Consider the following 57,671-nt stretch of genomic DNA (forward strand, 5'->3'; position numbering starts at 1 on the left):
CCAACTGAGCTACGTAGCCATCTTTTTTTCGCGTTACCTTATCGGCGTTGCGGGGCGCATTATGCGTATAGACCCTTGCAGCGTCAACACCTTTTTCAATGAAAATAGCCGGAATGTGACTGTTTGGTTAGGTTGCGAACAGCGAGGCCGAATATTCGACAATTATTGGTTATTAATCGATTTTATGCGGAGAAAAGAGAGGCAAAAAAATCAGGCCCCGGAGGGCCTGATGATACTCTGAACATTATTTATAGGCAGACTGGTGAACGCCCACCGCGCGTCCTGACGGATCGTTCATCGCTTTGAATGATTCATCCCATTCAATGGCTTTAGCAGAAGAGCAGGCGACCGATGGGCCACCCGGTACGCACTCTGCTGCGCTTGGAACCGGGAACAGCTCCTCAAAGATCTCACGGTACAAATACGCTTCTTTCGAGGCTGGCGTGTTGTACGGGAAACGGAAGCTCGCAGTTTCCAGTTGTTGATCAGAAACCTGTTTCGCCGCCACCTCTTTCAGGGTGTCGATCCAGCTGTAACCCACGCCATCCGAGAACTGCTCTTTCTGACGCCACGCCACGCTCGCCGGCAGGTAGGATTCAAAACATTCACGCAGGATATGTTTCTCCATTTTGCCGTTGCCGCACATTTTGTCCTGCGGGTTGATGCGCATCGCCACATCAAGGAATTTCTTATCGAGGAACGGCACGCGGGCTTCCACACCCCAGGCGGACATCGCTTTGTTGGCGCGCGCGCAGTCAAACATGTGCAGCGCCTGTAGCTTACGCACCGTTTCTTCATGCAGCTCTTTGGCGTTTGGCGCTTTGTGGAAATAGAGGTAACCGCCAAACACTTCGTCAGAACCCTCGCCGGAGAGCACCATCTTGATGCCCATCGCTTTGATCTTCCGCGACATCAAATACATCGGTGTGGAGGCGCGAATGGTGGTCACATCATAGGTTTCAATGTGATAGATCACATCGCGGATCGCATCCAGACCTTCCTGTACGGTGAAGTGAATTTCATGGTGCACCGTGCCGAGATGATTTGCCACTTCCTGGGCGGCTTTCAGGTCAGGTGCCCCTTCCAGACCTACGGCAAAGGAGTGCAGCTGCGGCCACCAGGCTTCAGAGCGCTCCTGATCTTCCACGCGACGTGCGGCGAATTTCTTGGTGATCGCGGAGATCACGGAGGAGTCCAGACCGCCGGAGAGCAGTACGCCGTAAGGTACGTCTGACATCAGGTGGCTTTTCACTGACTCTTCCAGGGCCTGACGCAGTTCGGCTTTGTCCGTCACGTTGTCTTTCACCGCCTCATAATCAAACCAGTCACGCTGGTAGTACGGGCGGATCTCGCCGTCTTTACTCCACAGGTAGCTACCTGCCGGGAACTCTTTGATGGTGCGGCACACCGGTACCAGGGCTTTCATCTCTGAGGCAACGTAGAAGTTGCCGTGCTCATCGTGACCCATGTACAGCGGGATAATACCGATATGGTCGCGGCCAATCAGGTAAGCGTCTTTTTCGCTGTCGTACAGGGCGAAGGCGAACATCCCTTGCAGGTCGTCGAGGAACTCCGGGCCTTTCTCCTGATACAGCGCCAGGATCACTTCGCAGTCTGAGCCGGTCTGAAACGCGTAGCGATCGCCGTACTCGGCGCGCAGCGCCTGATGGTTGTAAATTTCACCGTTAACAGCCAGCGCGTGCGTTTTTTTCTCGTTATACAGCGGCTGTGCGCCAGCGTTTACATCAACAATGGAGAGACGTTCGTGAGCCAGAATCGCTTTATCGCTGGCGTATACGCCTGACCAGTCCGGACCGCGATGGCGCATCAGGCGGGACAATTCGAGTGCTTTTTTACGCAGTTCGCCCGCGTCAGTTTTAATATCCAGTACGCCAAAAATAGAACACATAACCTTCTCCGTTAACCCTGTTGCGTTGTGATGTTGCTTGCTTATGAAAATGCCGCAAAAGGGGGAGGGGGCGCAAGCGTTTTACCGATGAAAACGTAAAAAGTGCAATGACGATTGCCGAATCTTAAAAAAAGAGTATGTCTTAAGCAATTCTATTGATGATTTCTCAATGAAGGGCTGATTTCGTTAGATGAAGTGATGTTTTCAGACGGCAGAAATGAAAAACCACGCCCTGAGGCGTGGTTCTGAATCAAATAACGTCGATTTCGTCGACAGAAGGGTAAATCCAGCTTGGCCGGAACGGCATCGTATCAATGTCATCAAGCTGTGAAACGCCAGAAAGCACCAGGATGGTTTCAAGCCCCGCCTGGAAGCCAGCCAGAATATCGGTACGCAGGTTGTCGCCCACGATGACGGTTTCTTCTGAGTGTGCCTGCATCGTATTCAGTGCGGCGCGGATGATCCACGGGCTCGGTTTACCGACAACAAACGGCTTACGACCCGAGATTTTTTCGATACCGGCGCAAAGCGCACCGCAGGCGGGATAAAAACCACGACCGTGCGTGTCCGGGTTGGTGGCGATAAAACGCGCACCGTTGGCGACAAAGTAGGCTGCCTTATGCATCATCTCCCAGTTAAAGGAGCGCGTTTCGCCCACGATGACAAAGTCCGGGTTCACGTCGGTGATGGTGAAGCCCGCTTTATACAGCTCGTGGATCAGCGCACCTTCACCAACGACATAGGCTTTTTTGCCTTCCTGACGCTTCAGGAAATCCGCGGTCGCCATCGCAGAGGTATAGAACACGCTGTCCGGGACGTTGACGCCTGCGGTAGCAAAGCGGTTTGCCAGATCCTGACCAGTCTGTGAAGGGTAGTTCGTGAGAAGAACCAGTGGCATTCCTTTGTCGATGATGCGGTGAAGAAACTCCGCAGCACCCGGCACGGCAACGTTGTCGTGCATCAGCACGCCGTCGATATCACAAATTACATTCTTAATGGTCATGGACAATCCGACATCAAAAAAAGAAGGCGTTACTATAAGGTCCGATCAGGATTCCAGCAAATGTTGCAGCAGGATCCCGTTGAGCATGGCACGTTTTACCAGGGCGAATGCGCCAATTGCCGAGCGGTGATCGAGCGTAGATCGCACCACCGGCAAATTCTGGCGAAATGCCTTCAGCGCCTGGGTATTGATGCAGCCTTCAATGGCGGGCAGTAACACTTTTTCGGCTTCAACGATCTCGCCGGCAATCACCACTTTCTGCGGATTAAACAGGTTGATGGCAATGGCGATGGTCTTACCCAGGTGGCGTCCTACCTGTTCGATCACTTCGCAGGCCAGCGCATCGCCTTTGTTTGCCGCTTTGCAGATGGCGCCGATCTTACAATCGTCCAGCGTGACGCGGCTCTGGTAACCCTGCTCCAGCAGATGGCGAACGCGATGTTCAATGGCGGCATTGGCGGCAACGGTTTCAAGACAGCCAAAGTTACCGCAGTGGCAGCGCTCGCCAAGCGGTTCCACCTGGATATGACCAATCTCGCCTACGTTACCGTTACGGCCAATAAAAATGCGGCCATTCGAGATGATGCCCGCACCTGTACCACGGTGAACGCGCACCAGAATAGAGTCTTCGCAGTCCTGGCTCGCACCAAAGTAGTGCTCCGCCAGCGCCAGCGAGCGAATATCGTGACCAACAAAGCAGGTCAGCTTGAAGCGCTTTTCCAGCGCCTCAACCAGCCCCCAGTTCTCTACCTTAATATGCGGCATGTAGCGAATAACGCCGCTTTCCGGGTCAACCAGGCCGGGCAAAATCACCGAGATGGCGATGAGTTCACGGATCTTGCGCTGACAGCTTTCGATGAAATGCGCAATGGTATTCAGCAACGCGTGTTCAAGCGTCTCCTGCGTGCGCTCAGGAAGGGGGTAGTGTTCTTCGGCAATGGCCTTGCTGCTCAGATCGTAGAGCGTAAGCGTGGTGTCATGACGTCCTAAGCGAACGCCAATGGCCTGAAAATTGCGGGTTTCCGTGACGATGGAAATCGCGCGGCGGCCCCCAGTGGAGGCCTGCTGATCGACTTCTTTGATCAGGCCGCGCTCAATAAGCTGACGTGTAATTTTTGTCACGCTGGCGGGAGCAAGCTGGCTTTGTTCGGCTATCTGAATGCGTGAGATTGGCCCGTGCTGGTCAATCAGGCGATAAACCGCCGCGCTGTTAAGTTGTTTAACGAGATCGACATTACCGATTTGAGCTTGTCCGCCTGGTGTCATACTTTTACTTACTCAGTGACGACCTCGTTACCATTAACGATGGTCTTAATAATTTTATAATCGTGTGTGAACGCCGTCAGGTTTGCAACCATACCTGGCGCAATACCGCCGAGCTGTTTATCGACGCCAATGGCGCGCGCCGGATAAAGCGTGGCCATGCGCAGCACTTCCTCAAGCGCGATGCCGCAATGTTCAACGAGGTTACGTACCCCTTCGATCATCGTCAGAGAAGAACCGCTCAGCGTGCCGTTCTCATCCACACACAGTCCATTCCGGTAGTATATTGTTTTACCAGCAAAAATGAACTGCTCAATATTCGCTCCTGCCGGAGCGGTAGCATCCGTCACCAGGCAGAGCTTGTCGCCTTTCAGACGCTTGGCGTTGCGGATGTTGGTGTAATCGACATGCAAGCCGTCGGCGATAATGCCGCAGTAGACGTCTGGTTCATCCAGAATGGCGCCAACCAGTCCCGGTTCGCGGCCAGTAATATAGGGCATCGCGTTATAAAGGTGTGTGGCAAACGTAATGCCTGCGCGGAAACCGGCCTTCGCCTCTTTCAGCGTCGCGTTCGAATGGCCCGCAGACACCACAATCCCGGCGGCGGCCAGTTTGCTGATAACGTCCGTGCCGGTCATTTCCGGGGCCAGCGTTACTTTGGTGATCACATCGGCATTGGCGCACATGTAATCCACCAGCTCGGCATCCGGTTTGCGCACGTAGTTTGGGTTATGGGTGCCTTTCTTGACCATATTCAGCCATGGTCCTTCCAGGTGCAGGCCCAGCGCCTGATTCGGATGTTTTGCCAGGTATTCGCGCATGACGCGGATACCCTGTTTCATCAGGTCATCGCTGCTGGTGATAAGCGTAGGCAGATAGCTGGTGCAGCCCGATTTCTCGTTGGCTTTTTGCATGATTTCCAGCGTTTCAACCGATACCGCCTCTGCGGTATCGTTAAACTGGACACCGCCGCAGCCGTTAAGCTGTACGTCGATGAAACCGGGGGAGATTACTGCTCCATTGAGGGAACGCTGTTCGATCTCCGGCGGCAGTTCCGCCAGCGGGCAAACACGTTCAATCAGGCCATTGGCGATTACAATCGCATGGTCATCCAGAATTTCATGGCCGGTATAAATCCGACCGTGGGTTAAAGCGTACATATCGACCCCCGGTTAAAAAAAGCGACCGCCCCGGATATAAAGAGGCGGTTATTCAATTACAGACCTTTGATGTTCTCAGCTTCCAGCTCGTTGAAGTATTTCAGCGTTTTCACTTTCAGCTCCATGGTGGACGGTTCGTCACACACGACAACCGCTTTTGGATGCAGCTGTAAGCAGCTGATCGTCCACATATGGTTCACATTACCTTCAACGGCAGCCTGAAGCGCTTGCGCTTTCACCGCGCCCAGCACCAGAATCATCACTTCTTCGGCATCCAGCAGCGTGCCCACGCCTACGGTCAGCGCGTATTTAGGCACCTGATTGACGTCGCCGTCAAAGAAGCGGGAGTTAGCCACGCGCGTATCATGGGTCAGCGTTTTAATACGGGTACGGGAAGCCAGTGAAGATGCCGGTTCGTTGAACGCGATATGACCATCGTTGCCTACGCCGCCCATAAACAGGTGGATTTTACCGTAGGAACGGATTTTTTCTTCATACTGACGGCATTCTGCGTCAATATCAGGCGCGTTTCCATTCAGCAGGTTAATGTTTTCAGCCGGAATATCAACGTGATCGAAGAAATTACGGTGCATAAAGCTGTGGTAACTTTCCGGATGTTCCTTCGGCAGGCCGACATATTCGTCCATGTTGAAGGTCACAACGTGTTTAAAGCTAACCTGGCCCGCTTTGTGCATTTCAACCAGAGCTTTATACGCGGTCAGGGGCGTGCCACCGGTTGGAAGACCGAGAACGAAAGGACGATCGGCTGTTGGTTTGAACGCGTTGATGCGATTAACGATATGACGAGCAGCCCATTTTCCGACTTGTTCAGCTGTTGCCAGGGGAATCAGTCTCATTATTCACCTCTAAAGTTTAAGTAAAAGTGGGCGGATGATTAGTGCAACCTGAACTAAGCGTAACCTGGAACCTTTCAGGCCGGATCAATCCGTCTTGATTTTTTGAATGATAAAATAAGTTTTCGTCGTTAGCCAGTGAAAGGGAGGGTTTAATACGATATTTGGTGACAATAATCACAAAAAATAGGTGTTTAATTTGCGATACGAATTAATTTTTCACACACTCACACTGCCAGTGAATCATCAACTGTATCTATCGTTCGTGACACAATAAAAACATAGTTTATGCGCGAGTCTTAACAAAGGGTCTCGTAGGGGGAATAGGATGAATATTTTAGGTTTTTTCCAGCGCCTCGGTAGGGCTTTGCAGCTCCCTATCGCCGTGCTACCGGTTGCAGCGTTGCTGCTGCGATTCGGGCAACCCGATCTTCTTAACGTGCCGTTTATTGCCCAGGCAGGCGGTGCAATTTTTGACAACCTGGCGCTGATTTTCGCCATCGGTGTGGCGTCAAGCTGGTCAAAAGACAGCGCTGGTGCCGCGGCACTGGCAGGGGCTGTCGGTTACTTCATCCTCACGAAAGCGATGGTAACCATCAACCCTGAAATCAATATGGGTGTGCTGGCAGGTATCATTACCGGCCTGGTGGGTGGCGCCGTGTACAACCGTTGGGCAGGTATCAAACTTCCTGACTTCCTGAGCTTCTTCGGCGGTAAACGTTTTGTGCCGATTGCGACGGGCTTTTTCTGTCTGATCCTCGCCGCCATCTTTGGCTACGTTTGGCCACCGGTGCAGCATGCTATCCATGCGGGTGGCGAGTGGATCGTGTCTGCGGGCGCAATGGGCGCGGGCATCTTCGGTTTCATTAACCGTCTGCTGATCCCAACCGGTCTGCATCAGGTACTGAACACCATCGCCTGGTTCCAGATTGGTGAGTTCACCAACGCGGCCGGCGCGGTATTCCACGGTGATATCAACCGCTTCTACGCAGGCGACGGCACCGCGGGCATGTTCATGTCTGGCTTCTTCCCAATCATGATGTTTGGTCTGCCTGGCGCGGCGCTGGCAATGTACCTGGCTGCGCCGAAAGCGCGTCGCCCAATGGTTGGCGGGATGCTGCTGTCCGTTGCGATCACCGCCTTCCTGACCGGCGTGACCGAGCCACTGGAATTCCTGTTCATGTTCCTGGCTCCGCTGCTGTATCTGATGCACGCGATCCTGACCGGTATCAGCCTGTTCGTCGCCACCCTTCTGGGTATCCATGCTGGCTTCTCCTTCTCCGCAGGCGCCATCGACTATGTGTTGATGTACAACCTGCCGGCGGCAAGCAGCAACGTCTGGATCCTGATGGTGATGGGCCTGATCTTCTTCGTTATCTACTTCGTTCTGTTCAGCGCGGTTATTCGTATGTTTAACCTGAAGACGCCGGGCCGCGAAGATACGAAAGATGATGTTGTGACCAGTGAAGCCAACAGCAATACCGAAGAGGGTTTAACCCAGCTGGCAACCAACTACATTGCCGCTGTGGGTGGCACCGACAACCTGAAAGCGATCGATGCCTGTATTACCCGTCTGCGTCTGACCGTAGGTGACTCCGCACGCGTGAGCGATGCAATGTGCAAACGCCTGGGTGCGTCTGGTGTGGTGAAACTGAACAAACAAACCATCCAGGTTATCGTGGGTGCGAAAGCCGAATCTATCGGCGATGAAATGAAAAAAGTGGTTGCCCGTGGGCCGGTCGCTGCCGCCTCAACGGATAACGCGCCAGTGGCTGACGCGCCGGTTGCAAAACCGCAGGCTGTGCCAAACGCGGTGACCATCGCTGCGCTGGTTTCTCCGGTGACAGGTGACGTTGTTGCGCTTGAGCAGGTGCCTGACGAAGCGTTCGCCAGCAAAGCGGTCGGTGACGGCGTGGCGGTGAAACCAACGGACAAAACCGTGGTCTCTCCGGCTGCCGGTACTATCGTGAAAATCTTCAACACCAACCACGCGTTCTGCCTGGAAACGGAAAAAGGCGCGGAGATCGTTGTCCATATGGGTATCGATACCGTTGCGCTGAACGGTCAGGGCTTTACTCGTCTGGTGGAAGAGGGTGCTGAAGTGGCGGCAGGTCAGCCGATTCTGGAAATGGATCTGGACTTCCTGAATGCCAACGCGCGCTCCATGATAAGCCCGGTCGTGTGCAGCAACATCGACGACTTCAGCGGTCTGGTGATCCAGGCGCAGGGGCAGGTGGTTGCAGGCCAGACGCCACTGTATGAGATTAAAGGCAAGTAATCGCTCCTGAGTAGAGTTATGCCTTTAGCGGCGGGGGATATCCTCCGCCGCTTTTTTTTGCAGCAATTGCCCCCATTATTTTCTTCCGGGACGTTTTAAGGGTTGTCACTACGTCCGGCTTATAAGATCATATGCCGTTATACGTTGTTTACGCTTTGAGGAATCCACGATGAGTGAGGCAGAAGCCCGCCCGAGTAACTTTATTCGTCAGATCATCGATGAAGATCTGGCCAGTGGTAAGCACACCACAGTCCACACGCGTTTCCCGCCGGAGCCAAATGGCTACCTGCACATTGGTCACGCCAAATCGATCTGCCTGAACTTTGGTATTGCGCAAGATTACCAGGGGCAGTGCAACCTGCGTTTCGATGACACCAACCCAGTAAAAGAAGACATCGAATACGTTGAGTCGATTAAAAACGACGTGCAATGGCTGGGCTTCAACTGGTCTGGCGATATCTGCTACTCCTCAGACTACTTCGATCAGCTGTATGCCTATGCGGTTGAACTGATTAACAAAGGTCTGGCATACGTCGACGAATTGTCTGCTGACGAAATCCGTGAATACCGCGGTACGCTGACTCAGCCTGGTAAAAACAGCCCGTTCCGCGATCGTAGCGTGGAAGAGAACCTGGCGCTGTTTGAAAAAATGCGTGCCGGTGGCTTCGAAGAAGGTAAAGCGTGTCTGCGTGCCAAAATCGATATGGCGTCTCCGTTCATCGTGATGCGCGATCCGGTGCTGTACCGCATTAAGTTCGCTGAACACCACCAGACCGGTAACAAGTGGTGCATCTACCCGATGTACGACTTCACCCACTGCATCAGCGATGCGCTGGAAGGCATTACGCACTCTCTGTGCACGCTGGAATTCCAGGACAACCGTCGTCTGTACGACTGGGTGCTGGATAACATCACCATTCCTGTGCATCCGCGTCAGTACGAGTTCTCTCGTCTGAACCTGGAATACACCGTGATGTCCAAGCGTAAGCTGAACCTGCTGGTCACCGACAAGCACGTTGAAGGCTGGGACGACCCGCGTATGCCCACCATCTCTGGCCTGCGTCGTCGTGGCTATACCTCGGCGTCTATTCGTGAGTTCTGCAAACGTATTGGCGTTACCAAGCAGGACAACACCATCGAAATGGCGTCTCTGGAATCCTGCATTCGCGAAGACCTGAACGAAAACGCGCCGCGCGCGATGGCAGTGATCGATCCAGTGAAACTGGTCATCGAAAACTATCCGCAGGGTGGAAGCGAACTGGTCTCGATGCCTAACCATCCTAACAAACCGGAAATGGGCACCCGCGACGTGCCGTTCAGCGGTGAAATCTGGATCGATCGCGCCGACTTCCGTGAAGAAGCGAACAAGCAGTACAAGCGTCTGGTGCTGGGCAAAGAAGTGCGTCTGCGTAACGCCTATGTGATCAAAGCCGAGCGCGTAGAGAAAGATGCGGAAGGTAACATCACGACCATCTTCTGTACGTACGACGCAGAGACGCTGAGTAAAGATCCGGCGGATGGCCGTAAAGTAAAAGGTGTAATCCACTGGGTGAGTGCGCAGCATGCGCTGCCGGTTGAGATCCGTCTCTACGATCGTCTGTTCAGCGTGCCTAACCCAGGCGCTGCGGAGGACTTCCTGGCGGTTATCAACCCTGAGTCGCTGATTATCAAGCAGGGTTATGCCGAGCCGTCTCTGAAAGCCGCTGAAGCCGGTAAAGCGTTCCAGTTCGAACGTGAGGGCTACTTCTGCCTGGACAGCCGTTACAGCACGGCGGAAAAACCGGTATTTAACCGTACCGTCGGTCTGCGTGATACCTGGACTAAGATCGGCGAATAATAACGCTGGTATGGTCAATGAGAAACAAACGCCGCGTAATGCGGCGTTTTTTTATTTAACGATCATGTCGTTAAGCATCGGGATGATGAATTAAAGCCAACATTCCAGGTCAATGTGGTGCTACTTATTTTATTTAAAAAAGTTTGTTGTTTTCCAAAAACAGAAACGCTGAAAAATATATTCACAATATCAATGTTACTTACTGAAAATTAGCGCATTCCCCCGCCAGTACTTGCTTCCCGGTAAATGTTACAAAGCACTACGAAATATGTGCTCTTCGTCATAATCCTGACTTTTGCCTGATTAAAAGCATTGATAATTCGCGTCGCGAAAAATAACCTAAAGACGGTAGTTAATTCGAGGGTATTTCTGACTACCCCTGACCACTTGGTCTTTTCTGTTTTTCGCCGTTTAAGGCGTTTTAATTCGTCAAAGAGGAATAATCTATGCGTACGTTTAGTGGCAAACGTAGTGCGCTGGCGCTGGCTATCGCCGGTGTGACAGCAATGTCGGGCCTGGTGGTTGCGCCAGAGGCAAAAGCAGCAGGTTTCATCGAAGATTCCACCCTCACGGGCGGTATTTATTACTGGCAGCGTGAGCGTGACCGTAAAGACGTCACTGAAGATAAATACAAAACCAACCTTTCTCACTCGACCTGGAACGCCAACCTTGATTTCCAGTCGGGATATGCCGCCGATATGTTCGGGATCGATATTGCAGCGTTCACCGCAATTGAAATGGCCGAAAATGGCGACAGCGGCCATCCGAACGAAATTGCGTTCTCCTCCAGCAATAAAGCCTACGACGAAGACTGGTCCGGCGATAAAAGCGGAATCAGCCTGTATAAAGCGGCTGCAAAATTCAAATATGGTCCGGTCTGGGCGCGTGGAGGTTATATCCAGCCAACCGGCCAGACGCTGTTAGCACCGCACTGGAGCTTTATGCCAGGTACCTATCAGGGTGCGGAAGCCGGTGCTAATTTTGACTACGGCGATGCGGGGGCGTTGAGCTTCTCCTATATGTGGACCAACGAGTACAAAGCGCCGTGGCACATTGAGATGGACAAGTTCTATCAGAATGATAAAAAAACCAAAGTTGATTATCTCCACTCGCTGGGGGCGAAGTACGACTTCAAAAACGATCTGGTGCTGGAAGCTGCTTTTGGTCAGGCTGAAGGCTATATCGATCAGTACTTTGCTAAAGCCAGCTACAAATTTGATATCGCGGGTAGCCCGCTGAGCACCAGCTATCAGTTCTACGGTACGCGCGACAAAGTCAGTGATGGCAGCGTAAATGATATCTATGACGGCACCGCGTGGTTACAGGCGTTGACCTTCGGCTACAAGGTAGGTCAGGTTGATTTACGTCTGGAGGGAACATGGGTCAAGGCAGAAGGGCAGCAGGGCTACTTCCTGCAACGTATGACGCCAACCTACGCCTCTTCCAATGGTCGTCTGGATATCTGGTGGGATAACCGCTCTGACTTTAACGCCGACGGCGAAAAGGCGGTCTTCTTCGGCGCAATGTATGACCTGAAGAACTGGAACCTGCCTGGCTGGGCAGTGGGTGCGTCCTACGCGTACGCCTGGGACGCGAAGCCAGCAGATATGGCTACGCCAGACGCCTACTACGATCCGAACTACCGTCTGAAAGAGTCTTCATACAGCCTGGATGCGATTTACACCCTTCAGGAGGGCCGTGCGAAAGGCACGATGTTCAAACTGCACTTCACCCAGTATGACAACCACTCCGATATCCCGAGCTACGCGGGCGGTTACGGCAACATCTTCCAGGATGAACGTGACGTGAAATTCATGGTCATTGCGCCATTCACAATCTTCTGATGAACACGATGGCGGGCGAAATCCCGCCTGCATGGAGACTGCATATGATGAAAAAAATGGTAATCGTTGCGCTGCTGGCATCGGGGCTGGTGGCGTGTGCGCAGGATCAGGCGCAGAAAGAAGACTCCCGTCTGAAGGAGGCGTATAGCGCCTGCATCAATACAGCACAAGGATCGCCAGAGAAGATTGAAGCCTGCCAGAGCGTGCTGAATGTGCTGAAAAAAGAGAAAGCGCATGAGCAGTTTGCGACGCAGGAAAATGTTCGCGTGATGGATTACCAGGCCTGTATCCAGGCGCGGAAAAGCGGTAACGATCAGGAAGTGGCGAAGCGTTGCGATAAGATTTGGGACGAGATTCGCAATAACAATAAATAAGTTGCTTTACGCCCGGTGGCGCTGCGCTTACCGGGCCTACAACGGTGTCACAGCCCGTAGGCCCGGTAAGCGCAGCGCCACCGGGCTTTTTTCAGGCAAAAAAAAGCCAACCTTACGGCTGGCTCAGAGTATGAACACGATATTATTTCGCGTCGTGCGCGTGGTCGTCTTCGCGGCAATCGCCTTCAGCGCAGTGACCGTACAGGTACAGGCTGTGGTTGGTCAGGCGGATGCCATGACGGGCGGCGATTTCACGCTGGCGTGATTCAATGGAATCATCGCTAAATTCAATGACCTTGCCACAGTCGAGGCAGATCAGGTGATCGTGGTGATGCTGCTGAGTCAGCTCGAACACGGATTTACCGCCTTCGAAATTATGACGAGTAACAATGCCCGCGTCATCAAACTGGTTCAGCACACGATAGACGGTTGCCAGCCCAATCTCTTCACCCATATCGATAAGACGCTTATAAAGGTCTTCCGCACTGACATGGTGATTGTCTGGCCCCTGAAGCACTTCAAGGATTTTTAACCGAGGAAGCGTTACTTTCAGGCCAGCTTTCTTTAATGCGGTATTGTTGTCAGTCATGCGGAATCTGTCCTGTTGCTAAACGATTCACTTCAAAAGAAGAAGTGACAGAAAATGCACTTGGGATAATGCGTCTCATTATAGAACTGCCATGGCTAAATGAAAACTGCAAGTCTCAAGCAAAGTATGCTTATAAAAACGTGGTATCACCAACAAACTTGTTCGATGGCACCCACTTTTTACCAGGGGGATATTGTACAGGTCTGGGCGAAAAAGTTAAAAGTTTGTAGCAATTAATTTAATCGGTTTTACCTGGAAAACGGGCGCAACCGGAGTTGCGCCGCAGGGATATCAGGCGTTAAGGATATCGTCAAGGTTCAGCTCTTCACGAACCTGCTTAACCCATTTTTCTACACGCTCAGCGGTCAGCTCTGGCTGACGGTCTTCATCAATGGCCAGGCCAACGAAGTGATCGTCATCTGCCAGACCTTTGGACGCTTCGAAATGGTAACCCGCCGTTGGCCAGTGACCGACGATCGCCGCTCCGCGTGGCTCAATGATGTCGCGAATAGTGCCCAGCGCATCACAGAAATACTCAGCATAGTCTTCCTGATCGCCACAGCCAAACAGGGCAACCAGCTTGCCGTTGAAGTCTACTTCTTCCAGCGTCGGGAAGAAATCGTCCCAGTCACACTGTGCTTCACCGTAGTACCAGGTCGGGATGCCCAGCAGCAGGATGTCATAGCCCTCGAGATCTTCTTTGCTGCTCTTGGCGATGTCATGCACATCAGCAACGTCTTTACCGAGCTGTTTTTGAATGTTTTTTGCGATATTTTCAGTATTGCCGGTATCACTGCCAAAGAAAATGCCGATGATTGCCATGAGTAAAATAACCTCTTGAAACTTAATGGTATGGTGGCGCAAATTGTCCACGGATAAGGGCAATAATAGCAGAACAGGCAACCCTGCGGAAACAGCTATCACGCAGGACTGCACTCTGTGCTACATGAAAAAGGTAATATTGGGGATTTTCTGACTCACGCCTTGCCGCGTAACGTCTCAAGCTGGGCGATCAGCATCTCTTCGATCAGTTCGCTGCGGCTGATGTTGCGCGCGTCAGCTAACTCGTTAAGCGCATCGACGGCATCGGCATTCAGCTTCAGTTCGACACGCTTAAGCCCACGATTTTTATCGCGTTTAAGCTGGTTGCGTTTATTGATACGCAGCTGTTCATCGCGCGAAAGCGGATTCGTTTTCGGTCGTCCCGGTCGACGCTCATTCGCGAACAGATCTAGTGTCGTACGGTCCGTTTGTTCTTTGGCCATGATTCTGAGACTTCGGGGGAAACACGCCGCCCTGCTAATGCCCGGGCGATAAGCGCGCCATCATACATCACCCAAATCCACACGCCAACGACTGGAAGCCCGTCGTCTTCCGGTCGCTGGCTTTTTAATCAATTCGCTGTATCAGTAAGATAGCGGCGAATGGCGCGCAGGACGGCATCCGGTTTTTCCGCGTGTACCCAGTGCCCGGCACCCGCAATGACGTGAGCGCGAGCCTGCGGGAATTGCGCCAGCAGCGTGTCACGGTACGCATCAGTGACGTAAGGGGAGTTGCCGCCGCGAATAAAAAGGGTAGGGTGCGGCCAGGCGGGGACGGTTTCCCAGCCCACAATATGCGAATACTGATCCCACAGTACCGGGACGTTAAAGCGCCATTGTCCGTCAACAAAGGATTTCAGCAGGAACTGCACCACGCCCTCTTCATCGAGATGCTCGCGCATAACGGCAGCCGCCTGCTGGCGGGTTGCGACACCCGCTTCGGTGACCGCATTGATGGCGGCAAAAATCTCATCGTGACGGCGAACGTCGTAATTGACGGGCGCAACGTCGATGACCACCAGCCCGGAAATTCGCTCAGGGGCCAGCGCAGTGAGCGCCATCACCGCTTTGCCGCCCATTGAATGCCCGATAAGCGTCGCTTTCTGGATATTATTCGCATCGAGGGTGTCCCGCAGATCCTGCGCCATGGCTGCGTAGGTCATCTCCTCCGAGCGCCCAGAAAGACCGTGATTGCGCATATCAACCTGGAGGATCGCGTGATCGGTCACTAAATCGCGCGCCAGCACACCCAGATTATCCAGGCTACCAAACAGGCCGTGAACCAGTACGATGGGAGAATTATTGTTCGGCGATTGTGCAGTTTGCGCTCGGGTATTCAATTTCATGGCAAAGTTCTTTTTTTAGGTTTGTCAGGTTAGGGTATCATGTTGACCATTCTGCCGCCCGGGGGCAAGGATCCAGTTTAATCTGACTTTTGCCGCCAACCTGGTTTGACGCTATCCGCTGTTGGGATTTGACCTTATAATCTCAACGACTTGTATTCAGATAAGATATCGCACTGGATTAAGATGAAAACAATCGAAGTTGATGACGAACTCTATCAGTATATTGCCAGCCAGACGCGGCATATTGGGGAGAGCGCGTCCGACATTTTACGGCGCATGCTTAAAATTTCCGCCGCCTCACAGCCCACTCCTGTCACTAAAGATGTCGTGTCTCAGCCGAGCGTTGTTGCACAAGTAAAACCTGCCGTCATGCCGGCAAAAGACAAAGTGCGCGCGATGCGCGAGCTGCTGCTGTCCGATGAATATGCCGAGCAGAAAAAGGCGGTTAACCGCTTTATGCTGGTGCTGTCTACACTTTATTCACTGGATAACAACGCATTTGCAGAAGCGACAGAGTCGCTGCACGGTCGCACGCGCGTTTACTTCGCAGGCGACGAGCAGACCCTGCTGCAAAATGGCAACCAAACCAAACCCAAACACGTTCCCGGTACACCATACTGGGTGATCACCAACACCAATACGGGCCGTAAGTGCAGCATGATCGAACATATCATGCAGTCCATGCAGTTCCCGGCGGAATTGATCGAAAAGGTTTGCGGTACAATTTAACCCTTGCATCAGAAGGACCAGGCAATGGCAAATCACAGCCGTGCAGGACAACCTGCACAACAACGCGATTTGATTAACGTCGCTCAACTGACCGCGCAGTACTACGTGCTGAAGCCGGTGGTGGGCAACGCAGAACACGCAGTGAAGTTTGGTACATCTGGCCACCGCGGCAGTGCGGCGCGCCACAGCTTTAACGAACCGCACATTCTGGCCATTGCTCAGGCCATCGCGGAAGAGCGCGCCAAAAATGGCGTCACCGGTCCGTGCTATGTAGGGAAAGATACCCACGCTCTGTCTGAACCTGCTTTTATCTCCGTGCTGGAAGTGCTGGCGGCGAACGGCGTAGACATGATTGTTCAGGAGAACAACGGTTTCACACCAACGCCAGCGGTTTCTAACGCTATTCTGGTACACAACAAAAAAGGTGGCGCGCAGGCTGACGGCATTGTGATCACCCCGTCACACAACCCACCGGAAGATGGCGGCATCAAGTACAACCCACCTAACGGTGGCCCGGCGGATACCAACGTCACGAAAGTGGTGGAAGATCGTGCCAACGCGTTACTGGCTAACGGTCTGAACGGTGTGAAACGCATCTCGCTGGATGAAGCCATGGCCTCCGGCCACGTGAAAGAGCAGGATCTGGTGCAGCCGTTCGTGGAAGGGCTGGCGGATATCGTCGATATGGCCGCTATCCAGAAAGCCGGTCTGAAGCTGGGCGTGGATCCACTGGGCGGCTCCGGTATTGAATACTGGAAACGCATTGCCGAGCACTACAAGCTGGATCTGACCATCGTGAACGATCACGTCGATCAGACCTTCCGCTTTATGCACCTGGACAAAGACGGCGCGATCCGTATGGACTGCTCCTCCGAATGCGCAATGGCTGGCCTGCTGGCGCTGCGCGACAAGTTCGATCTGGCGTTTGCCAACGACCCGGACTACGACCGCCACGGTATCGTCACCCCGGCAGGGCTGATGAACCCGAACCACTACCTGGCTGTTGCAATCAATTATCTCTTCCAGCACCGTCCGCAGTGGGGCAAAGAGGTCGCGGTGGGTAAAACGCTGGTCTCTTCCGCTATGATTGACCGTGTGGTCGATGCGCTGGGTCGCAAGCTGGTGGAAGTGCCGGTGGGCTTCAAGTGGTTTGTTGACGGTCTGCACGACGGCAGCTTCGGCTTTGGCGGTGAAGAGAGCGCGGGGGCATCCTTCCTGCGCTTCGACGGCACCCCATGGTCAACCGATAAAGACGGCATCATCATGTGCCTGCTGGCGGCGGAAATTACCGCGGTCACCGGTAAGAACCCGCAGGAACATTACAACGAGCTGGCGGAACGTTTTGGTGCGCCAAGCTATAACCGTATTCAGGCTGGCGCCACGTCTGCGCAAAAAGCAGCTCTGTCAAAACTCTCTCCGGAGATGGTCAGTGCCAGTACCCTGGCAGGTGACCCGATCACCGCGCGTCTGACGGCGGCGCCGGGTAACGGCGCATCGATCGGCGGCCTGAAAGTGATGACCGAAAACGGCTGGTTCGCCGCGCGTCCATCCGGTACGGAAGATGCGTACAAAATCTATTGCGAAAGTTTCCTCGGCGCTGAGCACCGTCAGCAGATTGAGAAAGAAGCGGTAGAGATTGTCAGCGAAGTGCTGAAAAACGCGTAAGTGGTGTTTGGTGCGGGCTGATGCCCTCACCCCGGCCCTCTCCCACAGGGAGAGGGAGAAAACACTAAAAACGGCAACCCATGGGTTGCCGTTTTGCTTTACCTAACTATGCTTATTCTTCAATTCAAATCTCGGCGATACCAGACCGTACAGCGTCCAGCCCATAAAGGTCACCATCGCCCCATACAGCATCGCCTCCTGACCGGACGAGTAGAGCGCATAGAAGCTGTAAATCGCCCCAATCAGCGCCACGATATTGGCCGCCCGGGCTTTGCGCGGATCCACCTTCGCCACCTTCTGAATAATCACCAGCGCCGCCATCGACAGAATGTACGGAATGATGTTCGTCACCACCGCCAGGTTGACCAGCACGTTAAACTGGCTGTTCAGTGACGGGCTGATGGTCATCAGCGACAATCCGCTCTGGAAGATGACAATCGCCAGCATGCCCTGCACCGGTGCATCCGCTTTGGTGACGCGGGAGAAGATTTTCGGGAAATAACCTTCGTCAGCGGAAGATTTGAATACCTGGGCGATGGTGAACTGCCAGCCCAGCAGCGAGCCGCAGCAGGACATCACCATCAGTCCCATGATCACTTTCCCCACCTCCGGCGTAAACATCTGCGCAAACGCCAGCCCGAACGGCGCCGTGGAGTTAGCCAGATCCATGTTGGGCACAATTCCCGCAATCACGTTGGTCGAGACGATATAGATCACCGCCGCCCCCAGCGTCCCGCCGAGTACCGCGATCGGCACATTTTTCTCCGGGTTTTCCACCACTTCCGCATTTGCACAGGCTGACTCCAGCCCGAGGAAGGCCCACAGCGTCATGGCGATGGACGATCCCACGGCGGTGAAGAACGGTACGTGATGCGGATTCCAGGAGTTGGCGTACAGCGTAGGACTGAACCAGAACCAGCCGATGATGCACAGGCCGACAACCGGGATGATGACGCCCCAGACGGTGATGCTGCTGAGCTGTCCGGTGATGCGCGCGCCGCCAAAGTTAGCGACGGTGCAGATCCACAGCACGCCGATGGTCGCCAGCCCAATCTGCACCGGGGTCAGCGTCGCGCCAAACAGCTCTGTGCCGTAACCGACAGCGGAAATGGCAATCGCCACATTGGCGATCAGCAGCGACACGCCATAGGTATAGTTCGCCATAAAGTTACCGGACTTACCAAACGCATATTCGGCATAGCCACCCATCCCGCCGGACTTGCGGCTGAACATACCGCACTTGGCAAACGCCCACGCCAGCGCCATCGAACCCACGGCGGTGACAAGCCAGGAGATAATCGAAATCGTCCCCACTTCAGCGAGCTTGGTGGGCAGCATGATGATCCCCGAACCCATCATATTCACCATGGTGAGAATAGTGAGTTGAACCACGCCCATCTTGTTGGCCTTACTCATAATTTTTCTCCTTTCAGCAGCGATGGCTGAGCGGCAGGTTGTTTGATGACGTAGCAGCGCACCTGTTTGCGACCGTCACACTCCTCGACGTAAACCCCCTGTAACTCCGGCGCAAAGCCCGGCAGCAGATTGATCCCGTCTTCCAGCGCGGCGAAATAGCGCAGCACGGAACCGCCCCAGACTTCCCCTGGAACCACGCACAACACCCCCGGTGGGTAAGGCAGCGCGCCTTCCGCGGCGATACGGCCTTCCGCGTCGCGCAGGGACACCAGCTCGACCTCACCGCGCAGATAGGCATAGTTCGCCTCCTGCGGGTTCATCATGACGCGCGGGAAGTGAGACTTGCGGAACATCTCTTTCTGCAACTGCTTCACGTTATGGCGGGCGTAGAGGTCATGCATCTCCTGACAAATCTGACGCAGGGTATAATCCGCATAACGTTCCGGATGTTGCTTATAAAGAGAGGGCAGAACCTCTTTTAGCGGCACATCGCTCTGGAGCAGTTTTTCGAAGCGCACCAGCTGGGCGACGAGCTGCTGCAATTTGCCCATGTCCTCCGCCGGGGTGAGCAGGAACAGAATGGAATTGAGGTCGCATTTTTCCGGCACGATGCCGTTTTCACGCAGGAAGTTGGCGAGGATGGTGGCGGGCACGCCGAAATCATCGTACTCACCGGTGCGGGCGTTGATGCCCGGCGTAGTTAGCAGCAGTTTGCAGGGATCGATAAAATACTGATGCTCGGCGTATCCCTCAAAGGCGTGCCAGCGTTCGCCCGGAACGAAATGGAAGAAGCGCAGATCGGTCGCAATCTCTGCCGTATTCCAGCTTTCCCATGGACGGCCATCCACCGTCTCCGGCACGAACGGACGAATAAACTGACAGTTCTGAAGGATCAGTTTCCGCGCTTCGATACCCGTCACCACGCAGTCCATCCACATGTTGCGCCCACTTTGCCCCTCGTGCATGCGGGCGTTGATATCCAGGGCGGCAAACAGCGGATAAAACGGGCTGGTGGAGGCGTGCATCATAAAGGCGTTGTTGAGGCGTTTATGCGGGACATAGCGCGGCTGGCCTTTTATGTGGCTGTCCTTCTTATGGATTTGCGAGGTTTGCGAGAAGCCCGCCTGCTGCTTATGCACCGACTGGGTCACCAGAATGCCCGGATCGTTTTCGTTCAGCTCCAGCAGCAGCGGCGAGCAGTCGGCCATCATCGGGATAAACTGCTCGTAACCCACCCAGGCGGAGTCAAACAGAATGTAATCGCACAGGTGACCAATCTTATCCACCACCTGACGGGCGTTATAAATGGTACCGTCGTAGGTGCCCAGCTGGATCACCGCCAGACGGAACGGACGTTCATCCCGCGCACGGCCAGGCGCGACCTCTGACACCAGCTCCCGCAGGTAGCTCTCGTCGAAACAGTGTGCGTCGATACCGCCGATAAACCCGTACGGGTTGCGCGCCGTTTCCAGATACACCGGCGTCGCGCCCGCCTGTAACAGCGCCCCGTGGTGATTAGATTTATGGTTATTGCGATCGAACAGCACCAGATCGCCTGGCGTGAGCAGGGCATTGAGCACCACCTTGTTGGAAGAGGAGGTGCCGTTCAGCACGAAGTAGGTTTTATCCGCATTAAAGACTTTTGCCGCATGCTGCTGGGCGATGCATGGCGCGCCTTCGTGGATCAGCAGATCGCCCATTGCCACGTCGGCATTGCACAGATCGGCGCGGAAAAGCGTTTCGCCAAAGAAATCGACAAACTGGTTTCCGGCCGGATGGCGGCGGAAGAACTGGCCTCCCTGATGTCCGGGGCAGTCAAACGCGCTGTTCCCCTGCTGGACGTAATCGACCAGCGCGCGGAAGAACGGCGGGCGGAGCTGGGTTTCGTACTTCTGCGCAGCCGCTTCAAGCTGGCGTCCGTAGTACGCATTGCTGGTGTCGGAGTACTCAAAAACGCCGTGAATACGCGACAGAAATTCAGCCGGAACCCTTTCTTCTTTATGCGTGGCAATAAACACCGGAATACCGAATCCCGTGGCTTCTATTTCTTCTATGGCGCCATTGAAAATATCGCTGACGGCCAGAATCACGGCTGCCACATCAATATAATCCGATGCGGTGATATCCACGATGTCGCGCGAAGTGGTAAAGCATTCAGGGCAGGCACGGCTGACGGCAATTTTTAACGTTTTCATCTTTATCTCTTTATTTCAGGCAATATGGGGCCCTCGACTTCTTGCGGTAAAGAAATCGATTTTTTCCGGAAAAAAAAGCAAAGCATGTCCGCTGATACGAAATCAGTTAATTGCTTTTTTGCTGAGTAGAATTCAGTCCGCCCGGTTGCGGAGAATCTGAATCACAAGGAATGAGCGCAGGTGTTCACAGGCAACAGCCTGTAAAATAGCGTTTTTCAGGATAACCTGTAAGCAGATGCGCCAGAAGTCGAAGGACTACCGGGCGTTAAAGAGATGAAAGTCAAAACAGTTACGGTGGGCAAACATCATGATATGTGTTGTCCGCCTTATATGGGGCATTAAACGATTATTGTTTTCCATGTTCAGTTTCCTTTCAGTAATTGAAAGCATGGTCATTTTATCCAGGAAAAAGGGATTAACTGTGAAACAGATCACCAATAACCGATCATTTCAGAAATAATTAGTCGTTTTGAGTGAATAACGCAGATCAAAATGCTGTTTTGTTGGTTCGGTGTTAAATTGATGTTTTAATTGTGTTTAAAGAGGGCGGATATAGCTATGAAAATAAACTCATCGTTATTTTCATGGCTATATTAAGGCCAGTATGTTTTATATTTAAAATTAAAGTGAATACTTATTCAGATCATAAACCGATATCCGATACCGGTTTCTGTTAATAAATGACGAGGACGCGCGGGATCGGCTTCAAGTTTCTGGCGAAGGTGTCCCATATAAATGCGTAAATAGTGACTATGCTCGACAGCATTCGGTCCCCAGACCTGGCTTAACAGCTGTCGCTGCGTTAACACTTTTCCGTGGTTATTGAGCAGCACGGCCAGCAGACGAAATTCGATAGGCGTAAGGTGGATCTCTTCTTCCCCTCGCACGATGCGGCGGGCAGCAAGATCGACGCGGATATCGCCAAAGGCGTACACCGGATCGGAAGGGGACGTGGCACTGTGTCGACGCAGCGCCACACGAAGCCGGGCCTGTAACTCGCCAATGCCAAACGGTTTGATCAGATAATCATCCGCTCCGGCATCCAGCGCGGCGATTTTATCCGTCTCTTCGGTGCGGGCAGAGAGCACCAGAATGGGCATCTGGCTCCACTGACGCACCTCACGAATAAAATCGATGCCGTCGCCATCCGGAAGTCCCAGATCCAGGATCACCAGATCTGGCTTGCGGGTGGCGGCTTCAATTAACCCCCGTTGAAGCGTACCGGCTTCATGCACGCGCAAGCCGTCGCCTTCCAGCGCGGTACGCAGAAATCGGCTGATAGCGAGCTCATCTTCAACAATCAGAACGTTAATCACAAATCCTCTGGTAATTCATCAAGTTCTGGTGGGGTTTCAAGAGGAAGTGTAACACAAAAGCGTGCCCCACCTTCCGGGCGGTTCTCTGCGGAAATGGTGCCACCATGCACGTCGACAATCGCCTGGCAGATCGCCAGACCCAGCCCAACGCCCGGAATGGCGGATTCCTTATTACCGCGCGCAAATTTTTCGAATATGGTGCGCTCCTGACCGGCCGGAATACCCGGCCCGTTATCCCAGACGTCGAGCCGCAGCACACGTTTATCCACCCTGGCAGCAATCCCCAGCCGGGCCTTTGTCCCGGCGTATTTAGCCGCGTTTTCCAGCAGATTAATCAGCACGCGCTCAAACAGCGGGCCATCCACATGGATTAACGTCAGGGGTTCCGGCATGTCCAGCTCGATATGGCGCCCGCCGAGACCCGGCTCCAGCATCTTCAGCGCACTGCCGACAACCTCCTCAAGGGTGAGCCACTCTTTTTTGAGGTTAAACCCGCCGGACTGAATGCGCGCCATGTCCAGCAGGTTGTTCACCAGGCGCGTGGTATTCAGCACGTGCTGGCGAATTTCGCTGGCCTGCATCGCGTGCTTTGATCCTTCCGCCGCCAGATCCAGCGTCAGAATTTCGGACTGGCCAAACAGCACGGTAAGCGGGGTGCGCAAATCGTGAGACAGCGCTGCCAGCAGCGAATTGCGAATACTTTCGCGCTCGCTTGCCAGCCGCGCCTGCTCTTCGCTGGCGGTGAGCGCCAGCCGTTCAAGGGCGCTGGCGACCAGCAGGGTGAAGGTTTCCAGCAGGCGCTGCTGCTCTGGGATCATCAGCTGACGCAGGTTAGACGGCTCGACGATGACCAGCCCGTGATTTTTATCCGCGCTGCGCAGCGGCAGGATCTGGTAAGGCACGCCGGGCAGAGTGTCGGTGCCGGCGCCGGCAGGTAACCCCTTATCGAAACTCCAGCGGGCAATCGCTTCATCCCAGGGCGTCATCCCCGAAGGGGAGGTCAGCGGGCGAAGGCGCCCCTGTTCGTCGGGGAGCAAAATCAGGTTACTGGCATGAAAGGTCGAACGAATAAACTGCTCGCTGGTCTGCACGATATCTCGCTGCGTGCGGCCAACCGCCAGCGATTTTGACATTTCATACAGATGGCGCGTGCGCTGCTCGCGATAGCGGGCAATGCGTGCCTGGTAGCGTACGCCTGCCGTCAGATTCCCGATCACCAGCCCGACGGTAAGCATCACGGCAAAGGTCAGAATGTACTGCACGTCCGAGACAGCAAGCGTCCCGCGCGGAGCGATAAAAAAAAGGTCGAAGCTGATGACGTTGATCACCGTTGCCAGCACCGACGGCCAGCGGCCATAAAAGAGCGCGACCACAACGACGCCGAGCAGATAAATCATGACCAGATTGGCGGCGTCGAAGGCGATGAGCCACTGGCTGGCAATCACCGTAATCAGGGCGCAAAGGACCACGGCCACCAGGCAACCCCGGATCTGAATGCGCCATTTATCGCCAAAGGTGCGAGCATCCGGCGTACGGTTGGGCAGAGGGGCGGGCTTGTCATCCAGCGCGACGATGACTAAATCAAGATCCGGCGCGCGGCGGGCCAGCCTGTCGGCAAAAGATTCGCGGCTAAACCAGCGGCGATGCTGTCGACGTCCAATGACAATCTTGCCCAGGTTGTGCTCGCGCGCGTAGCGCAGAATGGCTTTATCTTCCTGCGGTTCGGAAAGGGTGGCGGTTTCGGCACCCAGCTCCTGCGCCAGCCGCAGCGCGCTCAAAATGGCGCGACGCTGATTTTCTGGCAGGCCATGCAGCTGCGGCGTTTCGACGTAGACCGCATGCCAGACGCTGCCAAATTTCGCTGCCAGCCGGGCGGCGGTGCGAACCAGTTTTTCGTTGCCGCTGCCGTGACCAATGCATAACAGAATGGCGTCCCGCGTGTGCCAGACGCGCTCTTGTCCCTGTAGGTCTCGCCAGGCGCGCATCTGGTCATCAACGCGATCGGCGGTGCGGCGCAGGGCCAGCTCGCGCAGGGCAATCAGGTTTCCTTTGCGGAAAAAATGTTCGATGGCGCGTTCGGCCTGGCCGGCAATATACACTTTGCCTTCGTGCAGGCGCTGGCGTAGATCGTCCGGCGGCAGGTCAACCAGTACGACTTCATCGGCAGAATCAAAAAACGGATCGGGGACGGTTTCCCGCACCTGGATACCGGTTACGCCGCTCACTACGTCGTTCAGGCTTTCCAGATGCTGAACATTTACCGTGGTGAAGACGTCAATGCCTGCCTCAAGCAGCTCCTCAACATCCTGCCAGCGCTTCGGATGGCGGGAGCCTGGCGCATTGCTGTGCGCCAGTTCGTCCATCAGGATCAGGGCAGGGCGACGGGCGAGGGCGGCATCAAGATCAAACTCCGTGACCAGCCGCCCGCGATGGCTGATACGCTGGGGCGGCTGCGTCGCCAGCCCCGTCAGCAGCGCAGCCGTCTCTTTGCGACCGTGGGTTTCCACCACGCCGATGAGAATATCAAGCCCCTGCGCCCGAAGCCGCTGGGCTTCCGTCAGCATGGCGAAGGTTTTCCCGACGCCCGCGCAGGCGCCGAAGAAAATTTTCAGCTTGCCGCGGTGGGCTTCAGCCGTCTGTTCAAGCAGCCTGTCCGGATCCGGGCGCATGGGCTCGTCGGTCATTTAGTTCTTCCTTAGCGCGTCCAGCGCCAGATTCAGCTCAACAATGTTCACTATCGGCATGCCGATGAAGCTGACCAGCGGCTTTTGCGTATGTTCTGCAACCAGCTGGCTCACCTGCTCGACGGTCAGCTGACGGGCGGCTGCCACGCGTGGGATCTGCCACACCACCGCATCCGGCGTCAGGCTGTAATCCAGCCCGCTCGCGGAAGCGGTGATCAGCTCAACCGGCACCTCACGGCTGGCCTGCGGATTCGCGGCGCGCAGGGCGGCAACGCGTTCAGCAACGGCTTTGTCCAGGTCAGGATTACTGCCAGCCAGATTGCTGCCGCCGGAGGCCATTGGATTATACGGGCTTTCCGCAGTGGCGGAAGGGCGTCCCTGGAAGTAGCGCGGGTCCGTAAAGTTCTGCCCAATCAGACGCGAGCCGCGGTTTTCACCGTTCTGGATAATCAGCGAGCCGTTGGCCTGATCTTTAAACCACCACTGGCCCAGCGCGGTAGTCATCAGCGGGTAAAGCCCGCCGGTAATCAGAGACAGCAGAATAAACAACAGTATAGCGGGACGTAACATCGTCATTGGATCCACCTTTTAAACCAGCCCGAACAGCGTTAACAGCATGTCGATAACCTTGATCCCAATAAAGGGCACCACCAGCCCACCCAGACCGTAAATCCACAGGTTACGGCGCAGCATGGCGGCGGCCGTCAGCGGCTTATAGCTCACCCCTTTCAGCGCCAGCGGAATAAGAAAGACAATAATCAGCGCGTTGAAGATCACCGCGCTCAAAATGGCCGAGGCCGGAGAGTGCAGGTGCATCACGTTCAGGGCATTCAGCTGCGGGTAGGTTGCCGCAAAAGCCGCCGGAATGATGGCGAAATACTTCGCCACGTCGTTGGCGATACTGAACGTGGTCAGCGAGCCGCGCGTCATCAGCATCTGCTTCCCGATATGTACCACTTCGATCAGCTTGGTCGGGTTCGAGTCGAGATCCACCATGTTGCCCGCCTCTTTTGCCGCCTGGGTACCGGAGTTCATCGCCACCGCCACGTCGGCCTGCGCCAGCGCCGGGGCGTCGTTGGTGCCGTCGCCGGTCATCGCCACCAGACGGCCTTCCGCCTGATACTGGCGAATGAGTGCCAGCTTCGCTTCCGGCGTCGCTTCGGAAAGGAAATCATCCACGCCCGCTTCGGCGGCAATGGCCGCCGCAGTCAGACGGTTATCCCCAGTGATCATCACCGTTTTGATCCCCATCTTACGCATCTGGGCGAAACGCTCTTTAATACCGCCTTTAACGATATCCTTCAGGGCGATAACCCCCAGAACGCTTGCACCTTCCGCCACCACCAGCGGGGTTGCTCCCTGACGCGCCACGCTTTCCACCAGGTTGTCGACTTCCGGGGGGAAGTGTCCATTATTGGCTTCAATATGACGGCGAATGGCATCAACGGACCCTTTACGGATCATCCGGTCCTGAATGTTAATTCCGCTCATTCGGGTTTGCGCCGTAAAGGGCACGAACGTGGCGTGCAGGCTCTGAACGTCGCGCTGGCGCAGGTTAAAGCGCTGCTTGGCGAGGATCACGATACTGCGGCCTTCCGGCGTTTCATCGGCCAGCGAGGAAAGCTGCGCCGCGTCAGCCAGCGTTTTTTCATCCACGCCGGGAGCAGGTAGAAAGTCAGAGGCCTGACGATTGCCCAGGGTGATGGTCCCGGTTTTATCCAGCAGCAGCACGTCTACGTCACCCGCCGCTTCAACGGCGCGTCCGCTGGTGGCGATGACGTTCGCGCCCAGCATCCGGCTCATCCCCGCCACGCCAATCGCGGAAAGCAGGCCGCCGATAGTGGTGGGGATCAGACAGACGAGCAGGGCGATCAGTACGGTGATGCTAACCGCTGTACCGCCGTAGGCGGAGAAGGGCCACAGGGTCGCCGTTGCCAGCAGGAAGACAATGGTGAGCGCCACCAGCAGAATGGTCAGGGCGATCTCGTTCGGCGTTTTACGACGCTGTGCGCCTTCCACCATGGCGATCATCCGGTCGAGAAAGGTTTCGCCCGGGTTAACGCTGCACTGGATCACCAGCCAGTCGGAAAGAATGCGCGTTCCGCCGGTAACTGAGGCGAAATCTCCGCCCGACTCACGGATCACCGGTGCGGATTCCCCGGTAATGGCGCTTTCGTCTACCGACGCGCCGCCCTCAATCACCTCACCGTCGCAGGGGATTATGTCGCCAGCTTCCACCAGCACCACGTCACCTTTGCGCAGTTCATCCGCCGGAACGTGGTCCATCTGCGCGCCGTATTTAGGTTCGCGTAATTTGCGCGCAAAGGCGGTCTTTTTTATCCCTTTCAGGCTGTTGGCCTGTGCCTTACTGCGGCCTTCCGCTAACGCTTCGGCGAAGTTGGCGAACAGCACGGTAAACCACAGCCACAGGCTGATGGCGGCGGTAAAGGTTGCATTCCCTGAAAGGTGTCCCGTTCCCATGGCAATCGCCAGTGCGGTGGTGAGTAAACTTCCAGTCCAGACAATAAACATCACCGGGTTGTGCCACTGCACGCGCGGGCTCAGTTTTTTTACCGCATCCATGAGGGCCTGACGAACTAACGTCGGTTCGAGCAGGGCCAGTTGTTTACGACTCATGACAAATTCTCCGCAAAATCAGCGTAAAGAGAGATATTCCGCAACCGGGCCTAACGCGAGGGCGGGGATAAAGGTCAGGGCACCCACCAGCAAAACGGTGCCAATCAGCAGGCCGACGAACAGCGCGCCGTGAGTCGGTAACGTACCGGTGGTGGTCGGCTGGATCTTCTTATTCACCAGTGTTCCAGCGATCGCCATGACGGGAATAATCACGCCGAAACGTCCGATGAACATGCAGAACGCCAGCAAACAGTTCCAGAACGGCGAGTTGGCGCTTAATCCTGCAAAGGCGCTGCCGTTGTTGTTGGCGGCAGACGAAACGGCGTAAAGCACTTCGCTAAAGCCGTGAATGCCCGGGTTAAAGATGCCGTTGCGCCCGGCGTCGGTCATCAGCGCCAGCGCGGTACCGAGCAGCACAAGGGTGGGGGTGACCAGAATTGCCAGCGCGGTTAATTTCATTTCGCGGACGTCGATTTTTTTGCCGAGATACTCCGGCGTGCGACCGATCATTAGCCCGGCGATAAACACGGCGAGCAGAACGAACAACAGCATGCCGTACAGCCCCGAACCGACCCCACCGAAAACTACCTCGCCAATCTGCATCAGCCACATCGGGATCATGCCGCCGAGCGCGGTAAAAGAGTCGTGCATGGCGTTCACTGCCCCGCAGGAGGCCGCCGTGGTGACCACCGCATAGAGGCTGCTGGCAAGAATGCCGAAGCGGCTCTCTTTGCCTTCCAGGTTGATATTGCTGTTAGCCCCCAGCTGCATGAAGTGGCTGTTGCCGTTCCATTCGGCCCACATCACCAGTGCAACGCAGACCACGAAGATCAACGACATCGCCCACAGCAGCGTACGTCCCTGGCGGCGATCGTTAACCACATCGCCAAAGGCGAAGCAGAGCGCGGCGGGGATCAGGAAGATCGCCAGCATCTGTACAAAATTGGTTAATGCCGTTGGGTTTTCAAACGGATGTGATGAGTTGGCGTTGAAGAAGCCGCCGCCGTTGGTGCCCAGCATCTTGATCGCTTCCTGCGACGCCACTGGCCCCATAGGCAGGAGTTCCCTGGCCCCTTCAAGCGAGGTGTAAGGGGTATAAGGCAGCAGGTTTTGCAGAGTGCCTTGCTGAATAAAGAACAGGGCAATAATCAGCGCAACAGGCACCAGGATCCAAAGGGTGATGCGCGTGACATCAACCCAGGCGTTGCCGAGGGTGCTGACATTCTGACGGGCAAACGCGCGCGTCAGGGCGAAGATCACCGCGATACCGCTGGCCGCAGAAAGAAAGTTTTGCACGGTTAACCCGGCCATCTGGCTGAAGTAGCTGAGCGTGGTTTCACCGGCGTAAGACTGCCAGTTGGTGTTGGTGACAAAGCTGACCGCCGTGTTCAGCGCCAGATGCCAGGATAAACCCGGTAACTGCTGCGGGTTCAACGGCAGACTGCCCTGGAGCATCAGCAGCGTAAAGAGGGCAATAAGCCCCAGGATATTCAGAAGCAGTATCGCCATCAGGTACTGGCGCCAGTTCATTTCCCGATCGCTGATACCTGAAATGCGCCAGAGCACGTTTTCAATATTTCGCGTGCCCGGCAATGGCACGTTGTTTATCAGACGCGCCAGCGCTGTTCCCAGCGGCCTGGCGAGCACAAACAGCACCAGTAAAAAGCTGGCAATAAGCAAAAACGCCTGAGCAGCCATCAGAATGCCTCCGCATTAATCAGGGCATAAATCAGATAACCCAATAACAGGAACACCAGCACGATGCCGGCAATCAGACCTGCACTCACAATCCACCTCCGGGTGACTTTTGTTGTTGTACAAACGGTAGGATTTATGGCGCAAAGATTTCGCAAAAATCAGAAGGGCAGGTGTAAAAAAAGTATAAAAAGGGAAAGACCACAATTTAACTATTGGTAAGTAAATCGTTAACTTTTTTGTAACTTAATTACAGGCGGGAATGTAAATATTCACGAAATGAATGAAAATAAGTGGTCGGATGAGTAGTAAAATTACAAACAAAGCGGTATTATTTTAACCAGGTCACAGATTTCACATTTTCCGGAGACGGTTTCCGGCCAACTACAGGGGAGAAAATTATGGATCTTTATAAAGAGTTTCCGGCTCATATCATTTTCATGCGTCGCACTTTCGCCGTAGTGGCTGGCGTGCTGGCCCTGCCGGTGATGCTGTTCTGGAAAGATCGCGCACGTTTCTACAGTTACCTGCACCGCGTCTGGGCGAAAACCAGCGAGAAGCCGGTGTGGATGGATCAGGCCGAGAAAGCGACCTGCGACTTCTACTGATACGGTGTGACATCGTAGCCATAAAAAAACCGCCTACAGCAATGTGGCGGTTTTTTTGTCCCTCGGGATTCGCGGTCCGTTGGGTAATCTTGCAGCCCCTACCCGGGATTTTTATCATACCCTTCTTTAAAAAGTTCACAATCCACTTCACCTTTATAAATTCCTAATTTTACTGAAATAACTTACTTTTGGCGTTGTTGCTAATTATGATGCCACGTCCCTTTCCGCCATCTCGCAAATGGGCATCGGTCCTGGGAAAGGTGTATCCATAGCCGTAAAGCAGCCCACCTACCCGGGCTTGTGTCCACCGATTTATCACCGGTGGTGATAGGTGGAGCGGTTAGCAGCAGGGACCGCATAGTGAAACGCTATTTATGCATCGCGTTCATTGTCGCCAGCGCACTCGTTGTAAAGAGTGATAAACCGGATGTGTTTATTGCCTTTACCCTGATAGCGCAGGACAAGTAGCGTTAAGGCCGCCTCGGGCGGCCTTTTTTATTTCATCCCGTCTACACTTCATGGCAAAGTAGTTCAATGCATGCCTTTTTCCTTTTACGGCATGCCCTTACGGACATAATGGACAATTGCAGGAGTTTTATGCCCACCCATCTGGTTTGGTTTCGCGCGGATTTACGCATTCACGACAACTTCGCTCTCGCGGCGGCCTGCCGCGCTAAAGACGCGAATGTGCTGGCCCTGTTTATCGCCACGCCTGAACAGTGGCGGCAGCATGACATGGCGCCCCGGCAAGCGGCACTACTCAGCGCGTATCTGAATGACCTGCAACATTCACTGGCTGAAAAAGGCATTCCGCTGATCTATAAAGAGGCCCATGATTTCGCCGCGCAGCGCCAGACGGTGCAGGCAATCTGCCAGCAGCACGCAGTAACGCATCTTTATTACAACTATCAGTATGAATTCAACGAGCAACAGCGGGATCGTCAGCTGGAGAAAACCCTTGCGGGCGTGGTCTGTGAAGGCTTTGATGACAGCGTGATGCTCGCGCCGGGCAGCGTAATGACCGGTAGCCACGAAATGTATAAAGTTTTCACGCCGTTTAAAAATGCCTTTATCAAACGCCTGAAAGAGGGACTACCTGAGTGCGTTACCGCCCCGACCGTGAGAGGGGAAACGATAACGGATCTGCCGGCGATCAGGCTGAATTATCCCCAGCAGTCGTTCGATGAAACGGTATTCCCCGCCAGTGAGAAAGCAGCTATTGACCGGTTGCGTCAGTTCTGCGCGCAGGGGGCGGCGGAGTACGAGGCGCGTCGGGATTTTCCAGCGACTGAAGGCACCAGCCGCTTGTCGGCCTGTTTAGCGCTGGGCGCGCTCTCTCCGCGCCAGTGTTTACATCGCCTCCTGGCGGAACAGCCTCAGGCCTTAGACGGGGGGGCGGGCGCCGTGTGGCTGAACGAACTGATCTGGCGTGAGTTTTATCGCCATCTGATGACGTATCATCCTGATTTGTGTAAACATCGGCCCTTTATTCGCTGGACCGAACAGGTACAGTGGCAGTCGAATGAGAAGCTGCTTAAGGCATGGCAGGGTGGGCTCACCGGCTTCCCGATTGTTGATGCGGCTATGCGGCAGCTCAATGAAACCGGGTGGATGCATAACCGTCTGCGTATGATTACCGCCAGCTTCCTGGTGAAGGATCTGCTTATCGACTGGCGAACCGGAGAGCGTTATTTTATCTCTCAGCTGATCGATGGCGATCTGGCGGCGAATAACGGTGGCTGGCAGTGGGCGGCCTCCACCGGAACGGATGCGGCTCCCTATTTTCGGATCTTCAATCCGACCACGCAGGGACAACGATTTGACGCCGACGGCGAGTTTATCCGTCGCTGGCTGCCTGAGCTTAAGGATGTCCCGGCCAAAGCCATTCATGAACCCTGGGTATGGGCGGATAAACAGCGTGTTACCCTGAACTATCCCCGTCCCATTGTCGACCATAAACAGGCGCGCGTCGCCACGCTGGCGGCGTACGAAGCCGCCCGCAAAGTTTGAGAGAATGATGATGAAAAACAGTGAACTGGAACGCCTGATTAACGAAAAACTTAACGCCGCCTCCTTCAGCGACTACGGCCCGAATGGCTTGCAGGTGGAAGGTCGCGAAACGGTGCAAAAAATTATCACCGGCGTGACGGCAAGCCAGGCGCTACTGGATGAGGCGGTCCGTCAGGAAGCCGATGCGGTGATTGTCCACCACGGTTATTTCTGGAAAAACGAATCGCCGATTATTCGCGGCATGAAGCGCAACCGACTCAAAACGCTGCTGGCGAATGACATCAATCTGTACGGCTATCACCTGCCGCTCGATGCGCATCCTGAACTGGGAAATAACGTTCAGCTTGCGCAGCTGCTGGGGATTACCGTGATGGGCGAAATTGAACCCCTGGTGCCGTGGGGCGAACTGTCGATGCCGGTTCCGGGTCTGGAGCTGGCTTCGTGGATCGAAGCACGCCTGGGGCGTCGTCCGCTGTGGTGCGGCGACACCGGGCCGGATACCGTGAAGCGCGTGGCATGGTGCACCGGCGGCGGCCAGGGCTTTATTGACAGCGCGGCGCGTTTTGGTGTCGACGCCTTCATTACCGGCGAAGTCTCCGAGCAGACTATTCACTCTGCCCGTGAACAAGGCCTGCATTTTTACGCGGCGGGCCATCACGCCACCGAGCGTGGCGGCATCCGCGCCCTCAGCGAGTGGCTGACGGAAAATACCGATCTGGATGTGACGTTTATTGATATCCCTAATCCGGCCTGATGAGAGGTAGTTAAGTGCAGCGAGCGCGTTGTTATCTTCTGGGTGAAACCGCGGTAGTTCTGGAACTTGAGCCTCCGGTGACGCTTGCCACGCAAAAGCGTATCTGGCGTCTGGCTCAGCGACTGCCCGAGCTACCCGGCGTGGTTGAAGCTATTCCGGGTATGAATAATATCACCGTAGTGCTGCGTGATCCGCACACGGGGGCGCTGGATGCCATTGAGCGTCTGCAACGCTGGTGGGAGGAGAGCGAGGCGCTGGAGCCGGAATCGCGGACGATTGAGATCCCGGTTGTCTATGGCGGCAAGGGAGGTCCCGACCTTGGCGTGGTGGCCGAACACTGTGGATTAACGGAGAAGCAGGTTGTGGAGCTGCATAGCTCAGTCGACTATGTTGTCTGGTTTTTGGGATTTCAGCCGGGTTTCCCCTATCTGGGCGGGTTATCGCCCCAGTTACATACTCCGCGCCGGGCTGAGCCGCGCCTGAGCGTACCGGCGGGCAGCGTGGCGATTGGTGGCGAGCAAACGGGAATTTATCCGCTCGCCTCACCGGGAGGCTGGCAGCTGATCGGGCACACGTCCACGCCGTTGTTTGAACCAGGCCAGGACGCGCCCATACTCCTGCGTCCGGGGGATACCCTGCGCTTTATCCCGCAGAAGGAGGGAGTATGTTAACGCTTATTCGCGCAGGGCTTTACACCTCGGTACAGGATGCCGGGCGTTTTGGGCTGCGTCAGTCGGGCGTGAGCTACTGCGGCGCGCTCGATCGTCCTTCGCTGGAGATTGCCAACCTGCTGGTAGGCAACGCAGGCAGCACGGCGGCGTTAGAAATTACGCTGGGTCAGTGTGTGATTGAGTTTGGTCAGGAAACCTGGTTTGCCTTAACCGGCGCGGGCTGTGACGCGACGCTGGACGGCAAAGCGGTGTGGACCGGCTGGCGCCTGCGGGCGAAGGCCGGGCAGCGTCTGACGCTCAAGCGCCCTCTGCACGGCGTGCGCAGCTATCTTGCGGTGGCGGGGGGGATCGAGGTGCCGGAGGTGTTGGGCTCATCCAGCACCGACCAGAAAGCGGGAATGGGCGGCCATGAAGGACGGCTGCTGCGCGACGGCGATCGTCTGCGGATAAAGACCTCAACGCGCCATTTCACCACCACCCAGGGCGTGAAACAGCTGCTGTGGGGGAACGTGATCCGCGCCTTACCAGGACCGGAATACCATGAGTTTGATGAAGCCGCGAAAGAGTCTTTCTGGCGCTCGCCGTGGAAGATCAGCCCGCAGAGTAACCGCATGGGTTACCGGCTTCAGGGGCAGCCGCTGACCCGTACGACTGACCGGGAGCTGCTTTCCCATGGTCTGTTGCCCGGGGTGATTCAGGTGCCGGGCAACGGGCAGCCCATCGTACTGATGAACGATGCGCAAACCACGGGGGGATATCCGCGTATTGCCTGCATTATCGAAGCGGATCGCTACCATCTGGCGCAAATTCCTCTTGGTCAGCCAATTCATTTTGTGCAGTGTTCGCTGGAGGAGGCGCTGAAAGCCCGGCAGGATCAGCAGCGTTATCTCGAACAGCTGGCGTGGAGGCTCGATGGTAAAGATTGATTTAAACGCCGATCTGGGGGAGGGCAGCAGCGCCGATGCGGCGCTGATGACGCTGGTCTCGTCGGTCAATATCGCCTGCGGTTTTCACGCGGGCGACGCGCAAACCATGCTGGTGAGCGTGCGTAATGCCCTTAAAAATGGCGTAGCGATAGGTGCTCACCCGAGCTTCCCTGATCGGGAAAACTTTGGTCGTACGGCTATGGATCTGCCGCCCGAGACGGTCTACGCTCAGACGCTTTACCAGACTGGTGCGCTGGAGGCGATCGTGCGCGCCGAGAATGGCGTGTTGCGCCACGTTAAGCCGCACGGCATGCTCTATAACCAGGCGGCGAAAGATCCGGTGCTGGCAGACGCCATTGCCCGCGCGGTGCGGGACTGTAATCCGCAACTGATTCTGGTAGGTCTGGCGGGCAGCGAGCTTATCCGTGCTGGAGAACGGCTGGGGCTGACTACGCGGCAGGAAGTGTTTGCCGATCGGGGATACCTGCCGGACGGTAGCCTGGTTCCGCGTACGCAGGCCGGTGCGCTGATCACCGACGAAGGTAAAGCGCTGGCGCAGACCCTGGAGATGGTGCGCTTCGGGCGAGTAACCTCAACGGAGGGTACAACGGCAAACGTTCAGGCTGATACGGTGTGCTTACATGGGGACGGCGAGCATGCGCTCCAGTTTGCGCGACGCCTGCGGATTGCGTTCTCGGAAGAGGGCATTGTTGTCAGCGCAGAATAATCATGAAAGGACATTAACATGCCAGAAGGTCCGGAGATCCGCCGCGCGGCGGATAGCCTGGAGGCGGCGATAAAGGGCAAACCTCTGACACTCGTCTGGTTTGCCTTTCCTCAACTCAAGCCGTTTGAATCGCAGCTGGTGGGGCAGACGGTGACCCACATTGAAACGCGCGGCAAGGCGTTACTCACCCACTTTTCCCATAACCTGACGTTATACAGCCATAATCAGCTTTACGGCGTCTGGAGGGTGGTGGAGGCGGACGAGCAGCCGCAAACGACCCGCGTGCTGCGAGTGCGGCTACAAACGGCGGATAAGGCGATCCTGCTTTACAGCGCCTCTGATATCGAAATGTTAACGCCGGAGCAGCTGCTGACGCATCCGTTCTTACAGCGGGTCGGGCCGGACGTGCTGGATCTGCGCCTGACGGCGAGCGACGTGAAGGCCCGGTTGTTATCACCTAAATTCCGTAACCGGCAGTTTTCCGGCCTGTTGCTCGATCAGGCCTTTCTGGCCGGGCTGGGTAACTACCTGCGGGTAGAGATCCTCTGGGAAGTGGGGCTGGCGGCGCAGCACAAGGCGTCTCAGCTCAATGATGAACAGCTTGATGCGTTATCCCATGCGCTGCTGGATATCCCACGCCTGTCGTACAACACGCGCGGCGTGGTGGATGAGAACAAGCATCACGGGGCGCTGTTCCGCTTTAAGGTGTTTCATCGGGCGGGAAAGAAATGCGAAAGGTGCGGCGGGGTGATTGAGAAGACAACACTCTCTTCAAGACCGTTTTACTGGTGTCCTCGGTGCCAGATGTAAAAAAGCCGGGTGGCGGCTACGCCTTACCCGGCCTACATTACGCGTTAGTTTTAGCGCTTAATATCAGACTTAAAATCACGCTGCTCGTAGCCGGTATACAGCTGACGAGGACGGGCGATTTTCATGCCTTCGCTGTGCATTTCGTTCCAGTGCGCAATCCAGCCCACGGTACGGGCCATGGCGAAGATCACGGTGAACATGGAAGACGGAATGCCCATCGCTTTCAGGATGATACCGGAGTAGAAATCGACGTTCGGGTAGAGTTTCTTCTCGATGAAGTACGGGTCGTTCAGCGCGATGTGTTCCAGCTCCATCGCCACTTCCAGCAGATCATCTTTGGTGCCCAGCTCTTTCAGCACTTCGTGGCAGGTCTCACGCATGACGGTCGCGCGCGGGTCGTAGTTTTTGTAAACACGGTGACCGAAGCCCATCAGACGGAAGGAATCATTCTTGTCTTTCGCGCGGCGCACGAACTCAGGAATGTGCTCAACGGAGCTGATCTCTTCCAGCATCTTCAGTGCCGCTTCGTTCGCGCCGCCGTGTGCCGGTCCCCACAGGGAGGCGATACCCGCAGCGATACAGGCGAACGGGTTCGCGCCGGAAGAGCCCGCGGTACGGACGGTAGAGGTCGAGGCGTTTTGTTCGTGGTCAGCATGCAGGATCAGAATACGATCCATTGCGCGTTCCAGCACCGGGTTCACTTCGTACTCTTCGCACGGCGTGGAGAACATCATGCGCAGGAAGTTACCCGCGTAGGAGAGGTCGTTGCGTGGATACACAAACGGCTGACCGATAGAGTATTTGTAACACATCGCCGCCATGGTAGGCATTTTAGACAGCAGACGGAACGCCGCGATATCACGGTGACGTGGGTTATTCACGTCCAGAGAATCGTGGTAGAACGCCGCCAGCGCACCGGTAATACCGCACATGACCGCCATCGGATGAGAGTCACGACGGAACGCATGGAACAGACGGGTAATCTGCTCATGGATCATGGTGTGACGGGTCACGGTGGTTTTAAATTCATCGTACTGGGCCTGCGTCGGTTTTTCGCCGTTCAGCAGGATGTAGCACACTTCCAGATAGTTGGATTCGGTGGCTAACTGATCGATGGGGAAGCCGCGATGGAGCAGGATACCTTCGTCACCGTCAATGTAGGTGATTTTGGATTCGCAAGATGCGGTGGAGGTGAATCCAGGGTCAAAGGTGAATACCCCTTTGGAACCCAGCGTACGGATATCAATAACATCCTGACCGAGCGTGCCTTTTAGCACATCCAGTTCAATAGCATCATCACCATTTAGGGTGAGTTTTGCCTTTGTATCAGCCATTTACGGTCTCCTTAGCGCCTTATGCTTAAGACTGCGCTTCACCGGATTTGCTTTCAGCTGTTAATCATCGTTACCAGATTGTTATTTGGCTTACCGCTCAGCTCACGAGGAGAAACCAGGGTACAGAGCTATGGCGCCTTGCAGGTAAACGAATGAAATATCAGTGAAACAACAGCAAATCAGCGTTTTTGCAGTCCGAATTATTCAAACCTGTATATCACTAATAACTGTCCTGATAACTTCGGTCAATACCATCACACTGTTACATAACTATTTGTCAGGTGAAAGATAGACCTCATAACTTTTGCGCATTATATGCCTTTTCTGATGACGTTTGTAACAATATTGTTTAACATTTGTCAAATCAGATGATTAAAAATTAAAAAGATGTTGTTATCGTGACCCCGATCACTGTTCCAGAGAAAACCCAACAAACTGTATGTAGGTTAATTGTAATGATTTTGTGAACGGCCTATACTGCCGCCAGGTCTCCGGAACACCCTGCAATCCCGAGCCACCCAGCGTTGTAACGTGTCGTTTTAGCATTTGGAAGCAATGTTTTGCATGACGCGCAGTTATAGAAAAGGAACGCTGTCTGACCCGCATCGCAGTCCGGAGGAAGGAAACAATAAGAACAGCATGTGGGCGTTATTCATGATAAGAAATGTGAAAAAACAAAGACCTGTCAATCTGGATCTGAAAACGATCCGATTCCCTGTAACAGCAATAGCGTCCATTCTGCACCGTGTTTCTGGTGTGATTACGTTTGTGGCGGTCGGTATCTTGCTGTGGTTACTGGGAACCAGCCTCTCATCCCCTGAAGGATTCCTCCAGGCCTCAGACATCATGAACAGCTTCTTCGTGAAATTTATCATGTGGGGCATTCTGACCGCGCTGGCCTATCACGTGGTTGGCGGCGTTCGCCATATGCTGATGGACTTTGGCTACCTGGAAGAGACGTTCGAGGCCGGTAAACGTACCGCTAACATTTCATTTGTGATCACTGTCGTGCTTTCACTTCTCGCAGGAGTTCTCGTATGGTAAGCAACGCCTCCGCATTAGGACGCAACGGCGTACATGACTTCATCCTGGTCCGTGCTACCGCCATCGTTCTCACCCTTTACATCATCTATATGATCGGTTTCTTCGCGACCAGCGGCACGCTGACGTGGGAAATCTGGAGTGGTTTCTTCGGATCGGCCTTCACCAAAGTGTTCACCCTGCTGGCTCTGTTCTCCATCCTTATTCATGCCTGGATTGGCATGTGGCAGGTGTTGACCGATTACGTTAAACCGCTGGCGATTCGCCTTCCGCTGCAACTGATTATTGTTGTTGCTCTGCTGGTTTACGTCATTTATGGATTTGTTGTGGTGTGGGGTGTGTAATGAAACTGCCAGTCAGAGAATTTGATGCTGTTGTGATTGGTGCGGGTGGCGCAGGTATGCGCGCCGCACTGCAAATTTCCCAGAGCGGCCAGACCTGTGCGCTGCTCTCTAAAGTATTCCCGACCCGTTCCCACACTGTGTCTGCGCAGGGCGGTATCACCGTTGCGCTGGGTAATTCCCATGAAGATAACTGGGAATGGCACATGTACGATACGGTAAAAGGTTCCGATTACATCGGTGACCAGGATGCCATCGAATATATGTGTAAAACCGGCCCGGAAGCGATTCTGGAGCTGGACCACATGGGTCTGCCGTTCTCTCGTCTGGAAAATGGCACCATCTATCAGCGTCCGTTTGGCGGCCAGTCGAAAAACTTCGGCGGCGAGCAGGCGGCACGTACCGCAGCGGCGGCTGACCGTACCGGCCACGCGCTGCTGCACACGCTGTATCAGCAGAACCTGAAAAACCACACCACCATCTTCTCCGAGTGGTATGCGCTGGATCTGGTGAAAAACGCCGATGGCGCCGTGGTGGGATGTACCGCTCTGTGCATCGAAACCGGTGAAGTGGTCTACTTCAAAGCCCGCGCAACCGTGCTGGCGACCGGCGGCGCAGGCCGTATCTATCAGTCCACTACCAACGCCCATATCAACACCGGTGACGGCGTTGGGATGGCGATCCGCGCTGGCGTGCCGGTGCAGGACATGGAGATGTGGCAGTTCCACCCAACCGGTATCGCCGGTGCGGGCGTACTGGTGACAGAAGGCTGCCGTGGTGAAGGTGGTTACCTGCTGAACAAACATGGCGAGCGCTTCATGGAGCGTTATGCGCCAAACGCAAAAGACCTTGCGGGCCGTGACGTGGTGGCGCGTTCCATCATGATCGAAATCCGTGAAGGCCGCGGCTGTGACGGCCCTTGGGGTCCACACGCGAAGCTGAAACTCGACCATCTGGGTAAAGAAGTGCTGGAATCCCGTCTGCCGGGCATTCTGGAACTGTCCCGCACCTTCGCTCACGTCGACCCGGTGAAAGAGCCAATTCCGGTTATCCCAACCTGTCACTACATGATGGGCGGTATTCCGACCAAAGTGACCGGTCAGGCGCTGACCGTGAACGAGCAGGGCGAAGACGTAGTCATCCCTGGCCTGTTCGCGGTAGGCGAAATTGCCTGCGTATCCGTGCACGGCGCAAACCGTCTGGGCGGCAACTCCCTGCTGGACCTGGTGGTATTTGGTCGTGCGGTGGGTCTGCATCTCCAGGAATCTATTGCCGAGCAGGGCGCGCTGCGTGATGCGACCGATGACGAAATAGATGCCTCTCTTGAGCGCCTCAATCGCTGGAACGGTAATCGTAACGGCGAAGATCCGGTGGAGATCCGTAAGGCGTTGCAGGAGTGTATGCAGCACAACTTCTCGGTATTCCGTGAAGGTGACGCGATGGCCAAAGGGCTTGAGCAGCTGAAAGCGATCCGCGAGCGTCTGAAGAATGCCCGTCTGGATGATACCTCCAGCGAGTTCAACACCCAGCGCGTTGAGTGCCTGGAGCTGGATAACCTGATGGAAACCGCGTTCGCCACTGCGATGTCGGCAAACTTCCGTACCGAAAGCCGTGGCGCCCATAGCCGCTTCGACTTCCCGGATCGTGATGACGAAAACTGGCTGTGCCATTCCCTGTATCTGCCAGAGTCGGAAACCATGACGCGTCGTAGCGTTAACATGGAACCGAAACTGCGTCCGGCGTTCCCGCCGAAGATTCGTACTTACTAATGCGGAGACAGGATAATGAAACTCGAATTCTCAGTTTATCGTTATAACCCGGATGTAGACGATGCTCCGCGTATGCAGGATTACACCCTCGAAGCGGAAGAAGGTCGTGACATGATGCTGCTGGATGCCTTAATCCAGCTGAAAGAGAAAGATCCTACGCTGTCGTTCCGCCGCTCCTGCCGTGAAGGGGTGTGTGGCTCTGACGGTGTAAACATGAACGGCAAAAACGGTCTGGCCTGTATTACGCCAATTTCAGCGCTACAGCGTTCTGGCCAGAAAATTGTGATCCGTCCTCTGCCTGGCCTGCCGGTCGTGCGTGATTTGGTGGTGGACATGGGGCAATTCTATGCACAATATGAGAAGATTAAGCCTTACTTATTGAATAATGGGCAAAATCCACCCGCTCGCGAGCACTTACAGTCTCCTGAGCAGCGTGAAAAACTCGATGGGTTGTACGAGTGTATTCTCTGTGCATGCTGTTCAACGTCATGCCCGTCATTCTGGTGGAACCCGGATAAATTTATCGGCCCTGCGGGTCTGCTGGCTGCCTATCGCTTCCTGATCGACAGCCGCGATACCGAAACCGAGAATCGTCTGGAAGGGCTAAGTGACGCTTTCAGCGTATTCCGCTGCCATAGCATCATGAACTGCGTCAGTGTGTGTCCTAAGGGGCTGAACCCGACGCGCGCCATCGGCCATATTAAGTCGATGTTGTTGCAGCGCAGTGCGTAAGTAACAACGCCGGATGGCGCTGCGCTTATCCGGCCTACGTAACAGTAGGCCCGGTAAGCGTAGCGTCACCGGGCAAATTGCAGAAACCTTTAAAAACTGCCAGATAAGTAAATAATCGAGACGTTCAGCGCGAGACAAGGCGCGGTTGAACGAATCCCCTGGAGCATAGTTGACTATGTGACTGGGGTGAGTGAAAGCCGCAACGCAGTCGCAGCCGGAACGACGAAGATTATTTAGACAGTTTCTAAAGGTTCCTTCGCGGGCCACAAAGAGCTCGCAGGTGAACCCCGGCACGTACACGTGGTGTGCGTGGTAGTTTCTACGGCGAAAGTAAGCATAAAAATGCTTAAGGGATCACGATGCAGAACGGCGCAATGAAAGCCTGGCTGGACTCTTCTTACCTCTCTGGTTCAAACCAGAGCTGGATAGAACAGCTCTATGAAGACTTCTTAACCGATCCTGACTCAGTGGACGCAAACTGGCGTTCCATGTTCCAGCAGTTGCCTGGTACAGGGGTCAAACCGGATCAATTCCATTCAAAAACACGTGATTATTTCCGTCGTCTGGCGAAGGATGCCTCACGTTACTCTTCTGCGATTTCCGACCCTGACACCAATGCGAAGCAGGTTAAAGTCCTGCAACTTATCAACGCTTATCGCTTCCGTGGTCACCAGCATGCGAATCTCGATCCGCTGGGACTGTGGCAGCAGGAACGTGTAGCGGATCTCGATCCGGCTTATCACGATCTGACCGAGGCCGATTTCCAGGAAAGCTTTAACGTAGGTTCCTTTGCCATCGGCAAAGACACGATGAAGCTGGGCGATCTGATTGACGCGCTCAAGCAAACCTACTGCGGCTCCATCGGCGCGGAATATATGCACATTACCTCCACCGAAGAGAAACGCTGGATCCAGCAGCGTATCGAATCCGTGGCAGGCCACGCAAATTTCTCAGCAGAAGAGAAAAAACGTTTCCTCAGCGAACTGACCGCAGCGGAAGGCCTTGAGCGCTATCTGGGCGCGAAATTCCCTGGCGCAAAACGCTTCTCACTGGAGGGCGGCGATGCGTTAGTCCCGATGCTGAAAGAGCTGATTCGTCATGCCGGTAAGAGCGGCACGCGCGAAGTGGTGCTGGGCATGGCGCACCGTGGTCGCCTGAACGTGCTGGTTAACGTGCTGGGTAAAAAGCCGCAGGATCTGTTCGACGAATTTGCGGGTAAACATAAAGAGCACCTCGGCACCGGTGACGTGAAGTACCACATGGGCTTCTCGTCGGATATCGAAACCGAGGGCGGTCAGGTTCACCTGGCGCTGGCGTTTAACCCGTCGCACCTGGAAATCGTCAGCCCGGTGGTTATCGGTTCCGTGCGTGCGCGTCTGGATCGCCTGGACGAGCCGAGCAGCAATAAAGTACTGCCAATCACTATTCACGGTGATGCGGCGGTCACAGGGCAGGGCGTGGTTCAGGAAACCCTGAACATGTCGAAAGCGCGTGGTTATGAAGTGGGCGGTACCGTTCGCATCGTAATCAACAACCAGGTGGGCTTCACCACCTCTAACCCGCTGGATGCGCGTTCCACCCCGTACTGCACCGACATCGGTAAAATGGTTCAGGCGCCAATTTTCCACGTTAACGCGGATGACCCTGAAGCCGTTGCTTTCGTTACCCGTCTGGCGCTGGACTTCCGTAACACCTTCAAGCGCGATGTGTTCATTGACCTCTTCTGCTACCGCCGTCACGGCCACAACGAAGCGGATGAGCCAAGTGCAACCCAGCCGCTGATGTACCAGAAAATCAAAAAACACCCGACGCCGCGTAAAATCTACGCTGACAAGCTGGAAAGCGAAAAAGTGGCGACGCTGGAAGATGCGACCGAGATGGTCAACCTCTACCGCGACGCGCTGGACGCGGGTGAATGCGTGGTCAAAGAGCTGCGCCCAATGAACATGCACTCCTTTACCTGGTCGCCGTATCTCAACCACGAGTGGGATGAGAGCTACCCGAACAAGGTTGAGATGAAGCGTTTGCAGGAGCTGGCTAAACGCATCAGCACCGTGCCGGAAGCGATCGAGATGCAGTCCCGAGTGGCCAAGATCTATGGCGATCGCCAGGCAATGGCGGCGGGTGAGAAGCTGTTCGACTGGGGCGGCGCGGAAACGCTGGCCTATGCGACGCTGGTTGACGAAGGTATTCCGGTTCGTCTGTCCGGTGAAGATGCGGGTCGTGGCACCTTCTTCCACCGTCATGCGGTTGTGCACAACCAGTCTAACGGTTCAACGTACACTCCGCTTCAGCACGTGCATAACGGTCAGGGCCAGTTCAAGGTCTGGGACTCCGTGCTGTCAGAAGAAGCAGTTCTGGCCTTCGAATACGGCTACGCCACCGCAGAACCCCGCACTCTGACCATCTGGGAAGCGCAGTTCGGTGACTTCGCCAACGGTGCGCAGGTCGTCATCGACCAGTTCATCTCCTCCGGTGAGCAGAAGTGGGGCCGTATGTGCGGTCTGGTGATGCTGCTGCCGCACGGCTACGAAGGACAAGGTCCGGAGCACTCCTCCGCGCGTCTGGAGCGTTATCTGCAACTCTGCGCCGAGCAGAATATGCAGGTTTGCGTGCCGTCCACTCCGGCTCAGGTTTACCACATGCTGCGTCGTCAGGCGCTGCGCGGTATGCGCCGTCCGCTGGTAGTCATGTCACCAAAATCCCTGCTGCGCCATCCACTGGCGGTCTCCAGCCTGGAAGAGCTGGCAAACGGCACCTTCCTGCCGGCCATCGGTGAAATTGACGAGCTGGATCCGCAGGCCGTTAAGCGTGTCGTAATGTGTTCTGGTAAGGTTTATTACGACCTGCTGGAACAGCGCCGTAAGAACGATCAGAAAGATGTCGCCATCGTGCGTATCGAACAGCTTTATCCGTTCCCGCATCAGGCGATGCAGGACGTGCTGAAACAGTACGCTCACGTTCATGATTTTGTCTGGTGCCAGGAAGAGCCGCTCAACCAGGGCGCATGGTATTGCAGCCAGCATCATTTCCGTGAAGTGATTCCATTTGGGTCTGCCCTGCGTTATGCAGGTCGCCCGGCCTCCGCCTCTCCGGCGGTAGGGTATATGTCCGTTCACCAGAAGCAGCAACAAGATCTGGTCAATGACGCGCTGAACGTCGATTAATTAAAGGATACATAATGAGTAGCGTAGATATTCTTGTTCCCGACCTGCCTGAGTCCGTAGCAGATGCAACCGTCGCCACCTGGCACAAAAAACCAGGCGACGCGGTAACCCGTGACGAAGTGCTGGTAGAAATCGAAACTGACAAAGTGGTACTGGAAGTACCGGCTTCAGCGGATGGCATTCTGGATGCAGTCCTGGAAGATGAAGGTACAACCGTCACTTCACGCCAGATCCTGGGTCGCCTGCGTGAAGGCAATAGCGCGGGCAAAGAGTCCAGCGCCAAATCTGAAGAGAAAGCGTCTACTCCGGCCCAGCGCCAGCAGGCGTCTCTGTCCGATCAGACCAATGACGCGCTCAGCCCGGCGATCCGTCGCCTGCTGGCTGAGCACAGCCTCGATCCGGCAGCCATCAAAGGCACCGGCGTGGGTGGCCGTCTGACGCGCGAAGACATCGACAAGCATCTGGCAAAAGCGCCTTCTGAGGCGAAAGCGGAAGCGAAAGCCCCTGCGGCAGCACCAGCCGCACAACCTGCTTTGGGCGCACGTAGCGAAAAACGCGTGCCAATGACCCGCCTGCGTAAGCGCGTGGCCGAGCGTCTGCTGGAAGCGAAAAACTCCACCGCGATGCTGACCACCTTCAACGAAGTCAACATGAAGCCAATCATGGACCTGCGCAAGCAGTACGGTGACGCGTTTGAAAAACGTCACGGTATCCGTCTGGGCTTCATGTCCTTCTACGTGAAAGCGGTAGTTGAAGCGCTGAAACGCTACCCGGAAGTGAACGCGTCTATCGATGGCGATGACGTGGTTTACCACAACTACTTCGACGTCAGCATGGCGGTTTCTACCCCGCGCGGCCTGGTTACCCCGGTTCTGCGTGACGTGGATACCCTGGGTATGGCTGACATCGAGAAGAAAATCAAAGAGCTGGCCGTGAAAGGCCGCGACGGCAAGCTGACCGTTGAGGACCTGACTGGCGGTAACTTCACCATTACCAACGGTGGTGTGTTCGGCTCGCTGATGTCTACCCCGATCATCAACCCGCCGCAGAGCGCGATCCTGGGTATGCATGCCATTAAAGATCGTCCAATGGCGGTAGACGGTAAAGTGGAGATCCTGCCGATGATGTACCTGGCGCTCTCTTACGATCACCGCCTGATCGACGGCCGCGAGTCCGTAGGCTTCCTGGTTGCCATTAAAGAGCTGCTGGAAGATCCAACGCGTCTGCTGCTGGACGTCTAGTTTTTGCAGTCTTGCCCGGCGGCGCGTTGCTTGCCGGGCCTACAAAAGCACTACCTAACGATTACCTGAAGGATGGATAGAACACATGAACTTACATGAATATCAGGCCAAACAGCTGTTTGCCCGGTATGGCTTACCGGCTCCGGTGGGTTATGCCTGTACTACCCCGCGTGAAGCAGAAGAAGCCGCGTCTAAAATCGGTTCCGGCCCGTGGGTAGTTAAATGTCAGGTTCACGCTGGTGGCCGTGGTAAAGCGGGCGGTGTGAAGGTTGTTAAGAGCAAAGAAGAGATCCGTGCGTTTGCTGAACATTGGCTCGGCAAGCGTCTGGTAACCTACCAGACAGATGCGAACGGCCAGCCGGTTAACCAGATCCTGGTGGAAGCGGCGACCGACATCGCGAAAGAACTGTACCTCGGCGCAGTCGTAGACCGTAGCTCCCGTCGCGTGGTGTTCATGGCGTCTACCGAAGGCGGCGTGGAAATTGAAAAAGTGGCGGAAGAAACCCCGCACCTGATCCACAAAGTGGCTATCGATCCGCTGGCGGGCCCAATGCCTTACCAGGGGCGTGAGCTGGCGTTCAAACTGGGTCTGGAAGGCAAGCTGGTTCAGCAGTTCACCAAGATCTTCATGGGTCTGGCAACTATCTTCCTGGAGCGCGACCTGGCACTGATCGAGATCAACCCGCTGGTGATCACCACCCAGGGCGACCTGATCTGCCTCGACGGCAAGCTGGGCGCTGACGGCAACGCGCTGTTCCGCCAGTCCGATCTGCGCGAAATGCGCGACCAGTCTCAGGAAGATCCGCGTGAAGCACAGGCTGCACAGTGGGAGCTGAACTACGTCGCGCTGGACGGCAACATCGGCTGCATGGTTAACGGTGCGGGCCTGGCAATGGGCACCATGGACATCGTTAAGCTGCACGGCGGTGAGCCAGCGAACTTCCTCGACGTGGGCGGTGGCGCAACTAAAGAGCGCGTAACCGAAGCGTTCAAAATCATTCTCTCTGACAGCAACGTGAAAGCGGTTCTGGTGAACATCTTCGGCGGTATCGTACGTTGCGACCTGATCGCCGACGGTATCATCGGCGCGGTAGAAGAAGTGGGCGTTAACGTTCCGGTTGTTGTACGTCTGGAAGGGAACAACGCTGAACTCGGCGCGAAAAAACTGGCTGACAGCGGCCTGAATATTATTGCAGCGAAAAGTCTGACGGATGCAGCTCAGCAGGTTGTTGCCGCAGTGGAGGGGAAATAATGTCCGTTTTAATTAATAAAGATACCAAGGTTATCTGCCAGGGCTTCACCGGTAGCCAGGGGACTTTCCACTCCGAACAGGCGATTGCCTACGGTACGCAGATGGTTGGCGGCGTAACGCCAGGTAAAGGCGGCACCACGCACCTGGGCCTGCCGGTGTTCAACACCGTGCGTGAAGCGGTAGAAGCGACGGGCGCAACCGCGACCGTTATCTACGTTCCGGCGCCGTTCTGCAAAGACTCTATTCTGGAAGCGATCGACGCAGGCATTAAGCTGATCATCACCATCACCGAAGGCATCCCGACGCTGGATATGCTGACCGTGAAGGTGAAGCTGGACGAAGCAGGCGTGCGCATGATCGGCCCGAACTGCCCAGGCGTTATCACTCCAGGCGAATGCAAAATCGGCATCATGCCGGGCCACATTCATCGCCCAGGCAAAGTGGGTATCGTGTCCCGTTCCGGTACCCTGACCTATGAAGCGGTTAAGCAGACCACCGACTACGGTTTCGGCCAGTCCACCTGCGTGGGCATCGGCGGTGATCCGATCCCGGGCTCTAACTTCATCGACATCCTGAAGCTGTTCCAGGAAGATCCACAGACCGAAGCGATCGTGATGATCGGTGAGATCGGTGGTAGCGCGGAAGAAGAAGCGGCTGCTTACATCAAAGATCATGTGACCAAGCCGGTGGTGGGTTACATCGCGGGTGTTACCGCGCCGAAAGGCAAACGTATGGGTCACGCGGGCGCGATTATCGCAGGCGGTAAAGGTACGGCTGATGAGAAATTCGCAGCACTGGAAGCCGCAGGCGTGAAAACCGTTCGCAGCCTGGCGGATATCGGTGAAGCACTGAAATCCATCATTAAGTAAGTCCTCTCTGCTCCCCGAATGGGGCGCGTTGAAGTATAAAAAAATGTCCGTTTCGACATGGTTGGCCGCTGTAAAGCGGCCTTTTTTTATTGCCTGCGTTTAGCCACCAGGGTGAATTTATAGTCGTCGGTGTTAAACACGTTGCGACTGTATTCAAATACCCGGCCGTCTTTCAGAAAGCCACGAGAGACTTTTTCCAGAATCGGTTTTGCCGGATCGAGCGCCAGGGCGGCAATCGCCTCATCCGATGGCATGACTGGCACCAGCTCCTGCTCGCTGCGATCGATCACCATCTTTTTGATCTGCTCAATGTAATGGTATTTCGACTGTTCCATCACTTCCCAGGTGAGGTCGGGGAACATCGCCAGCGGCATCCATGTCTCTTCCAGATTCACCGGCTTTTCCCTGATGAAGCGTACGCGCTTGACGTGCCAGACCTTATCATCCGGATTGAGCGCAAGTTTTGCCGCGAGCCGCTCATCGGCTTTCACCACTTCGAAGACGCTGACGTCGCTGTGCGTATCGACGTTGCGATCCGCTAACTTTTCGTAAAAGCCGGTGAGCTGATAAATATCGTAATTCACCCGCTCCTCTTTTACATACGAGCCGCTGCCCTGAATACTTTCGATGATCTGCTCGTCGGCGAGCAGCTTCAAAGCCTGCCGCACGGTGACCCGGCTGACGCTAAACGCCTCCTGAAGGCTGGATTCCGTCGGCAGCGCGTCGCCAGGTTTTAACTCACCGGCATTAATTTTCTCGCGGAACGCATCGGCGATCTGCCGGTACATCGGTTTATTGCCCATTGTGTCGCGCCTTTTTAATACGTTTTCAGGGAATTATGCCTTCAGTGGTAAATTTGTAAATAATACAAATAAGATACAAATATCGGTGTTAGTGAAAATGATCACATAAATGTATTATCCGGTCTGCCACAATCCTCCCCAGACAATAACTTTGGATAGGTGAGGATCTTATGAACCTGACGACTCTGACCGACCCCCGTGCTGTCTGCGTGCAGGCGCAGTTTACCAGCCGTGATGAGGCAATCCGTCAGCTTGCGACGCGGCTGGTGGCGTTGGGCAAAATAGCCGACGCCGATACGTTTCTGGCAGACGTTTTCCATCGGGAATCGCTTGGCCCGACGGCGCTGGGCGAGGGGCTGGCCGTACCTCATGGTAAATCAGTGGCGGTAAACGAAGCGGCTTTTGCCGTGGCCACACTGCGTGAGCCGCTGGCCTGGGAAGGTGTGGACGGACCGGAGGAGGTCGAGCTAATTTTTCTGCTCGCCATTCCTCCCGCACAAGCGGGATCAACGCATATTCAGGTCCTGACGGAACTGACGTCTCGCCTGGCGGATGACGAGCTCAGGGCGCGCGCGATGACGGCGATCAGCGCGGAAGCGGTGCTTGCGGCGCTGGAAACGGCACCTGACGCACAAGAAACCGCCGTTGCGGAGAATGCCCCGACGATCGTCTGCGTTACCGCCTGTCCGGCCGGGATCGCCCATACCTACATGGCAGCGGAGTATCTCGAAAAAGCGGGACGTAAGCTCGGCGTCAATGTGGTGGTCGAAAAGCAGGGGGCAAATGGTATTGAGGGGCGCATCACCGCGCAGCAGTTGCAGGAGGCAAAAGCGTGTATCTTCGCGGCGGAAGTGGCGATCAAAGAGCGTGAGCGTTTTCAGGGGATCCCCGCCATTTCCGTGCCCGTCGCGGAACCCTTACGCCATGCGGAAGCGCTCATTGAGCGTGCGCTGGCGCTACAGCCTGTATCCGATGCACGTCCTGCGCACGTCGACACGGACGCGAAAAAGTGCGTTAAAACCGAACTCAAGCAGGCGCTGCTCAGCGGTATCTCCTTTGCGGTGCCGCTGATTGTCGCTGGCGGCACGGTACTGGCGGTGTCGGTACTGCTGGCGCAAATCCTGGGCTTGCAGCATCTGTTCGATCAGGAAAACTCGTGGCTGTGGATGTACCGCAAACTGGGCGGCGGGATGCTCGGTATTCTGATGGTGCCTGTTCTGGCGGCCTATACCGCTTACTCGCTGGCGGATAAACCTGCGCTAACGCCCGGCTTTGCGGCGGGTCTTGCCGCCAATATGATCGGCTCTGGTTTTCTCGGGGCCATCGTCGGCGGGCTGATTGCAGGCTACCTGATGCGCTGGGTGAAAAACCACATCCGGCTGAGTAGCCGCTACAACGGCTTTCTGACCTTTTATCTCTATCCGGTGATTGGCGTGCTGGGCGCAGGCAGCCTGATGCTGTTTGTGATCGGCGAACCGGTGGCCTGGATCAATAACGCCCTGACCGCCTGGCTTAACGGTCTGTCCGGCGCGAACGCGCTGCTGCTGGGGGCGATCCTGGGCTTTATGTGCTCGTTCGATCTGGGCGGTCCGGTCAACAAAGCCTCTTACGCGTTCTGTCTGGGAGCGATGGCCAATGGCGTATACGGGCCTTATGCGATTTTTGCCTCCGTCAAAATGGTATCGGCCTTTACCGTGACGGCATCAACGATGCTGGCTCCGAACCTGTTCAAACAGTTCGAAATTGAAACCGGCAAGTCCACCTGGCTGCTGGGGCTGGCGGGCATCACCGAAGGGGCAATTCCGATGGCTATCGAGGATCCGTTGCGGGTCATTGGCTCATTTGTTCTGGGGTCAATGGTGACCGGAGCGATTGTCGGGGCGATGGGGATTGGGCTATCCACCCCCGGCGCGGGCATTTTCTCGCTCTTCTTACTGCATGATGCCGGGCTGGGCGGCGTGATGGCCGCTGTCGGCTGGTTTGGCGCCGCGCTGGCTGGCGCCGCAATCTCTACGCTCATTTTACTGCTCTGGCGACGCCAGGCCGTGAAGAGCGGCACCTACGTGACTGAAGACATACCATCGTAAACACGCACTGACAGGAAACGAAGATGAAAGCTGTATCTCGCGTTCATATCACGCCACATATGCACTGGGACCGGGAGTGGTACTTCACCACCGAAGCGTCACGTATTCTTCTGGTCAATAATATGGAAGAGATCCTCACTCGTCTTGAGCAGGACGCAGAGTATAAATACTACGTACTCGACGGCCAGACGGCGGTGCTGGAAGATTATTTTGCCGTGAAACCGGAAAACAGGCCACGCGTGAAGGCACTGGTGGCGGCCGGGAAGCTGATTATCGGGCCGTGGTATACCCAGACGGATACCACCCTTGTTTCCGGCGAGTCGATTGTCCGAAATCTGATGTACGGTATACGCGACTGTCTGGCCTTTGGCGAGCCGATGAAAATTGGCTATCTGCCGGACTCCTTCGGCATGTCTTCCCAGCTGCCGCACATTTACAATGGTTTTGGCATCACGCGCACCCTGTTCTGGCGCGGGTGTTCCGAGCGGCACGGTACCGATAAAACCGAATTTCTCTGGCAAAGTCAGGACGGCAGCGAAGTGACGGCACAGGTGCTGCCGCTGGGCTACGCGATTGGTAAGTACTTACCGGAGGATGAGGCCGGGCTGCGCAAACGGCTCGACACGTACTTCGAGGTGCTGGAAAAAGCCTCCGTGACGAAAGAAATTTTGCTGCCTAACGGCCATGATCAGATGCCGCTCCAGCAGAACATCTTTGCGGTGATGGATAAGCTGCGCGAAATCTATCCGCAGCGTCAGTTTGTGATGAGCCGCTTCGAGGAGGTGTTTGACCACATTGACGCGCACCGCGATGAACTGGCGACGCTGAAAGGGGAGTTTATTGACGGTAAATATATGCGGGTGCACCGGACGATAGGCTCCACGCGGATGGACATCAAAATCGCCCACGCCCGGATAGAGAATAAAATCGTCAACGTCCTTGAGCCGCTGGCCACGCTTGCCTGGACGCTGGGCTTTGAGTATCACCACGGCTTGCTGGAAAAAATGTGGAAAGAGATCCTCAAGAATCACGCCCATGACAGTATCGGCTGCTGCTGTAGTGACAAAGTGCATCGTGAGGTGATGTGCCGCTTCGAGCTGGCGGAAGACATGGCCGATAACCTGACGTGCTTCTATATGCGCAAGATTGTCGACAACATGCCGCAGAGCGAGGAAGACAAACTGGTGATGTTTAACCTCACGCCCTGGCCGCGTGAGGAAGTGATTAACACCACGATACGTCTGCGCGCCAGCCAGTTCCGCCTGCTGGACGATAGGGGGAATGAAATCCCTTACTGCCTGCGCAGCGCGCGTGAAATCGACCCCGGCTTGATTGACCGGCAAATTGTGCATTACGGCAACTACGATCCCTTTATGGAGTTTGATATCCAGCTCAATCAGATCCTGCCATCAATGGGTTACCGCACGCTCTATATCGAGCCGCACGTAGCCGGCAAGCTGCTGGCGGCAGAAAAATCGTCGGAGGCGTTACTGGAAAATGCTTTCTGGGAAATAACGTTAAACGACGACGGCACCCTGCGTCTGCTCGATAAAGCGTCCGGGCTTATCTATGACCGCGCGCTGGAAATAGAAGAGAGCTCGGATGATGGCGATGAGTACGACTACTCGCCTTCACGGGAAGAGTGGAGACTCACTTCCGCTCAGGGCGAGCATGAGGTTGAGGTGATCCACGAGGCCTGGCAGAGCAGGGCGGTGATCCGCCATCGCATGGCGGTGCCGGCGGATCTCGCCGAACGTTCTGCGCGTCAGCAGACGGGAACGCTTGAGGCAGAGCTCACGGTCACGCTCAGCCATAACAGCCGACGTATCGACGTTGAGGCGCGTCTCGGAAATCACGCGGATGACCACCGTGTGCGGGTGCTGATCCCGACGCCATTTACCGCAGACACGGTGTTAGCCGATACCCAGTTCGGTTCGCTGACGCGACCTGTACAGGATGAAGCGATGGCGAACTGGCAGGAGGAGGGCTGGAAGGAAGCGCCGCTGCCGGTGTGGAATCTGCTCAACTACGCGGTGCTCCAGGAACGGCGTAACGGAATGGCCCTGTTTACCGAAGGGTTGCGCGAATTTGAAGTGACTGGCGAGCGTCAAAAAAAGTTTGCCCTGACGTTGCTTCGCGGCGTGGGGGTGCTTGGGAAGGAAGATTTACTGCTGCGCCCCGGCAGACCGTCCGGGATCAAAATGCCGGTGCCTGATTCGCAGATGCGGGGTCAGTTAACCTGTCGCTTTAGCCTGTTCAGTTTTAATGGTACGCCCGTCAGTGCTGGCGTTGCGCAGCAGGCGAAGTCGTGGTTAACGCCAGTGCACTGTTATAACAAAATCCCGTGGGATGCGATGAAGCTTAACCGCGCCTCTTTCACCACACCCTGTAGCTATAGCCTGTTAACGCTGGCGCCTAACGGATGCGTACTCAGTGCGCTGAAAAAAGCGGAGGATCGTGACGAGATGATTCTTCGTCTGTACAACCCTTCGGAGACCCGCTCCGGTGATGTGACTTTGTCTGTGAACCGTGAGGTCCAGGCCTGTTGCGAAACGGACATGAATGAGGTGCGCAAGGCGCAAGGGGAGGAGGGTTCAGCCATTACGGGGTCGTTCCAGCCATGCCAGTCACGCACCTTTAGCATAAAAATTGAAAGGTAATCCTCCGAACAAAATAAAGGCCGCATTCCTGCGGCCTTTATTTCATCAAATAGTCACGAAAGGGTGTTAATTTTAAGATTATTAAAGGTGAATGAAATGTAATCTTTTCGGCGGGTAGCAAAGCGAAAGAAAAATACTGTGAAGCAGATAACATTATATGGTTATCTTCCGGCAAAATGCGTTTTTTCTCGCGCGTTAATAAAAATCACAACTGTTTATATTATCTTCTGGCTTTTATAACCAATAACGCCTTTAAATATACATATTGTTAACAAGGTTTTTACTATCCGCACCACAAAGAAACATCATTAACAGCTCTGACTGTTTTTGATTTAAATCAATGTTTAATCCTTGGAAAAAGGCTCCGAAAGGCGTTAGATTGTTCCCGATCAAAATGGCCGAAAAGTGGTAATTTTGCTATAAATTGATCGCCGTCGAAAAACGTAAATCTGTTCGAATAAAAACCTGTTTATTGTAAGGGTTTTGCAGCGTATTATATTTACGGGATCAATTTGGTTTTTTCTTAACGTATTTGTAACCTTTCATCATTGCTTTTTCCTCCTGAAGAGAATAAGCAACGAAGAAGGGAAGCAGATAACTTTGTATTGGGGCATGCGTGTGGATCCTTATCTAACGGGGTTCACTCTCGGAGTCTTCATGCGATGAGCAAGGAGTCATAATGTTAGACGTAGTCGAACTGTCGCGCTTACAGTTTGCCTTGACCGCGATGTACCACTTCCTGTTTGTGCCGCTGACGCTCGGTATGGCGTTCCTGCTGGCCATCATGGAAACGGTTTACGTCCTCTCCGGCAAACAGATTTATAAAGATATGACCAAGTTCTGGGGCAAGTTGTTTGGTATCAACTTTGCGCTGGGCGTGGCAACCGGTCTGACCATGGAGTTCCAGTTCGGGACAAACTGGTCTTACTATTCCCACTATGTAGGGGATATTTTCGGTGCGCCGCTGGCCATTGAAGGTCTGATGGCCTTCTTCCTCGAATCCACCTTTGTAGGTCTGTTCTTCTTCGGTTGGGACCGTCTGGGTAAAGTCCAGCATATGGCGGTAACCTGGCTGGTGGCATTAGGCTCCAACTTGTCCGCACTGTGGATCCTGGTGGCGAACGGCTGGATGCAAAACCCAATCGCATCTGATTTCAACTTCGAAACCATGCGTATGGAGATGGTCAGCTTCGCTGAGCTGGTCCTGAACCCGGTTGCTCAGGTTAAATTCGTTCACACCGTGGCGTCTGGCTATGTGTGCGGCGCGATGTTCGTGCTGGGCATCAGCTCCTACTATATGCTACGCGGCCGCGACTTCGCGTTCGCCAAGCGTTCTTTTGCTATCGCAGCAAGCTTCGGTATGGCCGCGATTCTGTCCGTGATTGTTCTGGGTGATGAATCCGGTTACGAAATGGGCGACGTGCAGAAAACCAAACTCGCCGCAATTGAAGCTGAATGGGAAACCCAGCCGGCACCGGCAGCGTTTACCCTGTTCGGTGTGCCTGACCAGAAAGCGCAGGAAAACCGCTTCGCCATTCAAATTCCTTACGCTCTGGGTATTATCGCCACGCGCTCCGTCGACAAACAGGTGACTGGCCTGAAAGATCTGATGGTGCAGCATGAAGAGCGTATCCGTAACGGGATGAAAGCCTACTCGCTGCTGGAACAGCTGCGCGCCGGCTCTACCGACCAGGCCGTTCGCGATCAATTTAACGACGTGAAGAAAGACCTCGGTTACGGTCTGCTGCTGAAACGCTATACCCCGAACGTCTCCGACGCGACGGAAGCGCAGATTCAGATGGCAACCAAAGACTCTATTCCACGCGTTGCGCCGCTGTACTTCGCGTTCCGCATCATGGTGGGTTGCGGCATTATCATGCTGCTGATCATCGCGGCTTCGTTCTGGTCAGTCATTCGTAACCGTATCGGTGAGAAAAAATGGCTGCTGCGCACCGCGCTGTACGGTATCCCACTGCCATGGATTGCTATCGAGTCCGGTTGGTTTGTTGCAGAATATGGCCGTCAGCCGTGGGCGATCGGTGAGGTGCTGCCAACAGCGGTAGCGAACTCCTCCCTGACCGCAGGCGACCTGATCTTCTCCATGCTGCTCATTTGCGGTCTGTACACCCTGTTCCTGGTGGCTGAACTGTTCCTGATGTTCAAGTTCGCGCGCCTTGGCCCAAGCAGCCTGAAAACCGGTCGCTACCACTACGAGCAGTCTGTTGCGACTACTCAGCCGGCACGCTAAGACAGGAGTCATCAAATGATCGATTATGAAGTATTGCGTTTTATCTGGTGGCTGCTGATCGGTGTTCTGCTGATTGGTTTCGCGGTCACCGATGGTTTCGACATGGGCGTGGGCATGCTCACCCGTTTCCTCGGTCGTAATGACACCGAGCGTCGAATCATGATCAACTCCATCGCCCCGCACTGGGACGGTAACCAGGTGTGGCTGATCACCGCAGGCGGCGCGCTGTTCGCTGCCTGGCCGATGGTCTACGCGGCTGCGTTCTCCGGCTTCTATGTGGCGATGATTCTGGTGCTGGCTTCTTTATTCTTCCGTCCGGTGGGTTTTGACTACCGTTCCAAGATTGAAGACACCCGCTGGCGTAACATGTGGGACTGGGGCATCTTCATCGGTAGCTTCGTTCCACCGCTGGTCATTGGTGTGGCGTTCGGTAACCTGTTGCAGGGCGTACCGTTCCACGTCGACGAATATATGCGTCTGTTCTACACCGGTAACTTCTTCCAGCTGCTGAATCCGTTTGGTCTGCTGGCAGGCGTGGTGAGCGTGGCGATGATCATCACCCAGGGGGCAACCTATCTCCAGATGCGTACCGTAGGTGAACTGCATCTGCGTTCCCGCGCTACCGCTCAGGTGGCAGCGCTGGTGACGCTGGTCTGCTTCGCGCTGGCCGGTGTGTGGGTGGTGTATGGTATTGATGGATACGTGGTGACGTCCGCTATCAACCATGCTGCACCGTCTAACCCGTTGACCAAAGAGGTGGCGCGTCAGGCCGGTGCATGGCTGGTGAACTTCAACAATACCCCTGTGCTGTGGGCTATCCCGGCTCTGGGTGTGCTGCTGCCACTGCTGACCGTGCTGACGTCTCGTCTGGAGAAAGGCGCTCTGGCGTTCGTATTCTCTTCCCTGACGCTGGCGTGCATCATCCTGACGGCCGGTATTGCGATGTTCCCGTTCGTGATGCCATCCAGCACCATGATGAATGCCAGCCTGACCATGTGGGATGCAACGTCCAGCCATATGACGCTGAACTTAATGACCTATGTGGCTTGCGTGTTCGTTCCGATTGTTCTGGCTTACACCATCTGGTGTTACTGGAAAATGTTCGGTCGTATCACTAAAGAACATATCGAAAGCAACACCCACTCTATGTACTAAGTAAGGAGCTGAATATGTGGTATTTCGCATGGATTTTAGGGACGCTTCTTGCCTGTGCGTTTGGTGTCATCACTGCCCTGGCGCTTGAGCATGTAGAAGCGACCAAAGCAGGTGAAGAAAAGCACTAATGAATATTATCGCAACGTTATATGCGGTAATGGATAAGCGCCCCTTGAGGGCGCTTTCCCTCATTATGGCATTACTGCTGGCAGGCTGTATCTTCTGGGACCCGTCGCGCTTCGCGGCGAAAACCAGCGAGCTTGAAATCTGGCACGGCTTCCTGATTATGTGGGCGGTGTGCGCAGGCGTGATTCACGGTGTCGGCTTTCGTCCGAAAGCGCTACACTGGCAGGGCATCTTCTGCCCACTGATTGCCGATCTGGTTCTCCTCGCCGGTTTGATTTTCTTCTTCTTCTGAATAAGAAATGTCCGTTAACGTTATGGGCTTACCCTGGCCCATAAAAATTTACTCTCCGTTTACTTTCTCCCATTCCAAACCATCATTCCCGCGCGTATAGTAGCGAAGTTTGAAAGCTCCAACTTTTCTTGTATTACCGGGATGTAAAGTGAATACAACGCTGTTTCGATGGCCGGTACGTGTCTATTACGAAGATACCGATGCCGGTGGTGTGGTCTACCACGCCAGCTACGTTGCTTTTTATGAACGGGCACGCACAGAGATGCTGCGCCATCATCACTTTAGTCAACAGGTGCTGTTGGCTGAGCGAGTTACCTTCGTGGTACGCAAGATGACGCTTGAGTATTTTGCGCCTGCCAGACTCGACGATATGCTCGAAGTCCAAACAGAAATTACATCAATGCGCGGAACTTCACTGGTTTTCACGCAGCGG

49 protein-coding genes and 1 pseudogene (1 of these 50 running past the window's edge) are annotated in these 57,671 nt (G+C 55.1%); 29 read left to right on the forward strand and 21 right to left on the reverse strand.

Annotated features, from left to right (window positions below; all coding sequences use genetic code 11):
* The coding region (locus tag IM290_RS21595) for a hypothetical protein (protein ID WP_141395015.1) at positions 1-241 on the forward strand (241 nt) is incomplete at its 5' end.
* Between the two features lie 3 nt (positions 242-244).
* Here IM290_RS21595 and asnB read toward each other — a convergent pair.
* The 5 genes from asnB to nagB all read right to left on the reverse strand — a co-directional run bounded on the left by asnB (position 245) and on the right by nagB (position 6,192).
* Complete coding sequence (gene asnB / locus IM290_RS07510) at positions 245-1,909, reverse strand: asparagine synthase B (RefSeq protein ID WP_015571128.1); 1,665 nt, start codon at positions 1,907-1,909, stop codon at positions 245-247.
* A gap of 250 nt (positions 1,910-2,159) precedes the next feature.
* Complete coding sequence (nagD, locus tag IM290_RS07515) at positions 2,160-2,912, reverse strand: ribonucleotide monophosphatase NagD (protein WP_003858667.1); 753 nt, start codon at positions 2,910-2,912, stop codon at positions 2,160-2,162.
* A 45-nt stretch (positions 2,913-2,957) separates the two neighbouring features.
* Complete coding sequence (locus IM290_RS07520) at positions 2,958-4,178, reverse strand: N-acetylglucosamine repressor (protein WP_006809613.1); 1,221 nt, start codon at positions 4,176-4,178, stop codon at positions 2,958-2,960.
* 8 nt (positions 4,179-4,186) lie between these two features.
* The gene (nagA, locus tag IM290_RS07525; RefSeq protein WP_032670349.1) at positions 4,187-5,335 is read right to left on the reverse strand and encodes an N-acetylglucosamine-6-phosphate deacetylase; all 1,149 of its coding nucleotides are present in this window, start codon (positions 5,333-5,335) and stop codon (positions 4,187-4,189) included.
* A 56-nt stretch (positions 5,336-5,391) separates the two neighbouring features.
* On the reverse strand, positions 5,392-6,192 hold the full coding sequence (gene nagB, locus IM290_RS07530; RefSeq protein ID WP_003858663.1) for a glucosamine-6-phosphate deaminase: 801 nt from the start codon (positions 6,190-6,192) through the stop codon (positions 5,392-5,394).
* A 325-nt stretch (positions 6,193-6,517) separates the two neighbouring features.
* Here nagB and nagE point away from each other — a divergent pair, with 325 nt between their 5' ends.
* Together nagE and glnS are read left to right on the forward strand one after the other, a co-directional pair.
* Entirely contained in the window at positions 6,518-8,467 is a 1,950-nt protein-coding gene (gene nagE, locus IM290_RS07535; RefSeq protein ID WP_017382457.1) for a PTS N-acetyl glucosamine transporter subunit IIABC, read from the forward strand.
* Positions 8,468-8,636: 169 nt separating this feature from the next.
* Entirely contained in the window at positions 8,637-10,304 is a 1,668-nt protein-coding gene (gene glnS, locus IM290_RS07540; RefSeq protein WP_015571127.1) for a glutamine--tRNA ligase, read from the forward strand.
* A gap of 251 nt (positions 10,305-10,555) precedes the next feature.
* On the opposite strand, the pseudogene IM290_RS21795 reads toward glnS, so the two are convergent.
* A pseudogene (locus IM290_RS21795) lies at positions 10,556-10,624 on the reverse strand (hypothetical protein); the annotation flags it as partial.
* A gap of 126 nt (positions 10,625-10,750) precedes the next feature.
* Here IM290_RS21795 and chiP point away from each other — a divergent pair.
* Positions 10,751-12,148, forward strand: coding sequence for a chitoporin (chiP, locus tag IM290_RS07545; RefSeq protein ID WP_017694280.1), 1,398 nt, complete (start codon positions 10,751-10,753; stop codon positions 12,146-12,148).
* A 47-nt stretch (positions 12,149-12,195) separates the two neighbouring features.
* Positions 12,196-12,522 (forward strand): ChiQ/YbfN family lipoprotein, encoded by a 327-nt coding sequence (chiQ, locus tag IM290_RS07550; protein ID WP_032102682.1) that lies wholly within the window; start codon positions 12,196-12,198, stop codon positions 12,520-12,522.
* Between the two features lie 142 nt (positions 12,523-12,664).
* Here the strand turns inward: chiQ and fur are convergent, their stop codons facing one another.
* From fur to ybfF, 4 genes are all read right to left on the reverse strand, one after another.
* Positions 12,665-13,111, reverse strand: a complete 447-nt coding sequence (gene fur, locus IM290_RS07555; protein ID WP_010428651.1) for a ferric iron uptake transcriptional regulator — start codon at positions 13,109-13,111, stop codon at positions 12,665-12,667.
* A 291-nt stretch (positions 13,112-13,402) separates the two neighbouring features.
* Positions 13,403-13,933: a flavodoxin FldA gene (fldA, locus tag IM290_RS07560; protein WP_003858653.1), complete on the reverse strand. Its 531-nt coding sequence runs from the start codon at positions 13,931-13,933 to the stop codon at positions 13,403-13,405.
* Positions 13,934-14,088: 155 nt separating this feature from the next.
* Complete coding sequence (ybfE, locus tag IM290_RS07565; RefSeq protein WP_003858652.1) at positions 14,089-14,376, reverse strand: LexA regulated protein; 288 nt, start codon at positions 14,374-14,376, stop codon at positions 14,089-14,091.
* Between the two features lie 128 nt (positions 14,377-14,504).
* Complete coding sequence (gene ybfF, locus IM290_RS07570) at positions 14,505-15,278, reverse strand: esterase (protein ID WP_023296122.1); 774 nt, start codon at positions 15,276-15,278, stop codon at positions 14,505-14,507.
* A 183-nt stretch (positions 15,279-15,461) separates the two neighbouring features.
* Between ybfF and seqA the strand changes: the two genes are divergently transcribed.
* Positions 15,462-16,007 carry a replication initiation negative regulator SeqA gene (gene seqA, locus IM290_RS07575; protein ID WP_003858650.1) on the forward strand — a complete coding sequence of 182 codons (546 nt, stop codon included), beginning with the start codon at positions 15,462-15,464 and terminating at the stop codon, positions 16,005-16,007.
* 24 nt (positions 16,008-16,031) lie between these two features.
* The gene (gene pgm, locus IM290_RS07580) at positions 16,032-17,672 is read left to right on the forward strand and encodes a phosphoglucomutase (alpha-D-glucose-1,6-bisphosphate-dependent) (protein ID WP_193041714.1); all 1,641 of its coding nucleotides are present in this window, start codon (positions 16,032-16,034) and stop codon (positions 17,670-17,672) included.
* A 102-nt stretch (positions 17,673-17,774) separates the two neighbouring features.
* Here pgm and potE read toward each other — a convergent pair whose 3' ends face one another.
* The 9 genes from potE to kdpF all read right to left on the reverse strand — a co-directional run bounded on the left by potE (position 17,775) and on the right by kdpF (position 29,707).
* Positions 17,775-19,088 (reverse strand): putrescine-ornithine antiporter, encoded by a 1,314-nt coding sequence (gene potE, locus IM290_RS07585; protein WP_003858648.1) that lies wholly within the window; start codon positions 19,086-19,088, stop codon positions 17,775-17,777.
* Entirely contained in the window at positions 19,085-21,283 is a 2,199-nt protein-coding gene (gene speF, locus IM290_RS07590; protein WP_193041713.1) for an ornithine decarboxylase SpeF, read from the reverse strand. The genes potE and speF overlap by 4 nt, the downstream gene beginning before the upstream one ends.
* A 255-nt stretch (positions 21,284-21,538) precedes the next feature.
* Complete coding sequence (gene speFL / locus IM290_RS07595) at positions 21,539-21,643, reverse strand: leader peptide SpeFL (RefSeq protein WP_003858645.1); 105 nt, start codon at positions 21,641-21,643, stop codon at positions 21,539-21,541.
* Positions 21,644-21,921: 278 nt separating this feature from the next.
* Positions 21,922-22,599, reverse strand: a complete 678-nt coding sequence (kdpE, locus tag IM290_RS07600) for a two-component system response regulator KdpE (RefSeq protein WP_003858643.1) — start codon at positions 22,597-22,599, stop codon at positions 21,922-21,924.
* A complete protein-coding gene (gene kdpD / locus IM290_RS07605; protein WP_193041712.1) occupies positions 22,596-25,283 on the reverse strand; it encodes a two-component system sensor histidine kinase KdpD in 2,688 nt (895 codons plus the stop codon). Before kdpD ends, kdpE begins: the two co-directional genes overlap by 4 nt.
* Positions 25,284-25,859, reverse strand: a complete 576-nt coding sequence (kdpC, locus tag IM290_RS07610; RefSeq protein ID WP_032652982.1) for a potassium-transporting ATPase subunit KdpC — start codon at positions 25,857-25,859, stop codon at positions 25,284-25,286.
* Between the two features lie 12 nt (positions 25,860-25,871).
* A complete protein-coding gene (gene kdpB / locus IM290_RS07615; RefSeq protein WP_193041711.1) occupies positions 25,872-27,920 on the reverse strand; it encodes a potassium-transporting ATPase subunit KdpB in 2,049 nt (682 codons plus the stop codon).
* A gap of 18 nt (positions 27,921-27,938) precedes the next feature.
* Positions 27,939-29,618, reverse strand: a complete 1,680-nt coding sequence (kdpA, locus tag IM290_RS07620) for a potassium-transporting ATPase subunit KdpA (protein ID WP_023296127.1) — start codon at positions 29,616-29,618, stop codon at positions 27,939-27,941.
* A complete protein-coding gene (kdpF, locus tag IM290_RS07625; RefSeq protein WP_003858638.1) occupies positions 29,618-29,707 on the reverse strand; it encodes a K(+)-transporting ATPase subunit F in 90 nt (29 codons plus the stop codon). Before kdpF ends, kdpA begins: the two co-directional genes overlap by 1 nt.
* A 309-nt stretch (positions 29,708-30,016) precedes the next feature.
* On the opposite strand from kdpF, the gene IM290_RS07630 reads away from it, so the two are divergent.
* The 7 genes from IM290_RS07630 to nei all read left to right on the forward strand — a co-directional run bounded on the left by IM290_RS07630 (position 30,017) and on the right by nei (position 36,121).
* Positions 30,017-30,223 (forward strand): YbfA family protein, encoded by a 207-nt coding sequence (locus tag IM290_RS07630; protein ID WP_003858637.1) that lies wholly within the window; start codon positions 30,017-30,019, stop codon positions 30,221-30,223.
* A 597-nt stretch (positions 30,224-30,820) separates the two neighbouring features.
* Positions 30,821-32,233 (forward strand): deoxyribodipyrimidine photo-lyase, encoded by a 1,413-nt coding sequence (phrB, locus tag IM290_RS07635; RefSeq protein ID WP_193041710.1) that lies wholly within the window; start codon positions 30,821-30,823, stop codon positions 32,231-32,233.
* Between the two features lie 10 nt (positions 32,234-32,243).
* Positions 32,244-32,987, forward strand: coding sequence for a type 2 GTP cyclohydrolase I (locus IM290_RS07640; protein ID WP_193041709.1), 744 nt, complete (start codon positions 32,244-32,246; stop codon positions 32,985-32,987).
* 14 nt (positions 32,988-33,001) lie between these two features.
* Positions 33,002-33,658 carry a 5-oxoprolinase subunit PxpB gene (pxpB, locus tag IM290_RS07645; protein ID WP_003858633.1) on the forward strand — a complete coding sequence of 219 codons (657 nt, stop codon included), beginning with the start codon at positions 33,002-33,004 and terminating at the stop codon, positions 33,656-33,658.
* Positions 33,652-34,584, forward strand: coding sequence for a 5-oxoprolinase subunit PxpC (pxpC, locus tag IM290_RS07650; protein WP_193041708.1), 933 nt, complete (start codon positions 33,652-33,654; stop codon positions 34,582-34,584). The genes pxpB and pxpC overlap by 7 nt, the downstream gene beginning before the upstream one ends.
* Complete coding sequence (gene pxpA / locus IM290_RS07655) at positions 34,571-35,311, forward strand: 5-oxoprolinase subunit PxpA (protein WP_193041707.1); 741 nt, start codon at positions 34,571-34,573, stop codon at positions 35,309-35,311. Before pxpC ends, pxpA begins: the two co-directional genes overlap by 14 nt.
* A gap of 18 nt (positions 35,312-35,329) precedes the next feature.
* A complete protein-coding gene (gene nei / locus IM290_RS07660) occupies positions 35,330-36,121 on the forward strand; it encodes an endonuclease VIII (RefSeq protein WP_193041706.1) in 792 nt (263 codons plus the stop codon).
* Between the two features lie 50 nt (positions 36,122-36,171).
* Here the strand turns inward: nei and IM290_RS07665 are convergent, their stop codons facing one another.
* Positions 36,172-37,455, reverse strand: a complete 1,284-nt coding sequence (locus tag IM290_RS07665) for a citrate synthase (RefSeq protein ID WP_006809584.1) — start codon at positions 37,453-37,455, stop codon at positions 36,172-36,174.
* Positions 37,456-38,094: 639 nt separating this feature from the next.
* Between IM290_RS07665 and sdhC the strand changes: the two genes are divergently transcribed.
* The 8 genes from sdhC to sucD all read left to right on the forward strand — a co-directional run bounded on the left by sdhC (position 38,095) and on the right by sucD (position 47,867).
* Positions 38,095-38,499: a succinate dehydrogenase cytochrome b556 subunit gene (gene sdhC, locus IM290_RS07670; RefSeq protein ID WP_193041780.1), complete on the forward strand. Its 405-nt coding sequence runs from the start codon at positions 38,095-38,097 to the stop codon at positions 38,497-38,499.
* Positions 38,493-38,840, forward strand: a complete 348-nt coding sequence (gene sdhD, locus IM290_RS07675; protein ID WP_003858621.1) for a succinate dehydrogenase membrane anchor subunit — start codon at positions 38,493-38,495, stop codon at positions 38,838-38,840. Before sdhC ends, sdhD begins: the two co-directional genes overlap by 7 nt.
* Positions 38,840-40,606, forward strand: coding sequence for a succinate dehydrogenase flavoprotein subunit (gene sdhA / locus IM290_RS07680; protein ID WP_003858619.1), 1,767 nt, complete (start codon positions 38,840-38,842; stop codon positions 40,604-40,606). Before sdhD ends, sdhA begins: the two co-directional genes overlap by 1 nt.
* Before the next feature lie 15 nt (positions 40,607-40,621).
* Entirely contained in the window at positions 40,622-41,338 is a 717-nt protein-coding gene (locus tag IM290_RS07685; RefSeq protein ID WP_023303307.1) for a succinate dehydrogenase iron-sulfur subunit, read from the forward strand.
* A 359-nt stretch (positions 41,339-41,697) separates the two neighbouring features.
* Positions 41,698-44,505 (forward strand): 2-oxoglutarate dehydrogenase E1 component, encoded by a 2,808-nt coding sequence (gene sucA, locus IM290_RS07690; RefSeq protein ID WP_128771767.1) that lies wholly within the window; start codon positions 41,698-41,700, stop codon positions 44,503-44,505.
* Positions 44,506-44,519: 14 nt separating this feature from the next.
* Entirely contained in the window at positions 44,520-45,746 is a 1,227-nt protein-coding gene (gene odhB / locus IM290_RS07695; RefSeq protein WP_003858613.1) for a 2-oxoglutarate dehydrogenase complex dihydrolipoyllysine-residue succinyltransferase, read from the forward strand.
* Between the two features lie 85 nt (positions 45,747-45,831).
* Positions 45,832-46,998, forward strand: coding sequence for an ADP-forming succinate--CoA ligase subunit beta (sucC, locus tag IM290_RS07700; RefSeq protein WP_017384968.1), 1,167 nt, complete (start codon positions 45,832-45,834; stop codon positions 46,996-46,998).
* Positions 46,998-47,867 carry a succinate--CoA ligase subunit alpha gene (sucD, locus tag IM290_RS07705; RefSeq protein ID WP_003858609.1) on the forward strand — a complete coding sequence of 290 codons (870 nt, stop codon included), beginning with the start codon at positions 46,998-47,000 and terminating at the stop codon, positions 47,865-47,867. The genes sucC and sucD overlap by 1 nt, the downstream gene beginning before the upstream one ends.
* A gap of 86 nt (positions 47,868-47,953) precedes the next feature.
* Here sucD and IM290_RS07710 read toward each other — a convergent pair whose 3' ends face one another.
* Positions 47,954-48,670, reverse strand: coding sequence for a GntR family transcriptional regulator (locus IM290_RS07710; RefSeq protein ID WP_017384967.1), 717 nt, complete (start codon positions 48,668-48,670; stop codon positions 47,954-47,956).
* A gap of 170 nt (positions 48,671-48,840) precedes the next feature.
* Between IM290_RS07710 and mngA the strand changes: the two genes are divergently transcribed.
* The 7 genes from mngA to ybgC form a co-directional block, all read left to right on the forward strand.
* Entirely contained in the window at positions 48,841-50,757 is a 1,917-nt protein-coding gene (mngA, locus tag IM290_RS07715; RefSeq protein ID WP_193041705.1) for a PTS 2-O-a-mannosyl-D-glycerate transporter subunit IIABC, read from the forward strand.
* Positions 50,758-50,780: 23 nt separating this feature from the next.
* Positions 50,781-53,417 (forward strand): mannosylglycerate hydrolase, encoded by a 2,637-nt coding sequence (gene mngB / locus IM290_RS07720; protein ID WP_193041704.1) that lies wholly within the window; start codon positions 50,781-50,783, stop codon positions 53,415-53,417.
* Between the two features lie 679 nt (positions 53,418-54,096).
* Positions 54,097-55,665, forward strand: a complete 1,569-nt coding sequence (cydA, locus tag IM290_RS07725) for a cytochrome ubiquinol oxidase subunit I (RefSeq protein ID WP_193041703.1) — start codon at positions 54,097-54,099, stop codon at positions 55,663-55,665.
* A gap of 15 nt (positions 55,666-55,680) precedes the next feature.
* Positions 55,681-56,820, forward strand: coding sequence for a cytochrome d ubiquinol oxidase subunit II (gene cydB, locus IM290_RS07730; protein ID WP_023303309.1), 1,140 nt, complete (start codon positions 55,681-55,683; stop codon positions 56,818-56,820).
* Positions 56,821-56,834: 14 nt separating this feature from the next.
* Positions 56,835-56,948, forward strand: coding sequence for a cytochrome bd-I oxidase subunit CydX (cydX, locus tag IM290_RS07735; RefSeq protein ID WP_003858598.1), 114 nt, complete (start codon positions 56,835-56,837; stop codon positions 56,946-56,948).
* On the forward strand, positions 56,948-57,238 hold the full coding sequence (ybgE, locus tag IM290_RS07740; protein ID WP_003858596.1) for a cyd operon protein YbgE: 291 nt from the start codon (positions 56,948-56,950) through the stop codon (positions 57,236-57,238). Before cydX ends, ybgE begins: the two co-directional genes overlap by 1 nt.
* Before the next feature lie 148 nt (positions 57,239-57,386).
* Positions 57,387-57,671 carry the 5' portion of a tol-pal system-associated acyl-CoA thioesterase gene (gene ybgC / locus IM290_RS07745; protein WP_126542617.1) on the forward strand. 120 nt of this gene lie beyond the right edge of the window, so the window shows 285 of its 405 coding nt (coding positions 1-285); its start codon is at positions 57,387-57,389; its stop codon lies beyond the right edge, outside the window.

It is taken from the genome of Enterobacter cloacae complex sp. S1 (assembly GCF_014930525.1).
GTDB classification, from domain to species: domain Bacteria; phylum Pseudomonadota; class Gammaproteobacteria; order Enterobacterales; family Enterobacteriaceae; genus Enterobacter; species Enterobacter hormaechei_C.

What these genes read in the sequence shown, in the direction of transcription:
- asnB (WP_015571128.1), bottom strand. Translation starts at nt 1,909, where the DNA reads ATGTGTTCTATTTTTGGCGTACTGGATATTAAAACTGACGCGGGCGAA.
- nagD (WP_003858667.1), bottom strand. Translation starts at nt 2,912, where the DNA reads ATGACCATTAAGAATGTAATTTGTGATATCGACGGCGTGCTGATGCAC.
- IM290_RS07520 (WP_006809613.1), bottom strand. Translation starts at nt 4,178, where the DNA reads ATGACACCAGGCGGACAAGCTCAAATCGGTAATGTCGATCTCGTTAAA.
- nagA (WP_032670349.1), bottom strand. Translation starts at nt 5,335, where the DNA reads ATGTACGCTTTAACCCACGGTCGGATTTATACCGGCCATGAAATTCTG.
- nagB (WP_003858663.1), bottom strand. Translation starts at nt 6,192, where the DNA reads ATGAGACTGATTCCCCTGGCAACAGCTGAACAAGTCGGAAAATGGGCT.
- nagE (WP_017382457.1), top strand. Translation starts at nt 6,518, where the DNA reads ATGAATATTTTAGGTTTTTTCCAGCGCCTCGGTAGGGCTTTGCAGCTC.
- glnS (WP_015571127.1), top strand. Translation starts at nt 8,637, where the DNA reads ATGAGTGAGGCAGAAGCCCGCCCGAGTAACTTTATTCGTCAGATCATC.
- chiP (WP_017694280.1), top strand. Translation starts at nt 10,751, where the DNA reads ATGCGTACGTTTAGTGGCAAACGTAGTGCGCTGGCGCTGGCTATCGCC.
- chiQ (WP_032102682.1), top strand. Translation starts at nt 12,196, where the DNA reads ATGAAAAAAATGGTAATCGTTGCGCTGCTGGCATCGGGGCTGGTGGCG.
- fur (WP_010428651.1), bottom strand. Translation starts at nt 13,111, where the DNA reads ATGACTGACAACAATACCGCATTAAAGAAAGCTGGCCTGAAAGTAACG.
- fldA (WP_003858653.1), bottom strand. Translation starts at nt 13,933, where the DNA reads ATGGCAATCATCGGCATTTTCTTTGGCAGTGATACCGGCAATACTGAA.
- ybfE (WP_003858652.1), bottom strand. Translation starts at nt 14,376, where the DNA reads ATGGCCAAAGAACAAACGGACCGTACGACACTAGATCTGTTCGCGAAT.
- ybfF (WP_023296122.1), bottom strand. Translation starts at nt 15,278, where the DNA reads ATGAAATTGAATACCCGAGCGCAAACTGCACAATCGCCGAACAATAAT.
- seqA (WP_003858650.1), top strand. Translation starts at nt 15,462, where the DNA reads ATGAAAACAATCGAAGTTGATGACGAACTCTATCAGTATATTGCCAGC.
- pgm (WP_193041714.1), top strand. Translation starts at nt 16,032, where the DNA reads ATGGCAAATCACAGCCGTGCAGGACAACCTGCACAACAACGCGATTTG.
- potE (WP_003858648.1), bottom strand. Translation starts at nt 19,088, where the DNA reads ATGAGTAAGGCCAACAAGATGGGCGTGGTTCAACTCACTATTCTCACC.
- speF (WP_193041713.1), bottom strand. Translation starts at nt 21,283, where the DNA reads ATGAAAACGTTAAAAATTGCCGTCAGCCGTGCCTGCCCTGAATGCTTT.
- speFL (WP_003858645.1), bottom strand. Translation starts at nt 21,643, where the DNA reads ATGGAAAACAATAATCGTTTAATGCCCCATATAAGGCGGACAACACAT.
- kdpD (WP_193041712.1), bottom strand. Translation starts at nt 25,283, where the DNA reads ATGACCGACGAGCCCATGCGCCCGGATCCGGACAGGCTGCTTGAACAG.
- kdpC (WP_032652982.1), bottom strand. Translation starts at nt 25,859, where the DNA reads ATGACGATGTTACGTCCCGCTATACTGTTGTTTATTCTGCTGTCTCTG.
- kdpB (WP_193041711.1), bottom strand. Translation starts at nt 27,920, where the DNA reads ATGAGTCGTAAACAACTGGCCCTGCTCGAACCGACGTTAGTTCGTCAG.
- kdpA (WP_023296127.1), bottom strand. Translation starts at nt 29,618, where the DNA reads ATGGCTGCTCAGGCGTTTTTGCTTATTGCCAGCTTTTTACTGGTGCTG.
- IM290_RS07630 (WP_003858637.1), top strand. Translation starts at nt 30,017, where the DNA reads ATGGATCTTTATAAAGAGTTTCCGGCTCATATCATTTTCATGCGTCGC.
- phrB (WP_193041710.1), top strand. Translation starts at nt 30,821, where the DNA reads ATGCCCACCCATCTGGTTTGGTTTCGCGCGGATTTACGCATTCACGAC.
- IM290_RS07640 (WP_193041709.1), top strand. Translation starts at nt 32,244, where the DNA reads ATGAAAAACAGTGAACTGGAACGCCTGATTAACGAAAAACTTAACGCC.
- pxpC (WP_193041708.1), top strand. Translation starts at nt 33,652, where the DNA reads ATGTTAACGCTTATTCGCGCAGGGCTTTACACCTCGGTACAGGATGCC.
- pxpA (WP_193041707.1), top strand. Translation starts at nt 34,571, where the DNA reads ATGGTAAAGATTGATTTAAACGCCGATCTGGGGGAGGGCAGCAGCGCC.
- nei (WP_193041706.1), top strand. Translation starts at nt 35,330, where the DNA reads ATGCCAGAAGGTCCGGAGATCCGCCGCGCGGCGGATAGCCTGGAGGCG.
- IM290_RS07665 (WP_006809584.1), bottom strand. Translation starts at nt 37,455, where the DNA reads ATGGCTGATACAAAGGCAAAACTCACCCTAAATGGTGATGATGCTATT.
- sdhC (WP_193041780.1), top strand. Translation starts at nt 38,095, where the DNA reads ATGTGGGCGTTATTCATGATAAGAAATGTGAAAAAACAAAGACCTGTC.
- sdhD (WP_003858621.1), top strand. Translation starts at nt 38,493, where the DNA reads ATGGTAAGCAACGCCTCCGCATTAGGACGCAACGGCGTACATGACTTC.
- sdhA (WP_003858619.1), top strand. Translation starts at nt 38,840, where the DNA reads ATGAAACTGCCAGTCAGAGAATTTGATGCTGTTGTGATTGGTGCGGGT.
- IM290_RS07685 (WP_023303307.1), top strand. Translation starts at nt 40,622, where the DNA reads ATGAAACTCGAATTCTCAGTTTATCGTTATAACCCGGATGTAGACGAT.
- sucA (WP_128771767.1), top strand. Translation starts at nt 41,698, where the DNA reads ATGCAGAACGGCGCAATGAAAGCCTGGCTGGACTCTTCTTACCTCTCT.
- odhB (WP_003858613.1), top strand. Translation starts at nt 44,520, where the DNA reads ATGAGTAGCGTAGATATTCTTGTTCCCGACCTGCCTGAGTCCGTAGCA.
- sucC (WP_017384968.1), top strand. Translation starts at nt 45,832, where the DNA reads ATGAACTTACATGAATATCAGGCCAAACAGCTGTTTGCCCGGTATGGC.
- sucD (WP_003858609.1), top strand. Translation starts at nt 46,998, where the DNA reads ATGTCCGTTTTAATTAATAAAGATACCAAGGTTATCTGCCAGGGCTTC.
- IM290_RS07710 (WP_017384967.1), bottom strand. Translation starts at nt 48,670, where the DNA reads ATGGGCAATAAACCGATGTACCGGCAGATCGCCGATGCGTTCCGCGAG.
- mngA (WP_193041705.1), top strand. Translation starts at nt 48,841, where the DNA reads ATGAACCTGACGACTCTGACCGACCCCCGTGCTGTCTGCGTGCAGGCG.
- mngB (WP_193041704.1), top strand. Translation starts at nt 50,781, where the DNA reads ATGAAAGCTGTATCTCGCGTTCATATCACGCCACATATGCACTGGGAC.
- cydA (WP_193041703.1), top strand. Translation starts at nt 54,097, where the DNA reads ATGTTAGACGTAGTCGAACTGTCGCGCTTACAGTTTGCCTTGACCGCG.
- cydB (WP_023303309.1), top strand. Translation starts at nt 55,681, where the DNA reads ATGATCGATTATGAAGTATTGCGTTTTATCTGGTGGCTGCTGATCGGT.
- cydX (WP_003858598.1), top strand. Translation starts at nt 56,835, where the DNA reads ATGTGGTATTTCGCATGGATTTTAGGGACGCTTCTTGCCTGTGCGTTT.
- ybgE (WP_003858596.1), top strand. Translation starts at nt 56,948, where the DNA reads ATGAATATTATCGCAACGTTATATGCGGTAATGGATAAGCGCCCCTTG.